This window comes from Pseudomonas sp. 34 E 7, assembly GCF_900005715.1.
Classification (GTDB): domain Bacteria; phylum Pseudomonadota; class Gammaproteobacteria; order Pseudomonadales; family Pseudomonadaceae; genus Aquipseudomonas; species Aquipseudomonas orientalis_A.
Genome location: NZ_CVTX01000107.1, coordinates 1 through 56,132 on the forward strand (window position 1 = coordinate 1; position 56,132 = coordinate 56,132).

Here is a 56,132-nt window from a genome sequence, read left to right on the forward strand (position 1 = left end):
GCCCAGCGGCAACGGCCCACTGTCCCGCCGCCCGGTGTGGCTGGCCACGCCGGCGACAGCGAGATAGTTGATGTCGTGACCGGCGCGGTCCCTGTAGGGGCCGGTCTGGCCGTAGCCGGTGATCGACACATAGATCAGCCTGGGGTTGATCGCCTTAAGGGCGGCGTACCCCAGGCCCAGACGGTCCATGACCCCGGGGCGGAACTGTTCGATGAGAATATCGGTACCCTTGACCAGCTCGAAGACGATCTGCAACGCCTCGTCCCGCTTGAGGTCCAGTGCCAGGCTGCGCTTGTTGCGATTGAGATAGGCATGGCTTGCCGACGTGCCGTGATCATGGGGCGGCCACACGCGCAACAGGTCCGGCCGCGTCGGCGATTCGATGCGCAGCACGTCGGCGCCCATGTCCGCCAGCATCAGCGAGGCGAACGGGCCGGGCAACAGGGTGGAAAAATCCAGCACTTTGAGGGACGCCAAGGGACCTGACATACAAACTCCGTTTGCGATTGGACTGGCCACAGCGTAGTCAGCCTTCGGTGCCGGCGGCAATCGTCAGAACGATCAAGCGCAGTGACCGTTTTGATCACGGCGGGCTTTTTCGTCGCGGCGGCTTTATCATTGGCCCACGTTTGTTCGCAGAGTGTTCCATGAAGTTCGCGATTGCAGTGTTTTGCGCCGCCCACGCGCCCGCCTCGCGCCGCGCCCTGTTGTTCGCCCAGGCGGCTTTGGCCGGCGGGCATGAAATTGTGCGGCTGTTTTTTTATCAGGATGGCGTGTACAGCGCCTCCAATAATATCGTCGCGCCCCAGGACGAGCAGGACATCGCGCGCCAGTGGCGCGAATTTGTCGGCACCCACCAACTCGACGGCGTCGTGTGCATCGCCGCCGCCTTGCGCCGCGGCGTGCTCAATGCCGAGGAAGCCACGCGCTATCAACGCAGCGCGGTGAACCTGGACGCGCCCTGGGCCTTGTCGGGCCTGGGGCAGTTGCATGATGCGATCCAGGACGCCGACCGCCTGATCTGTTTTGGAGGTGCGTGATGGCCCAATCATTGCTGATCATCAGCCGCCAAGCGCCATGGTCCGGCCCCAGCGCGCGCGAAGCGCTGGATATCGTGCTGGCCGGAGGCGCGTTCGATCTGCCTATCGGCCTGCTGTTTCTGGACGACGGCGTGTTCCAGCTGGCGCGGCACCAGGACGCCAGGGCCGTGCAACAAAAGGATTTGAGCGCCAACCTGCAGGCGCTGGGCCTGTTCGGCATCGATGACGTGTTCGCCTGCGGCCACAGCCTGTCCGCACGCGGGCTGCCGCCACCGGACAATGCGCAGGCCCTGGACAGCCAGGCCATTTCCAGGCTGATTGACCGTTACGATCAGGTGATTACCCTCTGATGTCGACTCTACATGTGGTGAGCCACTCCCCCTTTACCGACAGCCGTCTGGACAGTTGCCTGCGTGTGTGCGGCAACGCGGATGCCATCCTGCTGTGCGGCGACGGCGCCTACGGCCTGCACAACGCAGCGCTGCAAACCAGGGGGGTAAAAGTGTTTGTGCTGGCTGAAGACCTGCAGGCACGCAACCTGCCGCTCCCGGACTGGGCCGACAGCGTCGACTATCCGGGGTTCGTGCAGCTGTCGATCGACTATGGCAAGGTCAACAGTTGGTTATGAACACACTGACCGTCGGCACGCGCAGCCTGGCACTGGACAAGGACGGCTACCTCGTCGACCTGGATGACTGGTCCGATGAGGTGGCGCACGCCCTGGCCACCGCCGAAGCCGTGGAACTGACCCCGGACCACTGGGAAATCCTCCTGTTGCTGCGCCAGTTCTATAGCGAATTCCAGCTGTCCCCCGCCACGCGCCCGCTGATCAAGTACACCGCCTTGAAGCTCGGCCCGCAAAAGGGCAACAGCCTGCACCTCAATAAACTGTTCAACGGCACTCCCGCCAAACTCGCCGCCAAGCTGGCGGGCCTGCCCAGGCCGACGAATTGCTTATGACCGATTTTGCCCCCCTGACCCTCTCGACGCCTGAAGAACATCCGTTTGCGCCGTTCGTGCGCATCCTGGGCAAAGGCAAGCGCGGCGCACGCAACCTCACCCGTGAGGAAGCGCGGCAAGCCATGGGCATGCTGCTCGACGAAAAAGTCGAAGACACCCAGCTGGGCGCCTTCCTCATGCTGCTGCGGCACAAGGAAGAAAGCCCGGAAGAGCTCGCCGGCTTCACCGAAGCGGTACGCGAGCGGTTGAACCCGCCCGCACTGAATGTGGATATCGACTGGCCGACCTACGCCGGCAAAAAGCGCCACTTGCCCTGGTTCCTGCTGGCGGCCAAATGCCTGGCGCAACAGGGTGTGCGCATCCTCATGCACGGCGGCGGCGCGCATACGGCGGGGCGCTTGTACACCGAGCAACTGCTGGAGCGCTTGCACATACCGCTGTGCCGCAATTGGCAGCAGGTCGAGGCAGCGTATGCACACGGCAACCTGGCGTTTATCCCGCTGGGCGACTGGGCGCCCCAGTTGCAGCGCATGATCGATCTGCGCAACACCCTGGGCCTGCGCTCGCCGATCCACTCCCTGGCCCGCCTGCTCAACCCGCTGAATGCCCGTTGCGGCCTGCAAAGCATTTTCCACCCGGGTTACCAGGGCGTGCACCGCGATGCCAGTGGCCTGCTGGGCGACAACGTGATTGTGGTCAAGGGCGACGGCGGCGAGATCGAGATCAACCCCGACACCCTCAGCCACCTGTATGGCACCACCGGCGGCCAGAGCTGGGACGAAGAATGGCCCGCCCTCTCCGCCCAGCGCCACGTCAAACCGGCGACCCTGGAGCCCGAGCATCTGAACGCCCTGTGGCGTGGCGACGTCGAGGACAGCTACCCGCAACTGGCGCTGATCGCAACCATGGCCCTGGCCTTGCGCGGCCTGGGACACACCCGCGAGCAGGCGTTCGAACTGGCAAAGCAGTACTGGGACGCACGAGACAAATCGATTTAATCGATCATTCACCTCCGGTCTTTGCGCTTTTAGTTCGAACTCATCCCTTTAGACTGAGCTCCAACGCTTATTAGCCAAGGAGCCAGTCATGGGTTTGCTGATCGAAGGACACTGGAAAGACCAGTGGTACGAAAGTAGTGCAGATGGCGCTTTCCAGCGCGAACAGGCGCAACGTCGTCACTGGGTGACCGCCGACGGCCAGCCCGGCCCGAGCGGCGAAGGCGGTTTCAAGGCCGAGGCCGGACGCTATCACCTCTACGTTTCCCTGGCCTGTCCCTGGGCCCACCGCACCCTGATCCTGCGCAAGCTCAAGGGCCTGGAAAGCCTGATTGACGTCTCGGTGGTCAGTTGGCTGATGCTGGAAAACGGCTGGACCTTCGACAAGGCCCACGGCTCAAGCGGCGATGCGCTGGACGGTTTCGACTTCATGCACCAGCGCTACACCGCCGACACCGCTGACTACACCGGGCGCGTCACCGTGCCGGTGTTGTGGGACAAGAAACTCAAGCGCATCGTCAGCAACGAATCGGCGGAGATCATCCGCATGTTCAACAGCGCCTTCAATGAACTGACCGGCAATACCCTGGATTTCTACCCGCAGGCATTGCGCTCGACCATCGACACCCTGAACGAACGCATCTACCCCGCCGTGAACAACGGCGTGTACCGCGCCGGGTTCGCCACCTCGCAGCAGGCTTATGCAAGCGCGTTTGATGATGTGTTTGCCGAGCTTGATCACCTGGAACATCACTTGGACGAGCATCGCTACCTGGCCGGCGAATACCTGACCGAGGCGGATGTACGGCTGTTCACCACGCTGATTCGTTTTGATGCGGTGTATTACAGCCACTTCAAGTGCAACCTGCGGCGGATTGCCGATTATCCGAACCTGTCGAACTGGCTAAGGGAGATGTATCAGTGGCCGGGAGTGGCCGAGACGGTGGATTTCGAGCATATCAAGGGGCATTACTATGCCAGCCATCGGACCATCAATCCGACGGGGATTGTGCCGAAGGGGCCGTTGCAGCGGTTTGATGTTGGGCATGATCGGGCGCGGTTGAGTGGCAAAGGTGTGTGGAACTGATCCGGATGGTGGGCTGGAGTTGATGGCCTCATCGGGGGCAAGCCCCCTCCCACACTTGGAATGCATACCCATGTGGGAGGGGGCTTGCCCCCGATGCTTTTGAGGCTTACACCTGGGACTGAGCGCCTTCAAACCACTTGAGCTTCTCGCGCAACACCACCACCTCACCTACGATCACCAATGTCGGCGCATGCACTTCATGCTCCGCCACCATGCGCGGCAAGTCGGCGAGTGTGCCGGTGAACACGCGCTGGTTGGAGGTGGTGCCCTGCTGGATCAACGCTGCCGGCGTATCGGCAGCGCGGCCATGCAGGATCAACTGTTGGCAGATAATCGGCAAACCGATCAAGCCCATGTAGAACACCAGGGTCTGCGACGGCCCCACCAGGTCCTGCCAGGGCAAGTCCGACGTACCGTTCTTCAGGTGCCCGGTGATAAAGCGCACCGACTGCGCATAGTCACGGTGCGTCAGCGGAATCCCCGCATACGCCGCGCAACCACTGGCCGCAGTGATGCCCGGCACCACCTGGAACGGAATGCCGTGGGCCGCCAGTTCCTCGATCTCTTCGCCGCCACGCCCGAAAATGAACGGGTCGCCGCCCTTGAGACGCAGCACGCGCTTGCCTTGCTTGGCCAGGTCCACCAGTTGCTGGTTGATCTGGTCCTGGGGCACGGCATGCTCGGCGCGACGCTTGCCGACATACACGCGCTCGGCATCACGGCGGCACAGCTCCAGAATCGCCGGGGCCACCAGACGGTCATACAACACCACGTCGGCTTGCTGCATCAGGCGCAAGGCGCGGAAGGTCAGCAGGTCCGGATCGCCCGGGCCCGCGCCCACCAGGTACACCTCACCCGGTGCGTAAGGCGGTGCGCCATTGACCTTTTCGATCAGCAGGCGCTCGGCCTCAGCGCCCTGCCCGGCCAATTGGCGGTCGGCAATCGGACCCTGGAAGACTTCTTCCCAAAACGCGCGACGCTGCTGCACATCCGGGTACAAGCCTTTGACCTGGGCACGAAAACGCGCCGCCAACCCGGCCAATTGGCCATAGGTGGACGGAATCCAGGTCTCCAGCTTGGCGCGGATCAAGCGCGCCAGCACCGGCGCATCGCCGCCACTGGACACCGCAATCACCAACGGCGAACGGTCGACGATCGCCGGGAAGATCACGCTGCACAAGGCTGGCGCATCCACCACATTGACCGGTACACAGCGACGCTTGGCATCACTGGACACCTGCGCGTTCAGCGGCTCGTCGTCGGTGGCGGCGATGATCAGCACGCAACCGTCGAGGTCGGCCTCCTGATAACCGCGCAACATCAGGTCCCCGCCACTGCCCAGTACCAGTTCACGCAACTGGTCTTCGATCTGGGGAGCAACCACCCGCAGCACTGCGCCGGCGTCAGCCAGCAGGCGGGATTTGCGCAAGGCAATCTCCCCCCCACCGACGACCAGCACACGACTGCCGCGCAGGTTATGAAACAGCGGCAGAAATTCCATTTAGCCGATGACCTCGACGCCGCCCATGTACGGCTTGAGCACCTCAGGCACGCGGATCGAACCGTCGGCCTGCTGGTAGTTTTCCAACACGGCCACCAGCGTACGGCCTACGGCCAGGCCCGAACCGTTGAGGGTGTGCACCAGCTCCGGCTTGCCGGTTTCCGGATTACGGAACCGCGCCTGCATGCGCCGGGCCTGGAAATCACCGCAGTTGGAGCACGACGAAATCTCGCGGTATTTGTCCTGGCTCGGCACCCACACTTCGAGGTCGTAAGTCTTCACGGCGCTGAATCCCATGTCGCCGGTGCACAGCGCCAGTACGCGGTACGGCAGCTCCAGCAACTGCAGGACGCGCTCGGCGTTGGCAGTCAGGCCCTCCAGCGCCTCCATCGACGTCGAAGGCTCGACTACCTGGACCATCTCGACCTTGTCGAACTGGTGCTGGCGAATCATGCCGCGCGTATCGCGACCGGATGCACCGGCTTCACTGCGAAAGCACGGGCTGTGGGCCACGAACTTCAACGGCAATTGCTTGGCATCAAGGATTTCCCCGGCAACGATGTTGGTCAGCGACACTTCGGCGGTCGGGATCAGGTACAGGTCGGCTTCGCCGTCGCGGCTGATCTTGAACAGGTCTTCCTCGAATTTCGGCAACTGGCTGGTGCCCATCAGCGCCGGCGCCTGCACCAGGTAAGGCGTGTAGGCTTCTTCGTAACCGTGCTCGGCGGTGTGCAGGTTGATCATGAACTGCGCCAGGGCACGGTGCATGCGGGCGATCGGGCCGCGCAGCAAAGCAAAGCGTGCGCCGGACATTTTCGCGGCGGTCTCGAAATCCAGGCCGCCGGTCAATTCGCCGAGGGCCACGTGGTCCTTGATCTCGAAATCGAAGGCTTTCGGCGTGCCCCAGCGGCGCACTTCGACGTTGCCGTCTTCGTCCTCGCCAATCGGCACCGACTCATGGGGAATATTGGGGATGCCCAACAGGATCGAATCCAGTTCGGACTGGATTTTGTCCAGCTCGAGTTTGCCGTCGGACAGCTCGGTGCCCATGCGCTCGACGTCCGCCATCAACGGCGCGATGTCTTCGCCGCGCTGCTTGGCCTGACCGATGGATTTGGAACGCGCATTCCGCTCAGCCTGCAGTGCCTCGGTGCGGGTCTGGACGGTCTTGCGCTGTTCTTCCAGCGCTTCGATGCGCGCAACATCCAAGGCAAAGCCACGGGATGCCAGGCGGTCCGCTACGTCCTGAAGGTTGCTACGTAACAGTTTGGAATCGAGCATGTCGGTCTCTCGTTTATCAAAGTTTGGTCAGGGACAGGCCGGCCCAGGTGGCGAGCAGCCCGCCGAACACGCTGATGCCCAGGTACCCGAAGGCGACCAGGGCCTGCCCGCTTTCCAGCAGGCGCAGCGTATCCAGTGAAAAGGATGAAAAGGTCGTCAGACCGCCTACAAAGCCGACAATCAAGCCGGCGCGAATTTCAATCGGCACTTCCGGGCGCAACAGGAACCAGCCGTACAACAGCCCGATGATCAGGCAGCCCACCAGGTTGACCGCCAGGGTCGCCGCATAGAAATGCTTCGGCCAATGGGCGCTGACCCAGGTGCCGGTGGCGAAACGCAATAATGTACCAGCGATGCCGGCTGCGGACACGGCAAGAATCGTCTTGAGCACTACTTTCTCCGCTGACGGGGGCTGAGACGGTCGAGTTGGGCCAGATGGTTGAGCTTTTCGCCGATCTTCAGCTCCAGGCCACGGGGCACCGGTTGATAGAGCGCCAGCGGCTCGAGCTCATCGGGAAAGTAATCTTCGCCGGCCGCGTAGGCGTCCGGCTCGTCATGGGCATAGCGGTATTCATCGCCGTAACCCAGCTGTTTCATCAGCTTGGTCGGCGCGTTGCGCAAATGCATCGGCACTTCGAGGGAGCCATGTTCGGCCGCCGCTCGCAGCGCCGACTTGAAGCCCATGTACACCGCGTTGCTTTTCGGCGCGCAGGCCAGGTAAGTGATGGCCTGGGCCACCGCCAGTTCGCCTTCCGGGCTGCCGAGGCGTTCCTGCACGTCCCAGGCCGCCAGGCACAGGCTCAAGGCGCGCGGGTCGGCATTGCCGATGTCTTCACTGGCCATGCGCACCACGCGGCGCGCCAGGTACAACGGGTCGCAACCGCCGTCGATCATGCGCGCGAACCAGTACAGCGCGCCGTCCGGGTTGGAACCGCGTACGGATTTATGCAGCGCCGATATCTGGTCGTAGAACGCTTCACCGCCCTTATCGAAGCGCCGACGCGTGTCGCCCAGCAGGCTTTGCAGCAGGTCGACACCAATCTCGCCGCCATCTTCGGCAAGGTCCGAGGCGTTCTCCAACAGGTTGAGAAAACGCCGGCCATCGCCATCGGCGGCCGTGAGCAGGATCTTGAAGCCCTCTTCACTGACGCTCAGCTGGCGCTTGCCCAGGCCCTTGTCTTCGTTCAAGGCACGCTGCAACAACTTCTGCATCGCCGCTTCGTCCAGGCTCTTGAGCACATAGACGCGAGCCCGCGAGAGCAACGCGTTATTGAGTTCGAAAGACGGGTTTTCAGTGGTGGCGCCGATGAAGATCAACGTGCCGTCTTCGACGTACGGCAGGAATGCGTCCTGCTGCGACTTGTTGAAGCGATGCACTTCGTCGACAAACAGGATGGTGCGCTTGCCGTACTGTCCGGCCTGCTGCTTGGCGACTTCCACCGCCTGGCGGATCTCCTTGACCCCGGCCAGCACGGCGGAGACCGTTTCGAAGTGTGCATCCGAGACCTTGGCCAGCAGCCGTGCCAGGGTGGTTTTACCCACCCCCGGCGGCCCCCAGAAAATCATCGAGTGCAGCGCACCCTGCTCCAGGGCTTCACGCAAGGGCTTGCCGCGAGCGAGCAGATGTTCCTGACCGACGTACTCATCCAGGTTGGTCGAGCGCAGGCGCGCGGCCAGGGGCTGGGCAATCGGGTCACTTCGAAACAGATCCATGGGCAGCGTTTGAAACCTCTGGGGAGTTTATTCCTGGATCACGTCGGCACCCTTGGGGATGTCGAACTTGAACTTGGACGCGGGCACAGGCTGGTTGGCCTTGACCCCGGAGAACAGGATATCGGTGCGCTGGCCAACGCTGTCAACCAGGCGCATGTTGTTGATCACGCCGTTGCCGAACGACAGCGACAGGGTGTCGAACAAGGTGTCCTTGGATTTGGGCTTGAGCGTGAACTCGATGACGTTGCTGGTTTGCTTGGAGGTGATGTCGAAACTGTCGTTGATCTTCGACACGTCCCCCGACAGCAGCAGCGCCGGCGTCTGGTTCAGGCGCGGGTCGAGCTTCTTGATGGTCGCCTGTTCAAGGTCCGGGTCCCACAGCGTGACTTTCTGGCCGTCGGACACGATGGTCTGCTCGGCCTTGCCTTCGGTGTGCCAGTAGAACAGGCCGGGACGCTGCACGGCCATTTCGCCTGCGGTCTCCTGCAACTGGGTGCCACCGGCGTCCAGGGTCAGCTGGGAAAAGCGCGCGGTCAGGGTCTGGGATTTGTCCAGCAGGTTCTTCAGACTGGCCACGGAAGCCGGGTCAGCGTGGGCCGAAACAGCGGTCAGGGCCAGTGCCGGCAACAACAGCATGCGGATAATGCGCATGGGAGTCCTCATTGAATAGTCAGGGCGCGCCGCGTGCTGCCACGCGGCGCGGGATCAGTCGCGCATCTGCCCGGGGGCGATGATTTCGCGCGAGCCGTTGGTGTTCATTGCGGTGACGACGCCGGCGTGTTCCATGGCTTCGATCATGCGGGCGGCGCGGTTGTAGCCGATCTTCAGCTTGCGTTGCACGGCGGAGATCGAGGCACGGCGGCTTTCCAGCACGAACGCCACGGCTTCGTCGTAGAGCGCGTCGGTTTCGGCGTCATCGTCGCCACCCCCACTGCCGCCATCGAAGCCGCTGCCGGCCTCTTCCACGCCCGCGAGAATGTCGTCGTTGTATTCCGGAGCGCCACGCAGTTTCCAGGCTTCCACCACGCGATGCACTTCATCGTCGGAAACGAACGCCCCGTGGACACGGATCGGCAGGCTGGTGCCGGGCGGCATGTAGAGCATGTCACCGTGGCCCAGCAGTTGCTCGGCGCCGCCCTGGTCGATGATGGTCCGCGAGTCGATCTTGCTCGACACCTGGAACGCCATACGCGTAGGAATGTTGGCCTTGATCAGACCGGTGATCACATCCACCGACGGCCGCTGGGTGGCGAGGATCAGGTGGATCCCGGCCGCACGGGCCTTCTGGGCGATACGCGCGATCAGTTCTTCGACCTTCTTGCCGACGATCATCATCATGTCGGCGAATTCGTCGACCACCACCACGATGGTCGGCAGCTTGGTCAAAAGCGGCGCTTCGTCGTGAATGTTCTCGCGCTTGTAAAGCGGGTCGGTCAGCGGCGTACCGGCGTCCTGGGCTTCCTTGACCTTGGCGTTGAAGCCGGACAGGTTACGCACGCCCATCTTCGCCATCAGCTTGTAGCGACGCTCCATCTCGGCGACGCTCCAGCGCAGGGCGTTGGCGGCGTCCTTCATGTCGGTCACTACCGGGCAGAGCAGGTGCGGAATGCCTTCGTAGATCGACAACTCAAGCATTTTCGGGTCGATCATGATCAGCTTGGCGTCGTCCGGGCCCGACTTGAACAGGATCGACAGGATCATCGCGTTCACACCCACCGACTTACCGGAACCGGTGGTACCGGCCACCAGCAGGTGCGGCATTTTCGCCAGGTCGGTGATTACCGGCTTGCCGCCGATATCATGGCCGAGGGCCAGGGTGACCGGCGATTTGAAGTTGTCGTATTCCGGGGTCGACAGTACCTCGGAGAAACGCACGATCTGGCGGTCTTCGTTGGGAATCTCGATACCCACGGTGGTCTTGCCGGGAATCACTTCCACCACGCGCACGCTGGTCACGGCCAGGGAGCGCGCCAGGTCCTTGGCCAGGTTGGAAATGCGGCTGACCTTGACGCCTGCGGCCGGCTGAATCTCGTAACGGGTAATGACAGGGCCCGGGTGAATCGAGTCCACCGACACTTCGACGCCGAACTCCTTGAGCTTGATTTCCAGCAGGTGGCCGACGGCCGCCAGGGATTCGGGCGAGTAATTGAGTTGTTTCTTTTCCGCAGGGTCAAGAATCGAGATCGGCGGCAAGGTGCCTTCGACGGCGCTGTCGATGAACAGCGGCGCCTGTTTCTCTTTCTGCACGCGGTGGCTGGGCTCGGGCGCCTTGGGCGGCGCGGGTGCGATCACCGGCGGCACCTGCTTCTCGCGATCCGACATGTGCTTGCTCAGGGCCTGTTCGCGCTCGATCAGGCGCTCCTTGACCTTGGCCTGCTCGCGGCGGTCCGGCGTGCTTGGGGCCACCACTTCGTTGACGCGGGTGTCCACTTCGCGCAGTTGCGCAACCATCTGCTTGCGCTCCACACGCGCCGCCCACCAACGGTTGGCGGCGCCCTGGAACAACTCGAACAGGTCAAGGGTGATCTTGCCGGTCACGTCCATCACTTTGAACCACGACAGGTCGGTGAACACCGTGAGACCGAACAGGAACAGCGCGATGAACATCAGCGTGCTGCCCTGGATATTCAGGGTGCGCCGCGCCAGGTCACCCAGGCTTTCGCCCAGCGCCCCGCCCGCGCCCGCCGGCAGACCGGTCGGTGCATGGAAATGGATATGGGCCAGGGCCGCGCCGGACAACACCAGGAACACCAGCCCGATCAGGCGCCAGGAGAACAGCCAGCCGCTCCACTGCCAAGGCTCGTGACGCTGGCGGAAAATCTGCCAGGTCTTGATCGCCAGTAACAGCGGAAAGATGTACGCGAAATAACCGAGAATCATGAACAGGATATCGGCGCTGTAGGAACCCACCGGGCCACCGAAATTCTGCACGTCGTCGATTTTGCTGTTATGACTCCAGCCGGGATCGTCCTTGCCATAGGTAAGCAAGGCCATCATCAGGAACAGGCACAGCGCGCCGATTGCGATCAGCGCACCTTCCTTGAGTCGGTAATGCAGGTGCTGACGCCAGGCCGGCACGACTGCTGCTTTGGGTGTTGCGGCGGATTTCTTCAAAACGGGTCTTTTCCTGCGCCTTTTAGCGCGTCCATCTGTTGAATGACTGCACACGACTGCTCTATCCGAGCAGCTGAAAAATGACAAATGTTGCTGAATCTACTTTTTAACACTGCATAACCCATCGATGAAATGGCGATAACGCCATGAACGCCGCATTGTACGGGTTTGCGTGCGCGATGCCACGTACTTGCCCATCACCCGGCGGCCTGAGCCGTTCACGTGTTGCAGCCTGTTCAATTTGAGCATGCATTGTCTTTGCTGACAAAGGCTTATGCGCTGTATTTACCAATCAAGGCAAGCTTGGCAAATGGCCTGCATTGGCCAGACCCGATTACGACCGCACCTTATACGCAGAGTTGCAGAAACACCCTTACACGCTAAACCAGCTCGAGCGGCCATTTGCGCTGGCCCCGAGGCGCTGCGTCGACAATAATCAGGTCCTGGGGCAGGCGCCCGACCTGCCACTCCCCTCCCCTTCCGTAAGCCTGGATGCCATGCTGACCTGGTTACAACGCGACACCCTGACATTCCCGCCACTGGCCAAGGCCATGCGCGAACCCAATGGCCTGCTTGCCGCCGGCGGCGACCTGTCGGCCGAACGATTGATCCAGGCCTATCGCCACGGCTGCTTTCCCTGGTTCTCCGAAGGCCAGCCGATTCTCTGGTGGTCACCCGACCCACGCACGGTGATCTTCCCCGACGAGCTGCACGTCTCGCGCAGCCTAGGCAAATTATTGCGCCAACAGCGCTATAGCGTGACGTTTGATCAGGATTTCGCAGCGGTCATCCAGGCCTGCGCGGCGCCTCGTGCGTATGCAGACGGCACCTGGATCACCGAAAGCATCCAGAGCGCCTACCTGGCGCTGCATCAGCGTGGTTACGCGCACTCCGTGGAGGTCTGGGACCAGGGCGAGCTGGTCGGCGGCCTGTACGGCCTGGCGATGGGTCAATTGTTTTTTGGCGAATCCATGTTCAGCCGCGCCGACAACGCCTCGAAATTCGGCTTCGCCACGCTGACCCGGCAATTGCAGGCCTGGGGGTTTGTGCTGATTGACTGCCAGATGCCCAATGATCATCTGCACAGCCTGGGCGCACGCGGCATACCGCGCAGCGAATTCGCCGGGTATCTGCGCGATCATTTGGACCAGCCCAGCTCGGGGCCGTGGGTTTCTTAGGCGCCATCCGCGTACCTGGCTTACACTTATTTCAAAGCTTATTCCGAGGGTTGATCATGACCGAGTTGGCGCGCTTGAAGTTTTATGCCACTCAAGCCCACTCTTGCAGCTATCTGCCCGACGAGCAGGCCACCACACTGTTCCTCGATCCCAGCCAGCCGATGGACGTGCATGTGTACGCCGACCTGTCGGAGATGGGCTTTCGGCGCAGCGGCGATCACCTGTACCGACCGCATTGCCAGAACTGCAACGCCTGCGTGCCGGCGCGCATCCCGGTCGCGCAGTTTTTACCGGATCGCAACCAGAAGCGCATTCTCAAGCGCAACGCCGACCTGACGGTAAACGCGGTCAAGCCGCAGTACAGCGAAGAATATTTCGACCTCTATCAACGCTACATCGAACAACGCCATGCCGACGGCGATATGTTCCCGCCCAGCCGCGATCAATTTTCCACGTTCCTGGTGCGTGACCTGCCTTTTTCGCGCTTCTACGAATTTCGCCTCGACGGACGGTTGCTGGCCGTGGCGGTGACCGACCTGCTGCCCAACGGGCTGTCGGCGGTGTACACCTTCTATGAGCCCGCCGAAGAACGCCGCAGCCTGGGGCGCTTTGCGATTCTCTGGCAAATAGGTGAAGCGCTGCGCCTGGAACTGGAGGCGGTGTACCTCGGATACTGGATCAAAAACTGCAAAAAGATGAACTACAAGACCCAATATCGGCCCATTGAGCTACTGATTAATCAAAGATGGGTAACGCTTAACTAGAACCCCTTGGCTTGAACACCCTTTTTCGGGCACAATGCACGCCGCTTTTGCCTGGCGCAGTTGCACCGGGCCATTCACTGGATACCGAGGGCTTTACTGCATGTCGAAAGAAGACAGCTTCGAAATGGAAGGCACTGTCGTCGACACCCTGCCCAACACCATGTTTCGTGTGGAGTTGGAAAATGGGCACGTCGTAACCGCGCATATCTCCGGCAAGATGCGCAAGAACTACATTCGTATTCTTACCGGTGACAAAGTGCGCGTCGAGCTGACGCCCTATGACTTGAGCAAAGGGCGCATCACTTACCGCGCTCGCTAAGCAAGTCAATACAAAACGCCCGGTTATGCCGGGCGTTTTTGTGTGTGTGTGTTATTTACCTGACACCCAAAACCAATGTGGGAGGGGGCTTGCCCCCGATAGCGGTAGATCAGTCACTCATGTAGCGACTGAAACACTGCTATCGGGGGCAAGCCCCCTCCCACATTGGCGCCCGTAGCTATCGATCAGGCCATTTCCGCCGTGGTTTCGAAGTCGAAGGTCAGTTCGCCGTCCTTCAGATCGATATGCACCACGCCGCCATGGTCGGACAGCTCGCCGAACAGGATCTCTTCGGCCAACGGCCGCTTGATCTTGTCCTGGATCAGACGCGCCATCGGGCGTGCGCCCATTGCCGCATCGTAGCCACCTTCGGCAATCCAACTGCGCGCCGCTTCGGTGACTTCCAACTGCACGCGCTTGTCTTCCAACTGTGCCTGAAGTTCGGTGAGGAACTTGTCCACCACGCTTTTGATAACCTCATGGCTGAGGCGACCAAACTGGATAATGGTATCCAGACGGTTGCGGAACTCCGGCGTGAAGCTCTTCTTGATCACTTCCATTGCATCGGAAGAGTGATCCTGATGGCTGAAGCCGATCGAAGCCCGCGCAGCGGTTTCGGCACCGGCGTTGGTGGTCATGATCACGATCACGTTGCGGAAATCCGCCTTGCGCCCGTTGTTGTCGGTCAGGGTGCCGTGGTCCATCACCTGCAGCAGCAGGTTGAAGACTTCCGGGTGGGCCTTCTCGATTTCATCGAGCAGCAATACACAATGCGGCTGCTTGGTGATCGCTTCGGTCAGCAGACCGCCCTGGTCGAAACCGACATAGCCCGGAGGCGCACCGATCAGGCGCGACACGGTGTGACGCTCCATGTATTCGGACATGTCAAAGCGCACCAGCTCGATCCCCATGGCCTTGGCCAACTGCCGCGCCGCCTCGGTCTTACCGACGCCGGTGGGGCCTGCAAACAGGAACGAACCCACTGGTTTGTCCGGCGACTTGAGGCCCGCACGCGATAGCTTGATCGCGGTGGACAACGCGTCGATGGCCGCATCCTGGCCGAATACGGTCAGCTTGAGATCACGTTCCAGATTACGCAGCAGTTCCTTGTCGGAACTGTTGACGTGTTTAGGCGGAATCCGCGCGATCTTCGCCACGATGTCCTCGACCTGAGGCACGTCGATACGCTTTACACGCTTCTCGACCGGCTGCAGGCGCTGATAGGCACCCGCCTCGTCGATCACATCGATGGCCTTGTCCGGCATATGCCGGTCATTGATGTAGCGTGACGCCAGCTCAGCCGCCGCACGCAGGGCTTCATCGGTGTACTCGATGCCATGGTGCGCTTCGAAACGCCCCTTGAGACCGCGCAGGATACCGATGGTGTCTTCAACCGAAGGCTCGGACACATCGACTTTCTGGAAGCGCCGCGCCAGGGCACGGTCTTTCTCGAAGATGCCGCGAAACTCCTGGAACGTGGTCGAGCCGATGCAGCGGATATCACCCGACGACAGCAGCGGCTTGAGCAGGTTGGACGCATCCATCACCCCGCCCGACGCGGCACCCGCGCCAATAATGGTGTGAATCTCGTCGATGAACAGGATCGCCTGCGGGCGTTTTTTCAGTTCGCCGAGCAGCGCTTTGAAACGCTTCTCGAAATCGCCACGGTACTTGGTCCCGGCGAGCAATGCGCCCAGGTCCAGGGAGTAGACGACACTGTTGGCCAGCAGGTCCGGCACCTGATTGTCGACGATACGCTTGGCCAGGCCCTCGGCAATCGCGGTTTTACCCACGCCCGCCTCACCGACCAGCAATGGGTTGTTCTTGCGACGACGCGCGAGGATCTGCGCTACGCGCTCAACCTCCAGCTCACGCCCCACCAGCGGATCGATCCGCCCCTGGCGCGCCAGTTCATTGAGGTTGCTGGCATAGGCATCCAGCGGGTTGCTTGAAGAAGAAGACTCACCGCCCTCGTCGTCCTGCATATCCTGCTCACCCTCGGAATGATCGCCATGCCCGGGCACCTTGGAGATGCCGTGGGCGATGTAGTTGACGACATCGATACGGGCCACGCTCTGCTGCTTGAGCAGAAACACGGCCTGGCTTTCCTGCTCGCTGAAAATCGCCACCAGCACATTGGCGCCCGTGACTTCACGCTTACCGGAGCTCTGTACGTGGAAGACAGCACGCTGCAATACCCGCTGGAAGCCCAGGGTTGGCTGGGTCTCACGGTCCTCGTCATGCACGGGGATCAGTGGCGTCGTGGAGTCGATAAACTCCTGCAGGTCATGCTTGAGTTTGTCGAGGTTGGCGCCGCACGCACGTAGAACGGTGGCGGCAGCTTCGTTATCCAAAAGTGCCAGCAGCAGGTGTTCGACGGTCATGAATTCATGACGCTTCGAACGAGCCTCCTTGAAGGCAAGATTGAGGGTGACTTCGAGCTCGCGGTTTAACATAGCTTCACCTCATACCCAAGTGGTCGGCGTTAACCGTCCTTCTCGATTTCACAGAGTAGCGGATGCTGGCTTTCCCTGGCGTACTGGTTGACCTGCATGGCCTTTGTCTCGGCGATGTCGCGGGTAAACACTCCACATACTGCCCGTCCTTCTGTGTGAACGGCCAGCATTACCTTGGTCGCCAACTCGCGGTTCAGGTTAAAAAACACCTCGAGCACTTCGACCACGAAATCCATCGGTGTGTAGTCATCATTGAACAAAACCACCTTGTACATCGGCGGCGCCTGTAAAGCAGGCTTGGCCTCCTGAACAGCAATGCCTGCAGAACCGTCGTCGTCATGTTCCTGATCCGGGCGATCCTGATTGAATGTTAGTCGAATCTGGCTATTTGCATGCATGGAAAGAAAGGTTCGTCAGTGGTTCAAATACAGTGGTGGGGGCGACCTGTCAGATTTTCAACTCCAACCCTTTGGTCGCCTTGACTATCGGCAAATCGGTGTTACAACCAATAGAGCCCACAGTGGGTAAAAAAGGTCCGCGCAGTCAACCTTATTTATTCGGGTTAGGACGGATAGACGGGATGATACTCCAGTGATGGAGTCTGGTGCAGAGGGATAAGGGAATGGCTAGTGGTAAGGTCAAGTGGTTCAACAACGCCAAGGGTTATGGCTTCATTCTTGAAGATGGAAAAGATGGAGACCTTTTTGCGCATTACTCAGCGATCCAGATGGACGGCTACAAGACACTCAAAGCGGGTCAGCCTGTCTGCTTTGAGATTATTCAAGGCCCCAAGGGCCTGCATGCTGTGAATATCAGCGCGCCCGTCACCACTGAAGACGCTGCAGAAAGGGTACCTGCTCAAGAATCAGCCTGACCAGCATCGAGCAACACCTTAACAGGCAAACCGGCCATCCTGAGTCATCAGAGTGGCCAGTTGCTCTTCCCGTTTACATATGCTTGATCAACGCATCACCAAAGCCCGACGACGACACCAATGTCGCCCCCTCCATCAGCCGCTCGAAGTCATACGTCACGGTCTTGGCCGAAATAGCGCCGTTAGTGCCTTTTATAATCAGATCCGCCGCTTCGACCCAGCCCATATGTCGCAGCATCATTTCCGCCGACAGAATCAATGAGCCCGGGTTGACCTGATCCTTGCCCGCGTACTTCGGTGCCGTGCCGTGGGTGGCCTCGAACATGGCCACGGTGTCTGACAGGTTGGCGCCCGGCGCGATACCGATGCCGCCCACTTCCGCCGCGAGTGCGTCGGACAAGTAGTCGCCGTTGAGGTTGAGCGTGGCGATCACATCATATTCAGCCGGACGCAGCAGGATCTGCTGGAGCATCGCATCGGCGATCGCATCCTTGACCACTACATTCTTGCCGGTCCTTTGGTTCTTGAACTGCATCCACGGCCCGCCATCGAGCAGGGTCGCGCCGAACTCCTCGGCCGCCACTTCGTAGGCCCATTCCTTGAAGGCACCTTCGGTGAACTTCATGATGTTGCCTTTGTGCACGATGGTCAGCGAGTCGCGGTCGTTATCCACCACATATTGCAGGGCCTTGCGTGCCAGGCGCTTGGTGCCCTCTTTCGACACCGGCTTGACGCCAATCCCGCAATCCTGGTCGAAACGGATCTTGGTCACCCCCATTTCCTCCTTGAGGAACTTGATCACCTTGATCGCCTCGGGCGAACCGGCCTTCCACTCGATGCCGGCGTAAATGTCCTCGGAGTTCTCACGGAAGATGGTCATGTCCACGTCCCCGGGCTTCTTGACCGGGCTGGGCACGCCTTCAAACCAGCGCACCGGGCGCAGGCACACATACAGGTCGAGTTGCTGGCGCAAAGCCACGTTCAGCGAACGAATGCCGCCGCCGACCGGGGTGGTCAGCGGGCCCTTGATGGACACCACGTAATCCTTGACCGCGTCCAGGGTTTCCTGGGGCAGCCAGGTGTCCTGGTCGTAGACTTGAGTGGCCTTCTCGCCGGCATATACCTCCATCCACGAGATCTTGCGCTTGCCGCCGTAGGCCTTTTCAACAGCAGCGTCGACCACCTTGATCATCACCGGGCTGATGTCGACGCCGATACCGTCTCCTTCGATATACGGGATGATCGGTTGGTCAGGAACATTGAGAGAATGGTCTGCATTGACGGTGATTTTGTCGCCGACTGCCGGAACCTGAATCTTCTTGTATCCCATGCTGAACTCCATCTATGGATTGAACATCTGGCTGCGTTCGAGCCTACTCCAGATAAATGGCGACTGAAACCTCACGCCATGCTCATTTGCGTCGAAAACAGCATAACTTGTCGCCTACAAGCCTGAAAGCAAAGGGAAAACCGCCAATCTTGAGCACAACGTGCGACGTTGCCCGCACCCGGCCCGCCTGCGACCTTTAGACCAATGGACGACCCACCTTTTGTATGAAGGCTCAGCGTAAGCATAGCGACCTATGTATAATGCCGCCGCTGACCAAAGAGTCACGACGGTTGACCGCTCTAGACAGTAGCCTTCAGCCAGAAAGCAGGACTATTACAATAGTCCAAACGCTTGACGCTCGACTGATGCAACCCAACATCACCGCGAAGAACACTCGACATTTCGCTCATGGATGACTTTGAACGAACGCGCTCCACCCGGCGCATCTCGAGTTTCTGCGCACGCTTTCAGCAAAGAAGAGAGTTAATCCGAATATGCCCACCCGCTCGAAGATCATCTACACCTTCACCGACGAAGCCCCAGCCCTCGCCACCTATTCACTGCTGCCTATCGTAGAGGCCTTCACCGCTTCCGCTGATATTGCCGTGGAAACCCGCGACATTTCCCTCGCCGCGCGCATCCTCGCAAGCTTCCCCGAGCAACTGGGCGCCAAGGCCATCCCGGACCACCTCGCCGAACTGGGCGACCTGGCCGTTACGCCTGAAGCCAACATCATCAAGCTGCCTAACATCAGCGCCTCGACCCCGCAGCTGCAAGCCGCGATCAAGGAACTGCAGGCCCAGGGCTACGCCCTGCCGGACTACCCGGAAACCGTCACCACCGACGCGGAAAAAGAAACCCGTGCACGTTACGACAAGGTCAAGGGCAGCGCCGTGAACCCGGTACTGCGCGAAGGCAACTCCGACCGCCGCGCACCGCTGTCGGTCAAGAACTACGCACGCAAGCACCCGCACAAAATGGGCGCCTGGGCTGCCGACTCCAAGTCGCACATCGCCCACATGAGCAATGGCGACTTCTACGGCAGCGAAAAAGCCGTACAGATCGAAGCCGCTGACGCTGTCAAAATCGAGCTGATCGCTCAAGACGGCACCGCCACTGTCCTGAAGGAAAAGACCTCGGTACAGGCCGGCGAGATCATTGACACCGCCGTGCTGAGCAAAAAAGCCCTGCGCGCATTCATCGCCGCCGAGATCGAAGACGCCAAGAAGCAAGGCGTGCTGCTGTCGGTTCACTTGAAAGCCACCATGATGAAGGTCTCCGACCCGATCATGTTCGGCCAGATCGTCGCCGAGTTCTATAAGGACGCCCTGACCAAGCACGCCACTGTGCTTGAGCAGATCGGCTTCAACCTGAACAACGGCATCGGCGACCTGTACGCCCGTATCAAGGCGCTGCCGGCTGACCAGCAGGCGCAGATCGAAGCGGACATCCAGGCGGTCTACGCCGCTCGCCCATCGCTGGCGATGGTCAACTCCGACAAAGGCATCACCAACCTGCACGTGCCGAGCGACGTCATCGTCGACGCCTCGATGCCGGCCATGATCCGTGACTCCGGCAAAATGTGGGGCACCGACGGCCAGTTGCACGACACCAAGGCCGTGATCCCGGATCGCTGCTACGCCACCATCTACCAGGCCGTCATCGAAGACTGCAAGGCCAATGGCGCCTTCGACCCAACCACCATGGGCAGCGTGCCGAACGTTGGCCTGATGGCCAAGAAAGCCGAAGAGTACGGCTCCCACGACAAGACCTTCCAGATCAAGGCTGACGGCGTCGTCCGCGTCACCGACAGCCAGGGCAAGCTGCTGATGGAACAGTCGGTCGAAGCCGGCGACATCTTCCGCATGTGCCAGACCAAAGACGCGCCGATCCAGGACTGGGTCAAACTGGCCGTCAACCGCGCCCGCGCCAGCAACACCCCGGCCATCTTCTGGCTGGACCCACAGCGCGCGCACGATGGCGTCGTGGTCGAGAAAGTTCAGGCTTACCTGAAAGACCACAACACTGAAGGCTTGGACATCCGCATCATGTCGCCGGTCGACGCGATGAAGTTCACCCTGGAGCGCACCCGCAAGGGCCTGGACACCATCTCGGTGACCGGTAACGTACTGCGCGACTACCTGACCGACCTGTTCCCGATCATGGAACTGGGTACCAGCGCCAAGATGCTTTCGATCGTGCCGCTGATGAACGGCGGTGGCCTGTTCGAAACCGGCGCCGGCGGCTCGGCGCCGAAACACGTGCAGCAGTTGGTGGAAGAAAACTTCCTGCGCTGGGATTCCCTGGGCGAGTTCCTGGCCCTGGCCGCGTCCCTTGAGCATCTGGGCGTGACGTACAACAACCCGAAAGCCCTGGTACTGTCCAAAACCCTGGACCAGGCCACTGGCCAATTCCTCGACAACAACAAGTCGCCATCGCGCAAAGTCGGCAACATCGACAACCGCGGCAGCCACTTCTACCTGGCGCTGTACTGGGCCCAGGCCCTGGCCGCCCAGACCGAAGACACTGCCCTGCAAGCGCAGTTCGGCGAACTGGCCCAGACCCTGGCCGCGAACGAAGCAACCATCGTTGCCGAGCTCAACGCCGTACAGGGCAAGCCAGTGGACATCGGCGGCTACTACGCGCCGAACCCCGAGCTGACCAGCAAGGCCATGCGTCCAAGCAACACCCTCAATGCGGCGATTGCCAAGTTGAAGTAAGGTTGTAACGATGCAAAGAAACCCCGGCCGAGTGCCGGGGTTTCTGTTTCCACTGTTTAACTGAAGAAACCGGGTCAAATGCGGCAGTGGGCCTACCCTAATACCAGTCAGTCAGGGCTTTTTGTAGGAGCGAGCTTGCTCGCGAAAAACTCACAGGCACCGCGCTCATTCAGAAAGCACGCGTTATCGTTGACGTTTTTCGCGAGCAAGCTCGCTCCTACAGACGGCGGTGTACACTTAACAACGCAGCCGCGCCCAAACGTAACCACGATGCGAAGCGAGCCGCTCTTGATCTGGCATTTGATCTTGATCTCAGGAGCCCCGTTAAACCACGCTGGCCGAACGCAGGCGAGGTGCCGAGTGGTGGGGCAAGAGCGTTTTGCTTACTTTTGCGCTTTTCAAAAGTGAGCCGCTGTAAAAGCGGAACCATTAGCAGCCGTTACCGCAGAAACGGATATGTACCCGGTCCAATCCAACATCCCGACCAGCCCAGAGGCCGCCATCGGGGGCAAGTCGAATCGTCGCACCGCCCCTCCCACATTTGGACCGGGATCGACACAACATCCTGGTCGACCCAGAGGCCATCATCAGGAGCAAGCCCCCTCCCACATTGACTGCAATCCTGACCCAAGAACGCACCGCCCCTCCCTGAATCTAGAGGCACCCCATGACCTGGCTCCCCCACATCACCGTCGCCACCCTCGTCGAAGACAACGGCCGCTTCCTCATGGTCGAAGAACTCAAGGGCGGCCGTGCCGTACTCAATCAGCCCGCCGGGCACCTGGACCCGAACGAAACCCTGACCGAAGCCGCCGTGCGTGAAACCCTCGAAGAAACCGGCTGGGACGTCGAAGCCACCGGCATCGTCGGCATCTACCTCTACACCGCCCCGAGCAACGGCGTGACCTATCAACGGGTCTGTTTCATCGCCAAGGCGCTGAAACACCACCCGGACCATCAACTCGACGAAGGCATCCTACGCGCCCGCTGGCTGACCCGGGACGAGCTGATGGGCCTGCGCGACGACTGGCGCAGCGAGCTGATCATCCGCTGTATCGATGATTATCTGGCCGGCCAGCGTCACAGCCTGGAATTGATCCGTCCTTCTCTTTAGCCTTGCGGGCCCAGGCCTGCTAGAATCGCGTCCTTTTTCAAGACACCCGTTGAAACCCTATGCGTGATCCAGCCCCTTCTGACACACAAAAGAAGCGCGTCATCGTCGGCATGTCCGGCGGCGTGGATTCTTCCGTTTCCGCCGTTCTGCTCATGGAGCAGGGTTATGAGGTGGAAGGCCTGTTCATGAAGAACTGGGAAGAAGACGATGGAACGGAATATTGCACCGCCATGGACGACCTGGCGGACGCCCAGGCCGTGTGCGACAAGATCGGTATCAAGCTGCACACCGCCAACTTCGCCGCCGAATACTGGGACAACGTGTTCGAGCACTTCCTGGCCGAATACAAGGCCGGCCGTACGCCGAACCCGGACATCCTGTGCAACCGCGAGATCAAGTTCAAGGCGTTCCTCGACTACGCCATGATGCTGGGCGCCGACCTGATCGCCACTGGCCACTACGTACGCCGCCGCGATATCGATGGCCGTACCGAACTGCTCAAGGGCCTGGACCCGAACAAGGACCAGAGCTACTTCCTGCACGCCGTCGGCGGTGAACAGATCGCCAAGACCCTGTTCCCGGTCGGTGAGCTGGAAAAGCCCGAAGTGCGCAGGATCGCCGAGAAACACGGCCTGGCCACCGCCAAGAAGAAAGACTCTACCGGCATCTGCTTTATCGGCGAACGCCGCTTCAGTGATTTCCTCAAGCAATACCTGCCGGCACAACCGGGCGAAATCAAAACCACCGACGGCGAAGTGATCGGCCGTCACCACGGCCTGATGTACCACACCATCGGCCAGCGTCAGGGCCTGGGCATCGGCGGCTTGAAAGACGCCGGTGAAGAGCCGTGGTACGTGCTGGTCAAGGACCTGGAAAACAACGTGCTGATCGTCGGCCAGGGCAACGAACACCCGCTGCTGTTCTCAGGCGCCCTGCTTGCTTCGGACATCTATTGGGTCAACCCGATTGACCTGAGCACCCCGCGCCGGCTGACCGCCAAAGTACGCTATCGCCAGAGCGACCAGCCGTGCACCCTGGAAAAAACCGCCACGGGTTACCGCGCCACCTTCGATGACCCGCAACGCGCGGTCACTCCAGGCCAATCCGTGGTGTTCTATGACGGCGAAATCTGCCTGGGCGGCGGCGTCATCGAAGTCGCGCAAGCCTGGAGCAACCCGGCATGAGCCCGACCCAAGAGCAATTGACGGCCCTTGGCGGTGTATTTCTGGCTGCGGTACTGGTGGACAAGATCGCCAAGACCGGCCAGGTCACCGAGGCAGGCCTGACCTGCATGCTCGGCAGCCTGTTGATCCGCGACCCCAAGGACACCCTGGAAGTCTACGGCGGCGACGACCTGGCCTTGCGTGAAGGTTACCGGGCCTTGATCGGCGCCCTGGAACGCGACCCCAGCACCCTGCAGCGCGAACCCTTGCGCTACGCCCTGTCGATGCTCGGCCTCGAGCGCCAGTTGGCCAAGCGCGACGACCTGCTCGAAACCATCGGCAAACGCCTGCCGCAGATCCAATCCCAGGTTGAACATTTTGGCCCGGCCCACGAAAACGTGATCGCAGCCTGTGGCGCGCTGTATCAGGACACCTTGAGCACCTTGCGCCAGCGCATCCAGGTGCACGGCGACATGCGCAACCTGCAGCAACCAAACAACGCCTCGAAAATCCGCGCCCTGCTCCTGGCGGGGATTCGTTCGGCGCGGTTGTGGCGCCAGTTGGGCGGTCATCGTTGGCAGTTGGTGATCAGCCGACGCAAATTGCTCAAAGAGCTTTACCCGTTGATGCGCAACGAATAAGTCGCACCAGCAAACCTTTTTCACGCTGTTACGCGTAATACGCCGGTCAGTTGGCGACGGACCGGCGAATTTTTTCATGTATGATACGCGCCCCATTTCGTTGCCCGACTGTCCGAGAACACCCCATGCAGCTTTCTTCGCTCACTGCGGTTTCCCCTGTTGACGGCCGCTACGCCGGCAAAACCCAGGCCCTGCGCCCTATTTTCAGCGAATACGGTTTGATCCGTGCTCGTGTCCTGGTTGAAGTGCGCTGGCTCCAGCGCCTGGCCGCTCACCCCGCCATCAGCGAAGTGCCGGCGTTTTCCGCCGAGGCCAACGCTGCCTTGAATACCCTGGCGGAAAACTTCTCCCTGGAGCACGCCGAGCGTGTGAAAGAGATCGAGCGCACCACCAACCACGACGTCAAAGCCATCGAGTACCTGCTCAAAGAGCAAGCGGCCAAGCTGCCGGAACTGGCCCAGGTCAGCGAGTTCATCCACTTTGCCTGCACCAGCGAGGACATCAACAACCTGTCCCACGCCCTGATGCTGCGCGAAGGCCGTGATGACGTAATGCTGCCGCTGATGCGCCAGACCGCCGAAGCGATCCGCGAACTGGCGATCCGCTTCGCCGCCGTGCCGATGCTCTCGCGCACCCACGGCCAGCCGGCATCGCCGACCACCCTGGGCAAGGAACTGGCCAACGTGGTGTACCGCCTGGAGCGCCAGATCGCGCAAGTCGCCGCCGTGCCGCTGCTGGGCAAGATCAACGGCGCCGTGGGCAACTACAACGCACACCTGTCGGCCTACCCCGAGATCGACTGGGAAGCCAACGCCCGCGCCTTCATCGAAGACGAGCTGGGCCTGGGCTTCAACCCCTACACCACGCAGATCGAACCCCACGACTACATCGCCGAGCTGTTCGACGCGATCGCACGCTTCAACACTATCCTGATCGACTTCGATCGCGATATCTGGGGCTACATCTCCCTGGGCTACTTCAAGCAGCGCACCATTGCCGGTGAAATCGGTTCGTCGACCATGCCGCACAAGGTCAACCCGATCGACTTCGAAAACTCCGAAGGCAACCTCGGCATCGCCAACGCCCTGTTCCAGCACCTGGCCAGCAAGTTGCCGATCTCGCGCTGGCAGCGCGACCTGACCGACTCCACCGTACTGCGCAACCTCGGCGTGGGCTTTGCCCACAGCGTGATCGCGTATGAAGCCAGCCTCAAGGGCATCAGCAAGCTGGAGCTCAACGAGCAGAAAATCGCCGCTGACCTGGATGCCTGCTGGGAAGTCCTGGCTGAGCCGATCCAGACCGTGATGCGCCGCTACAACATCGAAAACCCTTACGAGAAGCTCAAAGAGTTGACGCGCGGCAAGGGCATCACCTCCGATGCGCTGCAAACTTTCATCGACGGCCTGGACATGCCAGCTGCCGCCAAGGCCGAGCTGAAACTGCTCACCCCGGCCAACTACATCGGTAACGCTGTAGAGCAAGCCAAGCGCATCTGATCATCGCACGACCCTTTGAGACGCCCGGCCGCGCCGGGCGTTTTTATTCCTGTCTTAAAAGTGCTTTTTTTCAATAGGTTACACATGAATCCTGATATCCCTCTTCAACTACTGGGCGGCATCACGGCACGGGAATTCCTGCGCGACTACTGGCAGAAGAAACCGCTGCTGATCCGCCAGGCCATCCCCGACTTCGAAAGCCCGATCGACGCCGACGAACTGGCCGGCCTGGCCCTGGAAGAAGAAGTCGAGTCGCGCCTGGTGATCGAACACGGCGAACGTCCGTGGGAGCTGCGTCGCGGCCCGTTCGCCGAAGACGCCTTCAGCACCCTGCCCGAGCGTGAATGGACCCTGCTGGTACAGGCGGTGGATCAGTTCGTGCCGGAAGTCGCCGAGCTGCTCGAGCACTTTCGCTTCCTGCCCAGCTGGCGCATCGATGATGTGATGATCAGCTTCGCCGCGCCGGGTGGCAGTGTCGGCCCGCACTTCGATAACTACGATGTGTTCCTGCTGCAAGCCCAGGGCAAGCGCAACTGGAAAATCGGCCAGATGTGCAATTCTGAAAGCCCACTGCTGCAGCACGCCGACCTGCGCATCCTCGCCGAATTCGAAGAAAGCGCCGAATGGGTCCTCGAACCGGGCGACATGCTCTACCTGCCGCCGCGCCTGGCGCATTTCGGCATTGCCGAAGACGACTGCATGACCTACTCGGTAGGCTTCCGTGCGCCGAGCGCCGCCGAGGTGCTGACCCACTTCACCGACTTCCTCAGCCAATACCTGACCGACGAAGAGCGCTACACCGATGCCGACGCCCAGCCGGTCAGCGACCCGCATCAGATTCAGAGCGATGCGCTGGATCGCCTCAAGAGCCTGCTGGCCGAGCACATGAGCGACGAGCGCATGCTGCTGACCTGGTTCGGCCAGTTCATGACCGAACCGCGCTACCCGGAGCTGGTGGCAGGCGAAGAGCTGGGCGAGGACGACTTCATCAGCAGCCTGCAAGACGGCGCGATCCTGGTGCGCAACCCGAGTGCGCGCCTGGCCTGGTCGGAAGTGGACGACGACGTGTTGCTGTTCGCCAGCGGCCAGAGCCGTTACCTGCCGGGCAAACTGCGCGAACTGTTGAAACTGGTGTGCTCGGCAGACGCCCTGCACAGCGAGAACCTCGGCGCCTGGCTGGCCGACGAAGACGGCCGCGACCTGCTGTGCGAACTGGTCAAGCAAGGCAGCCTGGGGTTTGCGGATGAATAGGATTCACGTAAGTGTCGCGGACTGGCGAAAGGATATCGACGAGATTCGGCGCATTCGTGAAGCGGTATTCATCGCTGAACAATCGGTTCCACCCGAGCTGGAATGGGACGCGGACGACGCTGGCGCAATGCACTTTCTGGCGTTCGAAGGTGATTTCCCGATTGGCACCGCGCGGCTGCTGCCCAGCGGCGAGATCGGCCGCGTGTCGGTACTCAAGGACTGGCGCGGGCTGAAGGTTGGCGACAAGCTGATGGAAGCGGTGATCGGCGTGGCCGAGAAGCGCGGCCAGAGCCGGCAATTCCTCAGTGCACAGGTGTATGCCGCGCCGTTCTACGAGCGGCTGGGCTTCAAGATTGTCAGTGATGAGTTTCTTGAAGTCGGGATTCCGCATGTGGATATGGTGCGCGGGGACTGATCCGGGACCGCGTCGCGGCTATCGGGGGCAAGCCCCCTCCCACACTTGAAGATGTACTCGGTCAAAATGTGGGAGGGGGCTTGCCCCCGATAGCTATTTCAGCAACACCACAAAATGCCCTGCCTTGCCAGGGCATTTTGCCGTCTACGATTCAACTTGCGACCCGACGGGCCGACAAACTGGCACTATCCAAGCCAAATGAATTGCAGAGATAACGGACATGTCCCTACGCACCCTGCTCACCGCCCTCCTCCTGGCTGCCAGCGCATCGGCCATGGCCGACACCGAAGTGGTCAACCTGAGCAACCGCACCAGCGCCGACCTGCTGCCCGTGGCGCAGAACTTTATCGGCAAGGATGGCACCGTGAGTGCCTATGGCAATCAGCTCATCGTCAACGCGGCGCCGACAAAGATCGAAGGCCTGCGCACCCTGCTCGCTCAACTCGACACCCCGGCCAAGCGCCTGCTGATCACCGTCGACACCAATGAAAACAACCAGCAGACCAGCGGCGACAGCCAGACCCGTATCATCAGCTACGGCACCACCAGCCGCGACGGCGGCATCCAGCAGGTCCAGGCCAGCGAAGGCGTGCCCGCGCTGATCCAGGTCGGCCAAAGCGTACCGCTGACCACCACCCAGCAGGACAGCTACGGTCGCCTGCAGAACCAGACCCAGTATCGCAACGTCACCCAGGGTTTCTACGTGACCGCCAGCGTCACCGGCGAGACCGTTCACCTGGCCATCAGTACCAACCGTGACCGCATGAGCCAGGAACGTCCCGATGTAGTGAACGTACAAAGTACCGACACAACTGTCAGCGGCCGCCTGGGCGAATGGATTTCCCTGGCCGGCATCAACCGTGAGACCCAGGCCGATAAATCCTCTACAACCCGCAGCTACGCTACTCAGGGCCGCGATGACCTGACGGTGCGGGTCAAGGTCGACACGCTGAACTGAAGCACCAAAAACTGACTGGCGAGTCGTATTAGACTAAATATGTAGTGCCATAAAAAAAGCACTACAAAACATTTGACGACCCCAAAAAGGCTGTGCATGATGGCCTCGCTCCCGCTAATCAAGGGCCCTGGGAAGGGCCTTCGAACCCTACAAGACGCGACGACGAGGTTTAACTACATGGCACTGACACGCGAACAGCAAATTGCAGCCCTTGAAAAAGACTGGGCTGAAAACCCACGCTGGAAAGGCGTGACCCGCGCTTATTCCGCTGCTGACGTCGTCCGCCTGCGTGGCTCGGTCCAACCTGAGCACACCTTTGCAAAACTCGGCGCCGAGAAGCTGTGGAACCTGGTCACCCAGGGTGCCAAGCCGTCCTTCCGTCCCGACAAAGATTTCGTCAACTGCATGGGCGCCCTTACTGGCGGCCAGGCAGTGCAGCAGGTAAAAGCCGGTATCCAGGCGATCTACCTGTCCGGCTGGCAAGTGGCCGCGGACAACAACTCCGCTGAATCCATGTACCCCGACCAATCGCTGTACCCGGTGGACTCCGTGCCGACCGTGGTCAAGCGCATCAACAACTCGTTCCGTCGTGCCGACCAGATCCAGTGGAAAGCCGGTAAAGGTCCGGGCGATGAAGGCTACATCGACTACTTCGCGCCTATCGTGGCCGACGCCGAAGCCGGTTTCGGCGGCGTACTCAACGCCTACGAGCTGATGAAGAGCATGATCGAGGCGGGCGCCGCCGGCGTGCACTTCGAAGACCAGTTGGCCTCGGTGAAAAAATGCGGCCACATGGGCGGCAAAGTGCTGGTTCCGACCCAGGAAGCCGTACAGAAATTGACCGCCGCCCGTTTGGCCGCTGACGTTGCCGGTACGCCAACCATCATCCTGGCGCGCACCGATGCCAACGCCGCTGACCTGCTGACTTCGGACTGCGACCCGTACGACCAGCCATTCGTCACCGGCGAACGCACCCAGGAAGGTTTCTATAAAGTGCGCGCCGGTCTCGACCAGGCAATCGCCCGTGGCCTGGCCTACGCGCCGTACGCCGACCTGATCTGGTGCGAAACCGCCAAGCCGGACCTGGACGAAGCGCGTCGCTTCGCCGAAGCGATCAAGAAGGAATACCCGGACCAACTGCTGTCCTACAACTGCTCGCCTTCCTTCAACTGGAAGAAGAACCTGGACGACGCGACCATCGCCAAGTTCCAGCGTGAACTGTCCGCCATGGGCTACAAGCACCAGTTCATCACCCTGGCCGGCATTCACAACATGTGGCACAGCATGTTCAACCTGGCGCACGACTACGCCCGCAACGACATGACCGCCTACGTGAAACTGCAGGAGCAGGAATTCGCTGACGCCGCCAAAGGCTACACCTTCGTGGCGCACCAACAGGAAGTGGGTACCGGCTACTTCGACGACATGACCACCGTGATCCAGGGCGGCACCTCGTCCGTGACCGCGCTGACCGGTTCGACCGAGGAAGAGCAGTTCCACTGAGTGACTGAGTACACGGCCACTGCGGCCCCAGGGAAGACCTAACCGCAGTGCCGCACAGCCATCACGCCCCGACTGGTTCGGGGCGTTTTTTTGCGCGTAAAAAATGCCGCTGGAACAACGCAGATCAAAATGTGGGAGGGGGCTTGCCCCCGATAGCGGTGGGCCAGCAACCGATGTGCTGACTGACACCCGGCAATCGGGGGCAAGCCCCCTCCCACAAGGGATTTTGCAAAAAACATTGATCCAGAGCGGTGTCCGCCCGGATCAAATCAGTTAAAAGATGCGCACCCATAACTAAGCGACACTCAACCAAGTAACGGCAACTTACCCCGCTACACGAGAAACATTCGCTTAAACCCCACGCAAACAATATTCATTATCATTTGGAATGAGAAAACTTCGTTACCACTTAAACAAAACACATTTGATAAAAAGCCCGCTAATGCCCGCCCTGCAAGGGCTACAGCCCTATAAAGGTGCACTATGTGCTTATTCCGCCGAATAATTTCGCCACAGGAATTTTACTTGCCCGGTGTTTAGCCATAAAATCACCGCGATTGATTGCAGTGCGACATATCGTCACTGCATCGTGACTTTTTCGAGCTCAGAGACCTTTGCTCTCTGTTAAGGATTTCCAGCATGACCGACGCGACAGGACTCATGGCCCACAACTGGGGCTTTGCCATTTTCCTCCTCGGTGTTGTGGGGCTTTGCGCCTTCATGCTCGGCGTCTCCAGCCTCCTCGGGTCAAAAGCCTGGGGTCGCAGCAAAAACGAACCGTTCGAGTCCGGCATGCTACCTACAGGTGGCGCCCGCTTGCGGCTCTCAGCCAAATTCTATCTGGTCGCGATGCTCTTCGTGATCTTCGATATCGAAGCCCTCTTTCTCTTTGCCTGGTCTGTGTCCGTCCGCGAAAGCGGCTGGACCGGATTCGTCGAAGCTCTCGTTTTCATAGCAATTCTGTTGGCAGGTCTTGTCTACCTGTTCCGAGTGGGCGCCCTTGACTGGGCTCCGGAAGCTCGTCGCAAGCGGCAAGCGAAGCTGAAACAATGAGGCTTTGGCGATGCAATACAATCTCACCAGGATCGACCCGGATGCTCCTAACGAGCAGTACCCCATCGGCGAACGGGAAACCGTTTCCGACCCGTTAGAAGACCAAGTCCACAAAAACATCTACATGGGCAAGCTGGAAGACGTGCTGAGTGGCGCGGTCAACTGGGGGCGTAAGAACTCCCTGTGGCCGTACAACTTCGGCCTTTCGTGCTGCTACGTGGAAATGACCACCGCCTTCACGGCGCCCCACGACATCGCGCGCTTTGGCGCCGAGGTTATCCGGGCATCGCCGCGCCAGGCGGATTTCATGGTTATCGCCGGTACCTGCTTTATCAAGATGGCGCCGATCATCCAGCGTCTCTATGAGCAAATGCTCGAACCGAAATGGGTGATCTCCATGGGTTCGTGCGCCAACTCCGGTGGCATGTACGACATCTACTCCGTCGTTCAAGGGGTGGACAAGTTCCTGCCCGTGGACGTCTACGTGCCTGGCTGCCCGCCCCGTCCCGAAGCATTCCTGCAAGGCTTGATGCTGTTGCAGGAATCGATTGGCAAGGAGCGTCGCCCGCTGTCCTGGGTCGTCGGCGATCAAGGCGTGTACCGCGCCGAGATGCCGTCCCAAAAGGAACAGCGCCGCGAACAGCGAATCGCAGTCACCAACCTGCGCAGCCCCGACGAAGTCTGATCCAGCCCGCTTCTTTTTATAGAACGAAAACCTGGCTTCATTCTTTACGTTGACCGAAAGCGATAAAAAACCATGACTACAGGCAGTGCTCTGTATATCCCGCCTTACAAGGCAGACGACCAGGATGTGGTTGTCGAACTCAATAACCGTTTTGGCCCTAACGCCTTCACCGCCCAGGCCACACGCACCGGTATGCCGGTGCTGTGGGTGGCGCGTGCCAGGCTCGTCGAAGTCCTGAGCTTCCTGCGCAACCTGCCCAAGCCGTACGTCATGCTCTATGACCTGCATGGCGTGGACGAGCGTCTGCGCACCAAGCGCCAGGGCTTGCCGAGCGGCGCCGATTTCACCGTGTTCTACCACTTGATGTCGCTGGAACGTAACAGTGACGTGATGATCAAGGTCGCGCTGAGCGAGAGCGACCTGAGCGTCCCGACCGTGACCGGTATCTGGCCGAACGCCAGCTGGTACGAGCGTGAAGTGTGGGACATGTTCGGTATCGATTTCCCGGGCCACCCGCACCTGACGCGCATCATGATGCCGCCGACCTGGGAAGGTCACCCGCTGCGCAAGGACTACCCTGCCCGCGCCACCGAATTCGACCCGTTCAGCCTGACCCTCGCCAAGCAGCAGCTTGAAGAAGAGGCCGCGCGCTTCCGTCCGGAAGACTGGGGCATGAAGCGTTCCGGCACCAACGAGGACTACATGTTCCTCAACCTGGGCCCGAACCACCCTTCGGCCCACGGTGCCTTCCGGATCATCCTGCAACTGGATGGCGAGGAAATCGTCGACTGCGTCCCGGACATCGGCTACCACCACCGTGGCGCCGAGAAGATGGCCGAGCGACAGTCCTGGCACAGCTTCATCCCCTACACCGACCGTATCGACTACCTCGGCGGCGTGATGAACAACCTGCCGTACGTGCTCTCGGTCGAGAAGCTGGCCGGTATCAAAGTGCCGGACCGCGTCGACACCATCCGCATCATGATGGCCGAGTTCTTCCGCATCACCAGCCACCTGCTGTTCCTGGGTACCTACATCCAGGACGTCGGCGCCATGACCCCGGTGTTCTTTACCTTCACCGACCGCCAGCGCGCCTACAAGGTCATCGAAGCCGTCACCGGTTTCCGCCTGCACCCGGCCTGGTACCGCATCGGCGGTGTGGCCCACGACCTGCCGAACGGCTGGGAGCGCCTGGTCAAGGAATTCATCGACTGGATGCCCAAGCGTCTGGACGAGTACCAGAAGGCCGCCCTGGATAACAGCATCCTCAAGGGCCGTACCATCGGCGTCGCGCAATACAACACCAAAGAGGCCCTGGAATGGGGCGTCACCGGTGCCGGCCTGCGTTCCACCGGTTGCGACTTCGACCTGCGCAAGGCGCGCCCGTACTCCGGCTACCAGAACTTCGAGTTCGAAGTGCCGCTGGCGGCCAATGGCGATGCCTACGACCGTTGCATCGTGCGCGTCGAAGAAATGCGCCAGAGCCTGAAGATCATCGAGCAATGCATGCGCAACATGCCGGCAGGCCCGTACAAGGCGGATCACCCGCTGACCACGCCGCCGCCCAAAGAGCGCACGCTGCAGCACATCGAAACCCTGATCACGCACTTCCTGCAAGTCTCGTGGGGCCCGGTGATGCCGGCCAACGAGTCCTTCCAGATGATTGAAGCGACCAAGGGCATCAACAGTTATTACCTGACGAGCGATGGCGGCACCATGAGCTACCGCACCCGGATTCGTACCCCAAGCTTCCCGCACTTGCAGCAGATCCCTTCGGTGATCAAAGGCGAGATGGTCGCGGACTTGATTGCGTACCTGGGTAGTATCGATTTCGTTATGGCCGACGTGGACCGCTAAGCATGAACAGCACGCTTATCCAGACAGACCGTTTCACCCTGAGTGAAACCGAGCGCTCGGCCATCGAGCACGAGCTGCATCACTACGAAGACCCGCGCGCGGCGTCGATCGAAGCCTTGAAGATCGTCCAGAAGGAACGTGGCTGGGTGCCGGACGGCGCACTCTACGCCATCGGCGAGATCCTCGGCATTCCCGCCAGCGACGTTGAAGGCGTGGCCACGTTCTACAGCCAGATCTTCCGCCAGCCGGTGGGCCGCCACATCATTCGCGTGTGCGACAGCATGGTTTGCTACATCGGTGGCCACGAGTCCGTGGTCAGCGAGATCCAGGCCAAACTGGGCATCGGCCTCGGCCAGACCACCGCCGACGGCCGCTTCACGCTGCTGCCGGTGTGCTGCCTGGGCAACTGCGACAAGGCGCCGGCGTTGATGATCGACGACGACACATTCGGTGACGTACAGCCTGCTGGCGTGACCCAATTGCTCGAGGGCTACCCATGACCCTGACTTCCTTCGGCCCGGCCAACCTGATCAAGCGTTCGGCCGAGACCCACCCGCTGACCTGGCGCCTGCGTGATGACGGTGAGCCGGTATGGCTTGACGAATACCAGGCCAAGAACGGCTACGCCGCCGCGCGCAAGGCCTTCGCCGACATGGCCCAGGACGATATCGTCCAGACAGTGAAAGACGCCGGCCTTAAAGGCCGCGGCGGTGCAGGCTTCCCCACGGGTGTTAAGTGGGGCCTGATGCCCAAGGACGAATCCATCAACATCCGCTACCTGTTGTGCAACGCGGATGAAATGGAGCCCAACACCTGGAAAGACCGCATGCTGATGGAGCAACTGCCCCATCTGCTGATCGAAGGCATGCTGATCAGCGCCCGCGCGCTGAAAACCTATCGGGGTTATATCTTCCTGCGCGGCGAGTACACCACCGCCGCCAAGCACCTCAACCGTGCCGTGGCCGAAGCCAAGGCGGCGGGCCTGCTGGGCAAGAACATCCTGGGCTCGGGTTTCGACTTTGAGCTGTTCGTGCACACCGGCGCCGGGCGTTATATCTGCGGTGAAGAAACCGCACTGATCAACTCCCTCGAAGGCCGCCGCGCCAACCCGCGTTCCAAGCCGCCCTTCCCTGCCGCCGTGGGCGTGTGGGGCAAGCCGACCTGCGTGAACAACGTCGAGACCCTGTGCAACGTGCCGGCGATCATCGCCGACGGCGTGGACTGGTACAAATCGTTGGCCCGTGAAGGCAGTGAAGACATGGGCACCAAGCTCATGGGCTTCTCCGGCAAGGTCAAGAACCCGGGCCTGTGGGAACTGCCATTCGGCGTGACCGCGCGCGAGCTGTTCGAGGACTACGCCGGCGGCATGCGCGACGGCTACACCTTGAAAGCCTGGCAGCCAGGCGGCGCCGGCACCGGTTTCCTGCTGCCCGAGCACCTCGACGCACAGATGTATGCCGGCGGCATCGGCAAGGTGGGCACCCGGATGGGCACCGGCCTGGCGATGGCGGTGGACAACACGGTGAACATGGTCTCGCTGCTGCGCAACATGGAGCAGTTCTTTGCCCGTGAATCCTGCGGCTTCTGCACCCCTTGCCGCGACGGTCTGCCGTGGAGCGTCAAGCTGCTGATGGCCCTGGAAAACGGCGAAGGCCGCGAGGGTGATATCGAAACCCTGCTCGGGCTGGTCGGTTTCCTCGGCCCAGGCAAGACCTTCTGTGCTCACGCACCGGGCGCAGTGGAGCCATTGGGCAGCGCAATCAAATACTTCCGCCCTGAATTCGAGGCCGGCATCGCGCCAACCCGCGCGGGTGAACTCACTCAGGTGGTATCACCGACCATGGTCGGTGCGTAGAGCTTAAAGAAGCGAAGGGTCCGTGCCCTTCGCTTTTCTCATGTGCGGACGCCTTGATGGCTGTGTTGATGCACATGAATAACAAGATTCCATTAGCCACGCCCGCTGACAACGGGCCAACGAAGAACTTTGAACCATGGCCACTATCCACGTAGACGGCAAAGCGCTCGAAGTCGATGGGGCGGACAACCTGTTACAGGCATGTCTGTCACTCGGCCTCGACATCCCGTATTTCTGCTGGCACCCCGCGCTTGGTAGCGTCGGTGCCTGTCGCCAGTGTGCGGTCAAGCAATACACCGACGAGAACGACACCCGTGGTCGTATCGTCATGTCCTGCATGACCCCAGCCACCGACAACACCTGGATCTCCATCGACGATGAAGAATCCAAGGCGTTCCGCGCCAGCGTGGTCGAATGGCTGATGACCAACCACCCCCACGACTGCCCGGTCTGTGAGGAAGGCGGTCATTGCCACCTGCAAGACATGACGGTGATGACCGGCCACAACGAGCGCCGTTATCGCTTCACCAAGCGCACCCACCAGAACCAGGACCTCGGCCCGTTCATTTCCCACGAAATGAACCGCTGCATCGCCTGCTATCGCTGCGTGCGCTTCTATAAAGACTACGCCGGCGGCACTGACCTCGGCGTATTCGGCGCCCACGACAACGTGTACTTCGGTCGCGTTGAAGACGGCGTGCTTGAAAGCGAGTTCTCCGGCAACCTCACCGAGGTCTGCCCGACCGGTGTGTTCACCGACAAGACTCACTCCGAGCGCTACAACCGCAAGTGGGACATGCAGTTCGCCCCGAGCATCTGCCATGGCTGCTCCAGCGGTTGCAACATCTCCCCGGGCGAGCGCTACGGCGAACTGCGTCGTATCGAAAACCGCTTCAACGGTTCGGTCAACCAGTACTTTTTGTGCGACCGTGGCCGTTTCGGCTATGGCTACGTCAACCGCGAAGACCGCCCACGCCAGCCGCTGCTGGCCGATGGCGCCAAGCTGAGCCTGGACGCGGCGCTGGATAAAGCCGCCGACCTGTTGCGCGGGCGTAATATCGTCGGTATCGGTTCACCCCGCGCCAGCCTCGAAAGCAACTTCGCGTTGCGCGAGCTGGTCGGTGCCGAGCACTTCTACAGCGGTATCGAAGCCGGTGAACTGGAGCGCATCCGCCTGGTCCTGCAAGTGCTGAACGACAGCCCGCTCCCCGTTCCGAACATGCGCGACATCGAAGACCACGACGCCATTTTCGTGCTCGGTGAAGACCTGACCCAGACCGCTGCGCGTATCGCGTTGTCGCTGCGCCAGTCGGTCAAAGGCAAGGCCGAGGAAATGGCCGACGCCATGCGCGTACAGCCGTGGCTTGACGCGGCGGTGAAAAACATCGGCCAGCACGCACTCAATCCTCTGTTTATCGCATCCCTGGCTGAAACCAAGCTCGACGATATCGCCGAAGAATGCGTCCACGCAGCACCGGACGACCTGGCCCGCCTCGGTTTCGCCGTGGCCCATGCCCTCGACGCCAGCGCGCCGGCCGTTGAAGGCCTGGACGCTGAAGCTGTCGAGTTGGCTCAGCGTATTGCCGACGCCCTGCTGGCAGCCAAGCGCCCCTTGATCATTGCCGGTACCTCGTTGGGTTCCAAGGCGCTGATCGAAGCCGCCGCCAACATCGCCAAGGCCCTGAAACTGCGCGACAAGAACGGCTCCATAAGTTTGGTCGTGCCGGAAGCCAACAGCCTCGGCCTGGCCATGCTCGGCGGCGAGTCCGTGGATGCCGCGCTGCAAGCGGTGATCGACGGCAATGCCGACGCCATCGTCGTGCTGGAAAACGACCTGTACACCCGCACCGCTGCGGCCAAGGTTGACGCTGCGCTCAACGCCGCCCAGGTGCTGATCGTCGCCGACCACCAGAAGACCGCCACCAGCGAGCGTGCCCACCTGGTATTGCCGGCGGCGACCTTCGCCGAAGGCGACGGCACCCTGGTCAGCCAGGAAGGCCGCGCCCAGCGTTTCTTCCAGGTGTTCGATCCGAAGTACATGGACGCCAGCATCCTGGTCCATGAAGGCTGGCGCTGGCTGCATGCCCTGCGCGCGACCCTGCTGAACCAGCCGATCGACTGGACCCAGCTCGACCACGTCACCGCCGCGACCGCTGCAAGCACACCGCAACTTGCGCGGATTGTCGATGCCGCACCGTCCGCTTCGTTCCGCATCAAGGGCCTGAAACTGGCGCGTGAACCGCTGCGCTACTCCGGGCGCACCGCCATGCGCGCCGACATCAGCGTGCATGAGCCGCGTACACCGCAAGACATCGACACCGCGTTCGCCTTCTCCATGGAAGGTTACTCGGGTTCGGCCGAACCGCGTCAGCAGGTGCCGTTTGCCTGGTCGCCGGGCTGGAACTCGCCGCAGGCCTGGAACAAGTTCCAGGACGAAGTCGGTGGTCACATCCGCGCGGGCGACCCGGGCACCCGCCTGATCGAAAGCAGCGGCGATGCGCTGAACTGGTTCGCGGCGGTACCGCGTCCGTTCAACCCGGCGCCGGGCACCTGGCAGGTCGTGCCGTTCTTCCACCTGTTCGGCAGCGAAGAGACCTCTTCCAAGGCCGCGCCGGTTCAAGAACGTATCCCCGCAGCCTACGTGTCGCTGGCCAAGTCCGAAGCCGACCGCCTGGGCGTCAACGACGGTGCCCTGCTCAGCCTGAGCGTGGCCGGCCAGACCCTGCGTCTGCCGCTGCGCATCAACGACGAGCTGGGCGCCGGCCTGGTTGCACTGCCAAAAGGCCTCGCCGGGATTCCTCCAGCGATCTTTGGCCACACCGTTGACGGTCTGCAGGAGGCAGCGCAATGACTTGGTTCACTCCTGAAGTGATCGACGTGATCATCTCGGTGGTCAAGGCCATCGTGATCCTGTTGGCCGTGGTCGTCGCGGGCGCCCTGCTCAGCTTCGTCGAACGTCGCCTGCTGGGCTGGTGGCAGGACCGTTACGGTCCGAACCGCGTCGGCCCGTTCGGCATGTTCCAGATCGCCGCCGACATGCTGAAAATGTTCTTCAAGGAAGACTGGACCCCGCCGTTCGCCGACAAGGTGATCTTCACCCTGGCGCCGGTCGTGGCCATGAGCGCCTTGCTGATCGCTTTCGCGATCATCCCGATCACCCCGACCTGGGGCGTGGCGGACCTGAACATTGGCCTGCTGTTCTTCTTCGCCATGGCCGGTTTGTCGGTGTATGCGGTGCTGTTCGCCGGCTGGGCAAGTAACAACAAGTTCGCCCTGCTCGGCAGCCTGCGTGCCTCGGCGCAAACCGTCTCCTATGAAGTGTTCATGGGGTTGGCACTGATGGGCATCGTGGTGCAGGTTGGCTCGTTCAACATGCGCGACATCGTCGAGTACCAGGCGCAGAACCTGTGGTTCATCATTCCGCAGTTCTTTGGCTTCTGTACCTTCTTCATCGCGGGCGTGGCCGTGACTCACCGTCACCCCTTCGACCAGCCGGAAGCGGAACAGGAACTGGCCGACGGTTACCACATTGAATATGCCGGCATGAAGTGGGGCATGTTCTTCGTCGGTGAGTACATCGGCATCATCTTGATCTCGGCCCTGCTGGTCACGCTGTTCTTCGGCGGCTGGCACGGCCCGTTCGGCATCCTGCCGCAGTTGGCCTTCTTCTGGTTCTTCCTGAAGACCGCGTTCTTCATCATGCTGTTCATCCTGCTGCGCGCCTCGATTCCGCGCCCGCGCTATGACCAGGTGATGGATTTCAGCTGGAGATTCTGCCTGCCGCTGACCCTGATCAATTTGCTGGTGACGGCTGCCGTCGTGTTGTTGAACACGCCGGCTGCCGCGGTTCAGTGAGGATTTGACCCATGTTCAAATATATTGGCGACATCGTTAAGGGTACCGGTACCCAGTTGCGAAGCCTGGTGATGGTGTTCGGTCACGGCTTTCGCAAACGCGACACCCTGCAATACCCGGAAGAGGCGGTGTACCTGCCGCCGCGCTATCGCGGCCGCATCGTTCTGACCCGCGACCCCGATGGCGAAGAGCGTTGCGTAGCCTGCAACCTGTGCGCCGTGGCGTGCCCGGTAGGTTGCATCTCCCTGCAGAAAGCTGAAACCGAAGACGGTCGCTGGTACCCGGACTTCTTCCGCATCAACTTCTCGCGCTGCATTTTCTGCGGCCTGTGCGAGGAAGCTTGCCCGACCACCGCGATCCAGCTCACACCGGATTTCGAGATGGCCGAGTTCAAACGTCAGGACCTGGTGTACGAGAAAGAAGATCTGCTGATCTCTGGTCCCGGTAAAAACCCTGATTACAACTTCTATCGTGTTGCAGGTATGGCCGTTGCCGGTAAGCCAAAAGGCGCCGCACAAAACGAAGCCGAGCCGATCAACGTGAAGAGCTTGCTGCCTTAAGGAAGAAAGATGGAATTCGCTTTCTATTTCGCATCGGGTATTGCAGTGGTGTCCACGCTTCGCGTGATCACCAACACCAACCCCGTGCACGCCCTGCTCTACCTGATCATTTCGCTGATCGCCGTGGCCATGACCTTCTTTGCCCTCGGCGCACCGTTCGCCGGTGTACTGGAAGTGATCGCCTATGCCGGCGCCATCATGGTGCTGTTCGTGTTTGTGGTGATGATGCTCAACCTGGGGCCGGCTTCGGTCGCCCAGGAACGCGTCTGGCTCAAGCCCGGCATCTGGCTCGGCCCGGTGATCCTGGCAGCCCTGCTGCTGGGTGAACTGCTGTATGTGCTGTTCGCTCACCAGAGCGGCCAGGCCATTGGCCACACCACCGTGGACGCGAAAGCCGTGGGCGTCAGCCTGTTCGGCCCGTACCTGCTGGTGGTCGAACTGGCTTCGATGCTGCTGCTTGCCGCAGCCATCACGGCCTTCCACTTGGGCCGCAACGAAGCCAAGGAGCAATGACGATGCCTGCTATCCCTTTGGAGCATGGTCTGGCGGTCGCCGGCATCCTGTTCTGCCTTGGCCTGGTCGGCCTGATGGTTCGCCGTAACATTCTGTTCGTGTTGATGAGCCTGGAAATCATGATGAACGCTGCGGCACTGGCGTTCATCGTGGCAGGCGCACGTTGGGGCCAGCCGGATGGGCAAGTCATGTTCATCCTGGTGATCAGCCTGGCAGCCGCCGAGGCCAGCATTGGCCTGGCGATCCTGCTGCAACTGTATCGTCGCTTCCACACGCTTGATATCGACGCTGCCAGTGAGATGCGCGGATGAACATGATCTTTCTGACTTTCGTATTTCCCCTGATCGGTTTCCTGCTGCTGTCGTTCTCTCGCGGACGCTGGTCGGAGAACCTCTCGGCCCTGATCGGCGTAGGCTCGATTGGCTTGTCGGCCATCGTTGCCGCCTACGTCATCTGGCAATTCAACGTAGCGCCGCCGGAAGGCGGTCACTACACCCTGGTGCTGTGGCAGTGGATGTCGGTGGAGGGCTTCAAGCCCAACTTCGCGCTCTATGTCGACGGCCTGTCGATCACCATGCTCGGCGTGGTGGTGGGCGTGGGTTTCCTGATCCACCTGTTCGCGTCCTGGTACATGCGCGGTGAAGCGGGCTACTCGCGCTTCTTCTCGTACACCAACCTGTTTATCGCCAGCATGCTGTTCCTCGTGCTGGGCGATAACCTGTTGTTCCTGTACTTCGGCTGGGAAGGCGTGGGCCTGTGCTCGTACCTGTTGATCGGTTTCTACTACAGCAACCGCAACAACGGTAACGCCGCACTCAAGGCGTTTATCGTCACGCGGATCGGCGACGTGTTCATGGCCATCGGCCTGTTCATCCTGTTCCAACAGGTGGGCACGCTGAACATCCAGGAACTGCTGGTGCTGGCACCGCAGAAATTCCAGGTCGGCGATTTCTGGATCACCCTGGCGACCCTGATGCTGCTGGGCGGTGCCGTGGGTAAATCCGCGCAACTGCCACTGCAGACCTGGCTGGCGGATGCGATGGCCGGTCCTACCCCGGTGTCGGCACTGATCCACGCCGCGACCATGGTCACCGCCGGTGTCTACCTGATTGCCCGTACCCATGGCCTGTTCACCCTGGCGCCGGACATCCTGCACCTGGTCGGCATCGTCGGCGGCGTGACCCTGGTACTGGCCGGCTTCGCCGCACTGGTCCAAACCGACATCAAGCGTATCCTCGCCTACTCGACCATGAGCCAGATCGGCTATATGTTCCTGGCCCTGGGCGTCGGCGCCTGGGACGCGGCGATCTTCCACCTGATGACCCACGCCTTCTTCAAGGCCCTGCTGTTCCTTGCTTCCGGTGCGGTGATCGTTGCCTGCCACCACGAGCAGAACATCTTCAAGATGGGTGGCCTGTGGAAGAAACTGCCACTGGCCTACGCCAGCTTCATCGTCGGTGGTGCCGCCCTGGCCGCCCTGCCGCTGGTGACCGCAGGCTTCTACTCCAAGGACGAAATCCTCTGGGAAGCGTTTGCCAGCGGTAACCATAACCTGCTGTACGCAGGCCTGGTGGGCGCGTTCATGACCTCGCTGTACACCTTCCGCCTGATCTTCATCACCTTCCACGGTGAAGCCAAGACCGAAGCCCACGCAGGCCACGGCATCTCGCACTGGTTGCCGTTGTCGGTGCTGATCATCCTGTCGACGTTCATCGGCGCGCTGATCACCCCGCCATTGGCCGGTGTACTGCCGCAAAGCGTCGGCCATGCCGGCGGCGCCGACAAGCACAGCCTGGAAATCGCCTCGGGCGCCATCGCCATCGCCGGTATCCTGCTGGCGGCCCTGCTGTTCCTCGGCAAGCGTCGCCTGGTAACCGCCGTGGCCAACAGTGGCATTGGCCGTTTCCTCTCGGCCTGGTGGTTCGCCGCCTGGGGCTTCGACTGGATCTACGACAAACTGTTCGTCAAACCTTACCTTGCGATCAGCCACGTGCTGCGCAAAGACCCGCTCGACCAGACCATCGGTCTGATCCCGCGCGCCGCCAAGGCCGGTCACACCGCCCTGAGCCGCAGCGAGACCGGCCAATTGCGTTGGTACGCAGCGTCCATGGCGGCCGGTGCCGTGCTGGTGATCGGCGCCATCGTGGTGGTGGCGGTATGACTATGAACTTTGCGAACTTTGCAAACTTGCGAAAGGAAACGAGCCTGTCATGATTCTGCCCTGGCTAATCCTGATCCCCTTTATCGGCGGCCTGCTCTGCTGGATGGGTGAACGCTTCGGCGCCACCCTCCCCCGCTGGATTGCGTTGCTGACCATGTCCCTGGAACTCGCGCTCGGCCTCTGGCTGTGGGCACACGGCGACTATTCATTCGCTCCGGCACCGGGCGTCGATCCCACCTTCGCGCTTGAATTCAAGCACGTGTGGATCCAGCGCTTCGGCATCAACGTGCACCTGGCGCTGGACGGCCTGTCGCTGTTGATGATCCTGCTGACCGGCCTGCTGGGTATCCTCTCGGTACTCTGCTCGTGGAAAGAGATTCAGCGTCACGTGGGCTTCTTCCACCTGAACCTGATGTGGATCCTGGGCGGCGTTGTCGGCGTGTTCCTGGCGCTGGACCTGTTCATGTTCTTCTTCTTCTGGGAAATGATGCTGGTGCCGATGTACTTCCTCATCGCGCTCTGGGGTCACAGTTCTTCGGACGGCAAGAAAACCCGGATCTACGCGGCGACCAAGTTCTTCATCTTCACCCAGGCCTCCGGCCTGATCATGTTGGTGGCGATCCTGGGCCTGGTCCTGGTCAACTTCAACAGCACCGGCGTGATCACGTTCAACTACGCCGACCTGTTGAAGACCAAGATGTCGCTGACCACCGAGTACGTGCTGATGCTGGGCTTCTTCATCGCGTTCGCGGTGAAGCTGCCGGTGGTGCCGTTCCACTCCTGGTTGCCTGACGCCCACGCCCAGGCGCCGACCGCCGGTTCCGTCGACCTCGCCGGTATCCTGTTGAAGACCGCCGCCTACGGCCTGCTGCGCTTCGCCCTGCCGCTGTTCCCGAATGCCTCGGCCGAATTTGCGCCGATTGCCATGACCCTGGGTCTGATCGGGATCTTCTACGGCGCGTTCCTGGCCTTCGCGCAAACCGACATCAAGCGTCTGATCGCGTTCTCGTCCGTTTCCCACATGGGTTTCGTACTGATCGGCATCTACTCCGGTAGCCAGCTGGCGTTGCAAGGCGCGGTAATCCAGATGTTGGCCCACGGTGTGTCGGCCGCTGCACTCTTTATCCTGAGTGGTCAGCTGTACGAGCGTCTGCACACCCGTGACATGCGTGAGATGGGTGGCGTGTGGTCGCGCATCGCTTACCTGCCGGCCATCAGCCTGTTCTTCGCCGCTGCGTCCCTGGGCCTGCCGGGTACCGGTAACTTCATCGGCGAGTTCCTGATCCTGATGGGGGCCTTCGTGCAGACGCCGTGGATCAGTGCCATTGCCACCTCCGGCCTGGTGTTCGGTTCGGTCTACTCGCTGATCATGATCCACCGCGCCTACTTCGGCCCGGCCAAGTCCGACACCGTCCTGCAAGGAATGGATGCGCGCGAACTGATCATGGTGCTCGGCCTTGCGGTGCTGCTGATCTACATCGGCGTATACCCGCAGCCGTTCCTGGACACGTCCGCCGCCACGATGCATGGCGTGCAGCAGTGGTTCGGCACCGCCTTCTCTCAACTCGCTTCGGCCCGGTAAGAGCGCTATGGAATTCACGATCCAACACTTTATCGCGCTTGCGCCGCTGCTGATCACCAGCCTCACCATTGTGGTGGTGATGCTGGCGATCGCCTGGCGCCGCAATCATTCGCAAACGTTCCTGCTGTCCTGTGCCGGTTTGAACCTGGCCCTGCTGTCGATCATCCCGGCCCTCAAGGTCGCGCCACTGGCGGTCACGCCATTGATGATGGTCGATGACTTCGCCCTGCTGTACATCGCCCTGATCCTGGTGGCGACCCTGGCCTGTGTCACGCTCGCCCATGCCTACCTCGGCGAAGGCGCCGCCGGCTACCCGGGCAACAAGGAAGAGCTGTACCTGCTGATCCTGCTGGCCGCGGCCGGTGGCATCGTGCTGGTCAGCGCACAGCACCTGGCCGGCCTGTTCATCGGCCTGGAACTGCTGTCGATCCCGACCTACGGCCTGGTGGCGTATGCCTTCTTCAGCAAGCGCTCCCTGGAAGCCGGCATTAAATACATGGTGCTGTCGGCCGCCGGTTCCGCGTTCCTGTTGTTCGGCATGGCCCTGCTCTACGCCGAAGCCGGCAGCCTGAGCTTCACCGGTATCGGCCACGCCCTGGCCGCCACCAACAGCCCGGCGCCGATTGCCCAACTGGGCCTGGCGATGATGCTGATCGGCCTGGCGTTCAAGCTATCGCTGGTGCCCTTCCACCTATGGACCCCGGACGTGTACGAAGGCGCCCCGGCGCCGGTGGCCGCGTTCCTGGCCACGGCGTCCAAGGTTGCCGTGTTTGCAGTGATGGTGCGTCTGTTCCAGATCTCGCCTGCGGCCAACACTGGCGTGCTGAGCAACGTGCTGACCGTGATCGCCATTGCGTCGATCCTGTTCGGCAACCTGCTGGCGCTGACCCAGAACAACCTCAAGCGTCTGCTGGGTTATTCGTCCATCGCCCACTTCGGCTACCTGCTGATCGCCCTGGTGGCGAGCAAAGGCCTGGCCGTGGAAGCCATCGGCGTGTATCTGGTCACCTACGTGATCACCAGCCTCGGCGCATTCGGTGTAATCACGCTGATGTCCTCGCCGTACAAAGGCCGTGACGCCGACGCCCTGTACGAATACCGCGGCCTGTTCTGGCGCCGTCCGTACCTGACCGCCGTGCTGACCGTGATGATGCTGTCGCTGGCGGGTATCCCGCTGACGGCCGGCTTTATCGGCAAGTTCTACATCGTGGCGACCGGTGTTCAAGCGCATGAATGGTGGCTGGTTGCGTCCTTGGTGCTGGGCTCCGCCATCGGCGTGTTCTATTACCTGCGCGTGATGGTCACCCTGTACCTGATCGAGCCGAACCTGCGCCGTGTGGACGCCGAGCTGCATTGGGAACAGAAGGCAGGTGGCGTGATGCTGCTGGCCATCGCCCTGCTCGCGTTCTTCCTGGGCGTGTACCCGCAACCGTTGCTCACCTTGGTGCAGCATGCGGTGCTGGGGGTTTGATTGCTTAGGTTGATGCAGTAAAAAGAACGGCGCCTTTAGGCGCCGTTTTGCATTTCCAAGGCGTGTTTTTCCTCCTTCCCTGCTCGCTGACTTTTCCTTCTTGCTATACCTCTTCCTCTGGCATCTCCCCTGCTGGAAAGGGTTCTATGGTGTTTGCGTTTTAAGAAAGTTCCCACAGCAAGGGCACTTGACCCAAGGCGAGTGGGCCACCAAACTATACGCAGGCTACGTACAGAACATGGATGCTCTATTTATCGAACTGCCGGCCTTCGAGCGGCATCGCAAGGACTATCTGAGTGACGAGCTTTTCCACGGTTTTCAACAGGAGTTGATGAAAAACCCGGAAGCAGGAGATGTGATCGAGGGAACGGGAGGGTTACGCAAGGTTCGCTTCGTCGATGAGCGACGAAACAAAGGTAAACGCGGTGGCCTGCGGGTCATTTACTACTGGTGGTCAGGCGGCACGCAATTCTGGTTATTCACCTTGTACGGCAAGCACGAACAGAGCGACCTGACACCACAACACAAGAAAGCCCTTAAATACATGCTGGACAGGGAAATCAAAGCGAGAACACACAATGAAACGTGAAATTTTTTCCGAACTGGTCGAAGGCTTCGATGCGCTGGCCGAAGAACGCCAGGGCAAGATCACCCTGCGTACTCATAAGGCGCAGCTCAACAAGCTCGACCCCCTCACCGCCGAAGAAGTGGTTGCAGTGCGCCAGCAACTCAACCTCTCGCGGTCGGTATTCGCCATGTACCTGCGTACCAACACCCGCACCCTGGAGAACTGGGAACAAGGCCGGGCCAAGCCCAATGCACAGGCTGTCACGTTGATACGACTGGTGGCGCGTTTTCCCGAAACCGTGGCGCAACTGGCGGCACTGGGCTGACCTGCAAACAGGCTCACATGATCGTTCCCACGCTCTGCGTGGGAATGCCACCCGGGACGCTCCGCGTCCTGCTTTAAGCGCAAGATCCGGCACTTGCGCAATGGGGACGCGGAGCGTCACGGGATGCTTTCCCACGCGGAGCGGGGGAACGATCAACTGGGCTGACCTGAAACAGCTGCAAAAAAAACGCCCCGAATGTTCGGGGCGTTTTTTACAGTGCAACAGCGTCAGAACGCGATACCGACCTTCAAACCATACTCATCACGCTTGAGCTTGGTATTGTCGGCTACATAGGAATCATCATCGAGCTTGTATTCGGTGCGGGTGTAGTAAAGGCCCGCCATCACCGGCAGGTTACCCTTCTGGTTCATCAGCAGGCTGACTTCGGCGTAAGGGTTGGTGCGGTCCTTGAGGTCCACGCTGTCGCTGCCGACGCCGTCCACCTTGAGTTTGGCGCGGCCATCAATGGTATGACGGGCGCCGGCTTCAACGCGCAGGGTCATGTCATCGAACTGGTGGTTGTAACCCAGGGCAGCCTTGGCGAACGGCGACTTGTTGGTGAGCTTCAGGTCGTAGCCATTGGTGTCCGGCTCGTAACGCGTCCAGGTGTAGCCACCGCCGACGATCACGTCGACGAAATTGCGCGCATCCAGCGCGGCGCGCCAGCCGAGGTCGAGGTCGGCCTGGCCTTCCTTGAGTTTGTTGTCGCTCTTTTCGCCGTACTTGGCTTCGATACCGGCCTGGTAGATGAAGCCGGATTCGGCAGTGAGCTTATTGCCGAAGTTGTAGAACAGGCCCGCCTCGGGCATGTGGTCCTTGTCGCTTTCGCTACCGCCTTCGAGCTTGAAGTCGTTATAGCTGCCGAGGATCCCGAAGGTGGAAATCGGGTCGGTCGACGGTGCCGCGAACACCACGCCTGGTGCCGCCACCAGGGCCAGCCACGAGGTGTTCTTGAGGAAGTTTCCGAATAGTTTGGACATCGTTTACATCTCCATTTTTTGAGTGGGCAAAGTATTCAGGAATCAGTTCGAACCTTCGCATTTGCAAAAAGTTCGAACGAATGTGCACCAACATGGAGAAAAAACGGTTCAGCGAAGGCTCTAGCTCAAGACTCTTGGCCATTGATGCGGACTGGATGCGTCACTACGCCGCGCGCCCGTGCGAATTGTCATTTTGAATGAACCTTTACGCGCGGCGGCCTATCCATCTATAACAAGACAGGGAGGCAACATGAGTACCGCAAAAATCTACACCATCAACTACCAGCTGCACGGTAAACCCAAGTCTTTTGTAGTGCGCGCCGAGGTGATGAACAGCACCGAAGCCTGGCACTGGGCGGCCGTCGACGCCGACATTGCGCACGTCAGCCGCATCGGCCGCGTGGGGCATGAGCAGGTAAAAAAAACCACTCGGCCCTGGGCGGAAAAATACGGCATCACCGATGTGAGCTGGAACCCTCCAAAATAAACAAAGCCCCGCACATTGCGGGGCCTGGTTTACTTCTTCAAGTCGCCCAACGGATCGTAGGGCGGCTTTTTTTCCGCTTGTTTTGGCTGATCCAGCGGCGCGATGGCCGGGCCAATGGGATCGACCTGCGGGTCAGCCACATCCGGCGAGTCGGGATCGAATCCCAGCTCATCCTTGCCGGTGGCGTGTTCGTCAGAGCGCGGGCCGTTCGGGGGATTGCTCATACAGACCTCCTTGCTTACAGCGGGCGGGCTTTGTCGTGGAGGTTTTCCAGGTCGTGCTCGACCTGCTCCACGTCTTCGTTGTCCTGGCGCTCGGCCGGGTCGTTGGGGCGCACCGCATCGTTATCGCGCTCCTCTTCACCGGGGGTGCGCTCAGGATTGGGCGTGCCAGGCGGCGGTTGCTTGTATTCGGACATGATGGCTTACCTCATGGTGACTTCAGGATTTAGAGGAAACACCGATGGCCATCGTTCAACTTGATTGCGTCAAGCATGAGAAGATGCCCTCCCGTGCTGGAGACCTGACCCGAATGTTCGAACTCAAACCCTGTGACCCTGCCCTCTATCGACAACAAACCCGCCGCAGCACGCTGATCGTCGCCGTGGTATTCCTGGCCGTGGCCATGTTGTTGTCGAGCCTGGCGGTGATGCTGTTCGGTGAACCGGGGGGTGATAACGTGCGCTTCAACGTCGGTGGAGTGTTTGCCGGGGTGTTGATCACCGTCGCTCTGGTGCGCGGCCCCTTCTGGCGCCAGGCCTGGCTGGCACCGGCGGTATACGGCTGGCAGCTCAAGCGCAGCCTGATGAGCGTGACCAATGTGATGCACAAGGTCAGCGAACGGGTGCAGGCCGATGACCCGGACGCTATCAACGTGTTGCGTTTCTACCACTTGGCGCTGACACAGATGCATGCCCTGGATGCCAACTCCAGCGCCCAGGCGCAACTGGTGGATGAGGTCCAGGCGCACAAGGCCAGGATGCAGGCGCTGGGGATCGATACCGAACAAACCCGCCTCGATCCGGCTTGGCTGGAGAGCCTTAAAAACCGCTGAGCACTGCGTGTGTGCCAGCCACAAGCGCTAAGCCGTTCGTTTATAGGGCAATAAACGTAGGCCACTGGCCACAGCACCGATCAGCGCAAACCCGCAACCCAGCCACAGTGCGGAGGCTGGGCCACTGTCCACGAACAGATGAAAACACAGGGCGACCAACGAGGCGCCCAATGTCTGGCCCAGCAACCGCGAGATCGCCACAATGCCACTCGCTCCGCCGCTGCGGGCCAGGGGTGCACTGGTCATCAGCGCCTTGAGATTGGGCGACTGGAAAAAGCCGAAGCCGGCGCCACACAAGGCCATGCGCCAGCCGATATCGAAGGCCGAGGCATCATTGCTCAAGGTTGCCAGCGCGGCCATGCCGACACTGAGCATCAACAAGCCAATACCGCACAGCAAACCCAGTGACACGCGGTCAGCCAGGCGTCCCGCGACCAGGGCCATGACCGCCACCACGGCCGGCCACGGCGTCATCAGAAAGCCGGTCTGCACCTGGCTGTGGCCCAGCGCCGACTGCAACAGGAACGGCAAGGCGACAAACGCCAGGCCCTGGGCACTGAAGGCACAGATCGCGGTCAGCGATGACAACGCAAACAGCGGGCGCTTGAACAGGTCGATTGCCAGCATCGGCGCCGGATGCCCGGTCTCGCGGCGCAGCAGTAAAGCGCCGAACACCAGCGCCAGCGCGATCAGGCCCAGGGTCAGCGCGCCCTGTGCGCCATGCACGGCGGCGCCCAGACCCAGGACCAGCAAGGCGAACAAGCCGGCACATAACAGCGCCGCCAACCGATCAAACGCGTGCCCGGTGATCGGCAGCGTCGGTAACGAGCGCAGGCCCAGGCCGAGGGCCAGCAGCCCGAGTGGCACATTTATCAGGTACAGCCAATGCCAACTGGCCACTGAGAGAATCGCCGACGCGGCGGTGGGCCCGAGAGTGAACGCCAGCCCCACCACCAGCGAGTTATAGCCCAGGCCACGCCCGAGCATTTTCGCGGGGTAGATATGCCTGAGCAACGCGGTGTTGACGCTCATCAGCGCGGCCGCCCCCAGGCCCTGAGCCACCCGCGCGGCGGTGAGGGTCAGCAGCGAATCGGCAAGCCCGCACAATAACGACGAGACAATGAACAGCAGCAACCCGCCGAGGTATACGCGGCGATGCCCCAGCACATCGCTCAGCGAAGCAAACGGCAGCACGGTTGCGATAATCGCCAACTGATAGGCGTTGACCACCCAGATCACCGAGGCCGAGTCAGTACCGATGCCCTGGGCCAGTGTCGGCAAGGCGGTATTGACGATGGCAGTGTCCAGCGTCGCCATGCCGATGCCCAGGGAAAGGGCAATCACGGCCGGCAAGCGTTTATCGAGGGGCAGCCCATCGGCAACAGGAGACATGAACAATCCGCACAGGTGGCAAGGGCGCCTAGATTACGGGCAGTGCGGATTTTTTTCAGCGTTCATTGGCTTGCCTGTCAATCTTTTCATGTTGCCAAGGGCTGGCCAGGCCCGGCTCAATAAGTGATTTGCAGCGTGGTAATGGGCGGGTTCGGGCGGCAATGACAGGCTAACTGATCAGCCGCCATCTTCGGATTCCAGGGACCGATCACGCCGTCGCGCTTGCCGTTGTCATCCACCGAATCCAGCGCCTTCATGACGTTGTCACGCTTGAGCAGCTCGCGGGCCAGTTGGGTTTCATTATCTTTCTGCGCGTCGCCGGTCAGCGAACGTCCCGCCACTTCACGGATTTTATCCGTGGTTGCGTTCGGGGTCGTCGGGTGCTTGAACGCCTGGAAGTTATCGCCAAATGCCTTGGCCAGGTCCGAGTCCGACATCGATGAGTAATCCTTCGGATTCGGACGCGCCGGTGAAACGTTCACGGAAATGCGTGAGACCATCATGATTGAGTGCTCCTGGAAGTGTGCCGAGGTCGCTGTTAAGTGGCCAGTGTCCTCAGGTCAGTTCCAGGGTGCGCACACCTTCAGAACGGCGTTGCCGGTGTGATCGCACTGAGGTCCAGACACCCTTCCTGCAAGGGCGGGCACCAATAGTAGCCACCGGTCAAGGGTGTGCTGATGCGATACAAACCATCGACAATCCCGTCTTCCAGCCCACTCATGCGGCGCAGTTGCGCTTCGAATGCGTCGAAGGAATGCCCGAACGCGAGAAACATCAGCCCTGCCTGGCCGTTCTCGGCCCATGGCATCGAACGACGCACCACGAACGCCTGCGGGGTGAAGCTTTCCTGGGCGGTGCGCTTGGTGTGAGCGGAATCGGGGGCGTCGTCGAGTTCTTCATTGTCGCCATGGCGACGGCCGATGATGTGGTCGCGCTCCTGGGCCGGTAGCGCGGCGAAACCGTCGAGGTCGTGCTGCCACTGCTGGAGGGCGGCGAAGCTGGCGCCGCTGTGGGTGAAGGCCGCTTCGACGGCCGCGTCATCGTGAGGGTTCTCGGTGCCGTCTTCGTAGTCGGTCAAGTCGAAACCGGTCTTGTAGCGAAAGCCTTCGGTCATCTGTACCAGACGCAACGCCGGCGCCAGGGCTTTTTCGAACGCGCGGCTGCGCAACAGCAATTCCCCCCGGTCCTCGCCATGCAACCATACCCACAGAGCCTGTTGGGTGGACGGGTTGTGCGCGCCCGGGCCGCTGATGGCCGGGAAGCTGCGCAACCCTTCGATGCCTGCGCCCAGCGCGTCTACCAGGGGTTTACCGAAACCGACCACCGCCGCTGAATCCGTCAACTGCACCAGCGCGTCCAGCGCAGCCGGCAAGGCATCCCGGGACTCGAGGGCAAAAAACAGATGGCGTGCCTGCAACGGCACCGGTGTGGCAAGAATGCCCGGCTGGTAGTGACTCATGTGAACTCCTTCAAGAAAGCCGCGCAGTTTATCCCGAAGCACCCGCCATGCGCAGGGGAAAGCGCGCAAGCCTTGCCACAGAGCCCTCGTATGGGTGACTCTCTAGTCAAGATTTGCAACTATTCCAGGGGTAGCGACATGACCACCAGCAACCTGCTCACGCAGCTGTTTCCTGCCTCCACCGCAGAGATTCCCGAACAATTTCGCCTGGCGGCGCCGATTGAACAACGTGATTACCTGGTCGATGGCCAGTTGCGGGTGTGGAACGGCCCGCTGGCCCGCGTGCAAAGCCCTGTGCAACTGGGTGACGAACGCGTGCACATCGGCAGCACGCCGCTGCTGGACGCCGAGACCGCCCTCACCGCCCTCGACGCCGCCGTGCGCGCCTATGACCGGGGCCAGGGTGAGTGGCCGACCCTGCGCGTGGCCGACCGCATCCGGCATGTGGAGGCCTTCTTGCGGCGCATGCGCGAACAGCGCGACGCGGTGGTCAAGCTGCTGATGTGGGAGATCGGCAAGAACCTCAAGGACTCACAGAAAGAGTTCGACCGCACCTGCGACTACATCACCGACACCATCAACGCCCTCAAGGAACTCGACCGTCGCAGCAGCCGCTTTGAGCTGGAGCAGGACACCCTCGGGCAAATCCGCCGCGTGCCCCTGGGCGTGGCGCTGTGCATGGGGCCTTACAACTACCCGCTGAACGAGACGTTCACCACGCTGATCCCGGCGCTGATCATGGGCAACACCGTGGTGTTCAAGCCGGCCAAGCTCGGCGTGCTGTTGATCCGCCCGTTGCTGGAGGCGTTCCGCGACAGCTTCCCGGCCGGGGTGATCAACGTGATCTATGGCAGCGGCCGCGAAACCGTGAGCGCGCTGATGGCCAGCGGCAAGATCGACATCTTTGCGTTCATCGGCACCAACAAGGCCGCCAGCGCCCTGAAAAAATTGCACCCGAAACCCCACCGGCTGCGCGCCGCATTGGGCCTGGATGCGAAAAACCCGGGCATCGTGCTGCCCGAGGTCGATCTCGACAATGCGGTCAGCGAAGCGCTCACCGGCTCGCTGTCGTTCAACGGCCAGCGTTGCACGGCCTTGAAGATCCTGTTTGTGCATGAGGATGTGGTCGACCGTTTTATCGAAAAATTCAACGCCAGGCTGGCGACGCTCAAACCCGGCATGCCCTGGGATGACGGCGTGGCGCTGACCCCGCTGCCGGAAGTGGGCAAGGTGGATTACCTCAACGATCTGGTGGCCGATGCCGCGCAGCACGGCGCCCGGGTGGTGAACGCCGACGGCGGTGCGAGCCGTGGGTCATTCTTCTACCCGGCCGTGCTGTACCCGGTGAACCCGCAGATGCGCGTGTACCACGAAGAACAATTCGGCCCCGTGGTGCCGATCGTGCCCTACCGTGATCTGGAGACGGTGATCGACTACGTACTGGACTCGGACTTCGGCCAGCAATTGAGCCTGTTCGGCACCAACGCCGTGGAGATCGGACGGCTGGTGGATACCTTCGCCAACCAGGTTGGCCGGATCAATATCAACGCCCAGTGCCAGCGCGGGCCGGACACCTTCCCCTTCAACGGGCGCAAGAACTCGGCCGAGGGTACGTTGTCGGTACATGACGCGCTGCGCGTGTTCTCGATCCGTACCCTGGTGGCGACCAAGTTCCAGGAGAGCAACAAGGCGCTGCTCGGCGATATCCTGCGCAACCGTGACTCGAGCTTCATCAGCACCGACTACATCTTCTAAGATCACCTCGGTCAAATAGGTGGGAGGGGGCTTGCCCTGATGCCAGTCAGTTAGGACTTTTGTAGGAGCGAGCTTGCTCGCGAAAAACGTCAACGATAACGCGTGCTTTCTGAATGAACGCGGTGCCTGTGAGTTTTTCGCGAGCAAGCTCGCTCCTACAGACGGCTGTGTACGCTTCACTGACATTAGGGCAATCCCCTCTCACATTCGATCGGTTTGCCCTGACTAATGAGGCCCCCTTAATACCGATGAACCTGCCCATTTTTGCCCGGCGCCTGCTGCGCCCCCTGCTCGACCCTTACCGGCGCTATCGCCACGCCAAGCTGATCCACGCCGTGCGCGTGTCCATTGGCTTACTGGCGACGATCCTGCTGACCACCGGCCTCAACCTGCCCCATGGCGAATGGGCGTCGGTGACCATGCTGATCGTGATCGGCGGTTTGCAGCACCATGGCAATATCGGCAAGAAAGCCGTGGAGCGTGCGTACGGTACGCTGATCGGCGCCAGCGTCGGGTTGCTGCTGGTGGTGCAGAAAGCCTACTTCGGTCAGCCCTTCCTGACGTACCTGCTGATGTCGGCGGTGTGTGGGTTCTTTTCCTACCATGCCATCGGCAAGGGCGGCTATATCGCGCTGCTGTCGGCGATCACGGTGTTTATCGTGGCCGGGCACGGCGACAATCCGATTTCGGATGGCCTGTGGCGCACGGTCGACATCCTGATCGGCATCGCACTGGCCCTGGCGTTTTCCTTCGCCCTGCCGCTGTACGCGGTGTACTCGTGGCGCTACAACCTGGCCAGCGCCCTGCGCGATTGTGCGGCGATCTACAGCCGCATCATCAATGGCCAATCCGTCACCGACGATGAGCACCTCAAGCTGCTCAACCGCTTGAACGCGGCGATGCTGCAACTGCGCTCGCTGATGCCGTCGGTGTCCAAGGAAGTGCGGATCTCAATGACCGAGCTGGACAAACTCCAGCGGCACCTGCGCATGTGCATCAGCACCCTGGAAATTCTTGGCAATACCCGACCGGACCCACGCGATGAACACGCCAGCGCACGCATGCGCATGACGCTCAAGGCCGAGCACCGGCAGATCCGCGTTCAGTTGGTAGGCATGGCACGGGCGTTGAAATCAGGCGTCACGGAGCGTCTGGACCGCCCTCAACACACCAATGTTGTCCAGACACCATTGGATGCTCCCGTGTACAGTGCGCTTGACGGTTATCGATTGTTGACCGTGCAACTGGCGGCCAATGTGGATCAGATGCGGCAGCGACTGGCGAAAAGTGCCCCTCGCTGGAAAATTTAGCGTTCGTTATGGGCGTCAGTTTGTCTGCGTTAACGTATTCATACTTTCTCTTACATATTTTTCACGTTTTATTCACAAGCCAGGACGTAGTGTGAAGCCTCATCCGTTACAAACGTTGCATATCAAGCCCGCCGCCCCAGCGGGCTTTTTTTTGCCCTGGATTTGGCTTAGCGCGCAACCTTGGCGGCGGGTGCATTCGCCTGCTCACGAATCGCCCGCTGGGTCTCCAGCACTTTGGCCAACGCTATCTCGGCCTCGGCGCTTTGCTGCGGCACCCGAATCGCCGCCGACACCAGGGTAATCAGCTTGGCCATCACCTCGGCGTCCGTGGCCGGGCGGCCCAGGCTCATGGAGTTCATCAGCAGGCGCAATTCGGTGCCGGCCATCACCCCGGAAATCGCCTTGAGGGCAAATTGCAGGCGCACACCCAATTCGTTGCGCGGCAGGTCCGGCAGCGCCAGGGCAAACGCTTCGAAGAAACGCTGGAACACCGGCTGGTAATGGACCTTGAGGTATTCCTGGATAAAGGGCGAGGTGTCGCTATAGACCCGGCCCAGGAAGCGAATGAATGAACGCCCTTCCCCGCTGGCGGGATCGCTGCGCTCCATCCCCATGGCGGGGGCGAACAGCACACCGAGCAGCGTGTCGCAGTCGAGCGGGCCGTCAGCTTGGGCTTCACAACGCGCCAGCAACTCCAGGCGCTGCTCATTGAGCGGCTCGAGGCGCTGCATCAGCAGGGTTTTCATCAGGGAATCCTTGTCCCCGAAGTGGTAATTCACCGCAGCCAGGTTGACTTGGGCACGCTCGGTAATCTGCCGTAATAAAACGGCGTCATATCCGTACTTAATAAAGAGCGCCTCTGTCGCATCCAGCAGTCGAGTCTTGGTAATGTTTGGAGCGCTGAGTTTCTTCGCAGCCATAAGGGTTCCACGGGGGGGAAATATTGTTTTAAAAAATATTTTGATTTTTTATACCGGGGCCTTCGTTCGAAAGCAAGTAATGACACGGTGCCATATGCTCGAAAGCCTCCGCATCCGGCAATGTCGAGAGTTTCCTGCAGCTTTTTGCACACCGCGCAAAGGGTTTAAAGCGCTTGTTTCAACGCAGCAAACCGCTCTAAATCCACCGCTGGCGAAGCGCAATGAACGCGGTTACTATTCAAACAATCTTTTAAAAACAAGAAAATAATCAGTTCCCGACGGGCACTGGCAGCTTCCCAGGTTGTTACAAAGATTTACGGGAAAGCACCGCACCGTTGAGACGGCAGGCGTAGTCATGATCACAGAGCCCTCCGCGCACCCCCACCTGATTTCCCTGCAGGGCATCGGCAAAAGCTAT

At 60.9% G+C, this 56,132-nt stretch carries 56 protein-coding genes (1 of these 56 running past the window's edge); 39 read left to right on the forward strand and 17 right to left on the reverse strand.

From position 1 onward, the window contains the following. Window positions 1-489 (reverse strand): CaiB/BaiF CoA transferase family protein (locus BFP96_RS08810; protein ID WP_139113372.1); only part of this gene is annotated, 489 nt, incomplete at its 3' end. Window positions 490-647: 158 nt separating this feature from the next. Between BFP96_RS08810 and tusD the strand changes: the two genes are divergently transcribed. The 6 genes from tusD (at window position 648) to BFP96_RS08840 (ending at window position 4,082) form a co-directional block, all read left to right on the forward strand. Continuing rightward, window positions 648-1,040, forward strand: a complete 393-nt coding sequence (gene tusD, locus BFP96_RS08815) for a sulfurtransferase complex subunit TusD (protein ID WP_065884976.1) — start codon at window positions 648-650, stop codon at window positions 1,038-1,040. Beyond that, the gene (gene tusC / locus BFP96_RS08820) at window positions 1,040-1,390 is read left to right on the forward strand and encodes a sulfurtransferase complex subunit TusC (RefSeq protein ID WP_065894952.1); all 351 of its coding nucleotides are present in this window, start codon (window positions 1,040-1,042) and stop codon (window positions 1,388-1,390) included. Before tusD ends, tusC begins: the two co-directional genes overlap by 1 nt. After that, window positions 1,390-1,668 carry a sulfurtransferase complex subunit TusB gene (gene tusB, locus BFP96_RS08825; protein ID WP_065894951.1) on the forward strand — a complete coding sequence of 93 codons (279 nt, stop codon included), beginning with the start codon at window positions 1,390-1,392 and terminating at the stop codon, window positions 1,666-1,668. Before tusC ends, tusB begins: the two co-directional genes overlap by 1 nt. Further along, entirely contained in the window at window positions 1,665-2,000 is a 336-nt protein-coding gene (locus tag BFP96_RS08830; RefSeq protein WP_065894950.1) for a TusE/DsrC/DsvC family sulfur relay protein, read from the forward strand. Before tusB ends, BFP96_RS08830 begins: the two co-directional genes overlap by 4 nt. After that, complete coding sequence (locus BFP96_RS08835; RefSeq protein ID WP_065936041.1) at window positions 1,997-2,998, forward strand: glycosyl transferase family protein; 1,002 nt, start codon at window positions 1,997-1,999, stop codon at window positions 2,996-2,998. The genes BFP96_RS08830 and BFP96_RS08835 overlap by 4 nt, the downstream gene beginning before the upstream one ends. An 88-nt stretch (window positions 2,999-3,086) precedes the next feature. Beyond that, complete coding sequence (locus BFP96_RS08840; RefSeq protein ID WP_065936042.1) at window positions 3,087-4,082, forward strand: glutathione S-transferase family protein; 996 nt, start codon at window positions 3,087-3,089, stop codon at window positions 4,080-4,082. A 106-nt stretch (window positions 4,083-4,188) separates the two neighbouring features. Here BFP96_RS08840 and cysG read toward each other — a convergent pair whose 3' ends face one another. The 6 genes from cysG to BFP96_RS08870 are packed head-to-tail and all read right to left on the reverse strand — an operon-like array spanning window position 4,189 to window position 11,691. Continuing rightward, complete coding sequence (gene cysG / locus BFP96_RS08845) at window positions 4,189-5,583, reverse strand: siroheme synthase CysG (protein WP_065894947.1); 1,395 nt, start codon at window positions 5,581-5,583, stop codon at window positions 4,189-4,191. Further along, window positions 5,584-6,864 carry a serine--tRNA ligase gene (gene serS, locus BFP96_RS08850; RefSeq protein ID WP_065936043.1) on the reverse strand — a complete coding sequence of 427 codons (1,281 nt, stop codon included), beginning with the start codon at window positions 6,862-6,864 and terminating at the stop codon, window positions 5,584-5,586. A gap of 16 nt (window positions 6,865-6,880) precedes the next feature. Further along, a complete protein-coding gene (gene crcB, locus BFP96_RS08855) occupies window positions 6,881-7,255 on the reverse strand; it encodes a fluoride efflux transporter CrcB (protein WP_057721801.1) in 375 nt (124 codons plus the stop codon). Then, entirely contained in the window at window positions 7,255-8,577 is a 1,323-nt protein-coding gene (locus tag BFP96_RS08860) for a replication-associated recombination protein A (protein WP_065894945.1), read from the reverse strand. Before BFP96_RS08860 ends, crcB begins: the two co-directional genes overlap by 1 nt. 27 nt (window positions 8,578-8,604) lie before the next feature. Continuing rightward, window positions 8,605-9,228, reverse strand: coding sequence for an outer membrane lipoprotein chaperone LolA (lolA, locus tag BFP96_RS08865; protein WP_065894944.1), 624 nt, complete (start codon window positions 9,226-9,228; stop codon window positions 8,605-8,607). Window positions 9,229-9,282: 54 nt separating this feature from the next. Continuing rightward, window positions 9,283-11,691, reverse strand: a complete 2,409-nt coding sequence (locus BFP96_RS08870; protein ID WP_065884967.1) for a DNA translocase FtsK — start codon at window positions 11,689-11,691, stop codon at window positions 9,283-9,285. A 497-nt stretch (window positions 11,692-12,188) separates the two neighbouring features. On the opposite strand from BFP96_RS08870, the gene aat reads away from it, so the two are divergent. From aat to infA, 3 genes are all read left to right on the forward strand, one after another. Further along, window positions 12,189-12,869 carry a leucyl/phenylalanyl-tRNA--protein transferase gene (gene aat, locus BFP96_RS08875; RefSeq protein ID WP_065936044.1) on the forward strand — a complete coding sequence of 227 codons (681 nt, stop codon included), beginning with the start codon at window positions 12,189-12,191 and terminating at the stop codon, window positions 12,867-12,869. A gap of 56 nt (window positions 12,870-12,925) precedes the next feature. Continuing rightward, window positions 12,926-13,633, forward strand: coding sequence for an arginyltransferase (locus BFP96_RS08880; RefSeq protein WP_065884965.1), 708 nt, complete (start codon window positions 12,926-12,928; stop codon window positions 13,631-13,633). A gap of 100 nt (window positions 13,634-13,733) precedes the next feature. Then, the gene (gene infA / locus BFP96_RS08885; RefSeq protein ID WP_002553999.1) at window positions 13,734-13,952 is read left to right on the forward strand and encodes a translation initiation factor IF-1; all 219 of its coding nucleotides are present in this window, start codon (window positions 13,734-13,736) and stop codon (window positions 13,950-13,952) included. 185 nt (window positions 13,953-14,137) lie between these two features. Here the strand turns inward: infA and clpA are convergent, their stop codons facing one another. Both clpA and clpS read right to left on the reverse strand, forming a co-directional pair. Then, on the reverse strand, window positions 14,138-16,408 hold the full coding sequence (gene clpA / locus BFP96_RS08890) for an ATP-dependent Clp protease ATP-binding subunit ClpA (protein ID WP_065884964.1): 2,271 nt from the start codon (window positions 16,406-16,408) through the stop codon (window positions 14,138-14,140). Window positions 16,409-16,437: 29 nt separating this feature from the next. Continuing rightward, on the reverse strand, window positions 16,438-16,806 hold the full coding sequence (gene clpS, locus BFP96_RS08895) for an ATP-dependent Clp protease adapter ClpS (RefSeq protein WP_005789091.1): 369 nt from the start codon (window positions 16,804-16,806) through the stop codon (window positions 16,438-16,440). A gap of 224 nt (window positions 16,807-17,030) precedes the next feature. On the opposite strand from clpS, the gene cspD reads away from it, so the two are divergent. Further along, entirely contained in the window at window positions 17,031-17,282 is a 252-nt protein-coding gene (cspD, locus tag BFP96_RS08900; protein ID WP_065894989.1) for a cold shock domain-containing protein CspD, read from the forward strand. A gap of 73 nt (window positions 17,283-17,355) precedes the next feature. Here cspD and icd read toward each other — a convergent pair whose 3' ends face one another. Beyond that, a complete protein-coding gene (gene icd, locus BFP96_RS08905) occupies window positions 17,356-18,612 on the reverse strand; it encodes an NADP-dependent isocitrate dehydrogenase (protein ID WP_065894988.1) in 1,257 nt (418 codons plus the stop codon). A gap of 494 nt (window positions 18,613-19,106) precedes the next feature. On the opposite strand from icd, the gene BFP96_RS08910 reads away from it, so the two are divergent. From BFP96_RS08910 to BFP96_RS09025, 24 genes are all read left to right on the forward strand, one after another. Further along, window positions 19,107-21,332: an NADP-dependent isocitrate dehydrogenase gene (locus tag BFP96_RS08910; RefSeq protein WP_065936045.1), complete on the forward strand. Its 2,226-nt coding sequence runs from the start codon at window positions 19,107-19,109 to the stop codon at window positions 21,330-21,332. Between the two features lie 667 nt (window positions 21,333-21,999). After that, window positions 22,000-22,446: an NUDIX hydrolase gene (locus tag BFP96_RS08915; RefSeq protein WP_065936046.1), complete on the forward strand. Its 447-nt coding sequence runs from the start codon at window positions 22,000-22,002 to the stop codon at window positions 22,444-22,446. Between the two features lie 59 nt (window positions 22,447-22,505). Beyond that, window positions 22,506-23,630, forward strand: a complete 1,125-nt coding sequence (mnmA, locus tag BFP96_RS08920) for a tRNA 2-thiouridine(34) synthase MnmA (RefSeq protein WP_065936047.1) — start codon at window positions 22,506-22,508, stop codon at window positions 23,628-23,630. After that, window positions 23,627-24,250: a high frequency lysogenization protein HflD gene (hflD, locus tag BFP96_RS08925; protein WP_017137510.1), complete on the forward strand. Its 624-nt coding sequence runs from the start codon at window positions 23,627-23,629 to the stop codon at window positions 24,248-24,250. The genes mnmA and hflD overlap by 4 nt, the downstream gene beginning before the upstream one ends. A gap of 125 nt (window positions 24,251-24,375) precedes the next feature. Beyond that, window positions 24,376-25,746 (forward strand): adenylosuccinate lyase, encoded by a 1,371-nt coding sequence (gene purB / locus BFP96_RS08930; RefSeq protein WP_065894939.1) that lies wholly within the window; start codon window positions 24,376-24,378, stop codon window positions 25,744-25,746. Between the two features lie 84 nt (window positions 25,747-25,830). Then, complete coding sequence (locus BFP96_RS08935) at window positions 25,831-26,997, forward strand: ribosomal protein uL16 3-hydroxylase (RefSeq protein ID WP_065884956.1); 1,167 nt, start codon at window positions 25,831-25,833, stop codon at window positions 26,995-26,997. Further along, window positions 26,990-27,412, forward strand: a complete 423-nt coding sequence (locus BFP96_RS08940; RefSeq protein ID WP_065884955.1) for a GNAT family N-acetyltransferase — start codon at window positions 26,990-26,992, stop codon at window positions 27,410-27,412. Before BFP96_RS08935 ends, BFP96_RS08940 begins: the two co-directional genes overlap by 8 nt. A 220-nt stretch (window positions 27,413-27,632) precedes the next feature. Continuing rightward, window positions 27,633-28,370: a secretin N-terminal domain-containing protein gene (locus BFP96_RS08945; RefSeq protein ID WP_065936048.1), complete on the forward strand. Its 738-nt coding sequence runs from the start codon at window positions 27,633-27,635 to the stop codon at window positions 28,368-28,370. Window positions 28,371-28,547: 177 nt separating this feature from the next. Further along, window positions 28,548-29,873 (forward strand): isocitrate lyase, encoded by a 1,326-nt coding sequence (gene aceA, locus BFP96_RS08950; protein ID WP_025858968.1) that lies wholly within the window; start codon window positions 28,548-28,550, stop codon window positions 29,871-29,873. Between the two features lie 639 nt (window positions 29,874-30,512). Next, window positions 30,513-30,926: an NADH-quinone oxidoreductase subunit A gene (locus tag BFP96_RS08955; RefSeq protein WP_003192109.1), complete on the forward strand. Its 414-nt coding sequence runs from the start codon at window positions 30,513-30,515 to the stop codon at window positions 30,924-30,926. Between the two features lie 10 nt (window positions 30,927-30,936). Then, window positions 30,937-31,611, forward strand: coding sequence for a NuoB/complex I 20 kDa subunit family protein (locus tag BFP96_RS08960; RefSeq protein WP_003174719.1), 675 nt, complete (start codon window positions 30,937-30,939; stop codon window positions 31,609-31,611). 72 nt (window positions 31,612-31,683) lie between these two features. Beyond that, entirely contained in the window at window positions 31,684-33,468 is a 1,785-nt protein-coding gene (nuoC, locus tag BFP96_RS08965) for an NADH-quinone oxidoreductase subunit C/D (protein WP_065936049.1), read from the forward strand. A 2-nt stretch (window positions 33,469-33,470) separates the two neighbouring features. Next, window positions 33,471-33,968, forward strand: a complete 498-nt coding sequence (gene nuoE, locus BFP96_RS08970) for an NADH-quinone oxidoreductase subunit NuoE (RefSeq protein WP_003232080.1) — start codon at window positions 33,471-33,473, stop codon at window positions 33,966-33,968. Beyond that, window positions 33,965-35,323, forward strand: coding sequence for an NADH-quinone oxidoreductase subunit NuoF (gene nuoF, locus BFP96_RS08975; RefSeq protein WP_057024316.1), 1,359 nt, complete (start codon window positions 33,965-33,967; stop codon window positions 35,321-35,323). The genes nuoE and nuoF overlap by 4 nt, the downstream gene beginning before the upstream one ends. A 136-nt stretch (window positions 35,324-35,459) precedes the next feature. Further along, window positions 35,460-38,174, forward strand: a complete 2,715-nt coding sequence (gene nuoG, locus BFP96_RS08980; RefSeq protein ID WP_065894937.1) for an NADH-quinone oxidoreductase subunit NuoG — start codon at window positions 35,460-35,462, stop codon at window positions 38,172-38,174. After that, window positions 38,171-39,178 (forward strand): NADH-quinone oxidoreductase subunit NuoH, encoded by a 1,008-nt coding sequence (gene nuoH / locus BFP96_RS08985; RefSeq protein ID WP_003192116.1) that lies wholly within the window; start codon window positions 38,171-38,173, stop codon window positions 39,176-39,178. Before nuoG ends, nuoH begins: the two co-directional genes overlap by 4 nt. Window positions 39,179-39,189: 11 nt before the next feature. Next, window positions 39,190-39,738 carry an NADH-quinone oxidoreductase subunit NuoI gene (gene nuoI / locus BFP96_RS08990; RefSeq protein ID WP_003174725.1) on the forward strand — a complete coding sequence of 183 codons (549 nt, stop codon included), beginning with the start codon at window positions 39,190-39,192 and terminating at the stop codon, window positions 39,736-39,738. 9 nt (window positions 39,739-39,747) lie between these two features. Then, window positions 39,748-40,251: an NADH-quinone oxidoreductase subunit J gene (gene nuoJ, locus BFP96_RS08995; RefSeq protein WP_065894936.1), complete on the forward strand. Its 504-nt coding sequence runs from the start codon at window positions 39,748-39,750 to the stop codon at window positions 40,249-40,251. Window positions 40,252-40,253: 2 nt separating this feature from the next. Further along, a complete protein-coding gene (gene nuoK / locus BFP96_RS09000; protein WP_003174727.1) occupies window positions 40,254-40,562 on the forward strand; it encodes an NADH-quinone oxidoreductase subunit NuoK in 309 nt (102 codons plus the stop codon). Continuing rightward, window positions 40,559-42,412, forward strand: coding sequence for an NADH-quinone oxidoreductase subunit L (nuoL, locus tag BFP96_RS09005; RefSeq protein WP_065894935.1), 1,854 nt, complete (start codon window positions 40,559-40,561; stop codon window positions 42,410-42,412). The genes nuoK and nuoL overlap by 4 nt, the downstream gene beginning before the upstream one ends. A 49-nt stretch (window positions 42,413-42,461) precedes the next feature. Beyond that, on the forward strand, window positions 42,462-43,994 hold the full coding sequence (gene nuoM / locus BFP96_RS09010; protein WP_065884948.1) for an NADH-quinone oxidoreductase subunit M: 1,533 nt from the start codon (window positions 42,462-42,464) through the stop codon (window positions 43,992-43,994). 7 nt (window positions 43,995-44,001) lie between these two features. Further along, window positions 44,002-45,465, forward strand: a complete 1,464-nt coding sequence (gene nuoN / locus BFP96_RS09015) for an NADH-quinone oxidoreductase subunit NuoN (RefSeq protein ID WP_065936050.1) — start codon at window positions 44,002-44,004, stop codon at window positions 45,463-45,465. 238 nt (window positions 45,466-45,703) lie between these two features. Next, entirely contained in the window at window positions 45,704-46,054 is a 351-nt protein-coding gene (locus tag BFP96_RS09020; RefSeq protein WP_065894987.1) for a toxin, read from the forward strand. Next, window positions 46,044-46,358, forward strand: a complete 315-nt coding sequence (locus BFP96_RS09025; RefSeq protein ID WP_065884946.1) for a helix-turn-helix domain-containing protein — start codon at window positions 46,044-46,046, stop codon at window positions 46,356-46,358. Before BFP96_RS09020 ends, BFP96_RS09025 begins: the two co-directional genes overlap by 11 nt. A 227-nt stretch (window positions 46,359-46,585) precedes the next feature. Here the strand turns inward: BFP96_RS09025 and BFP96_RS09030 are convergent, their stop codons facing one another. Continuing rightward, window positions 46,586-47,338, reverse strand: coding sequence for an outer membrane beta-barrel protein (locus tag BFP96_RS09030; RefSeq protein WP_065894933.1), 753 nt, complete (start codon window positions 47,336-47,338; stop codon window positions 46,586-46,588). Between the two features lie 250 nt (window positions 47,339-47,588). Between BFP96_RS09030 and BFP96_RS09035 the strand changes: the two genes are divergently transcribed. Beyond that, window positions 47,589-47,825, forward strand: coding sequence for a DUF6555 family protein (locus BFP96_RS09035; protein ID WP_065884944.1), 237 nt, complete (start codon window positions 47,589-47,591; stop codon window positions 47,823-47,825). A gap of 29 nt (window positions 47,826-47,854) precedes the next feature. Here BFP96_RS09035 and BFP96_RS09040 read toward each other — a convergent pair whose 3' ends face one another. Next, the gene (locus BFP96_RS09040; RefSeq protein ID WP_065894932.1) at window positions 47,855-48,049 is read right to left on the reverse strand and encodes a DUF6021 family protein; all 195 of its coding nucleotides are present in this window, start codon (window positions 48,047-48,049) and stop codon (window positions 47,855-47,857) included. A gap of 14 nt (window positions 48,050-48,063) precedes the next feature. Continuing rightward, window positions 48,064-48,243 carry a hypothetical protein gene (locus tag BFP96_RS09045; RefSeq protein WP_065936051.1) on the reverse strand — a complete coding sequence of 60 codons (180 nt, stop codon included), beginning with the start codon at window positions 48,241-48,243 and terminating at the stop codon, window positions 48,064-48,066. Between the two features lie 113 nt (window positions 48,244-48,356). Here BFP96_RS09045 and BFP96_RS09050 point away from each other — a divergent pair, with 113 nt between their 5' ends. After that, a complete protein-coding gene (locus tag BFP96_RS09050; RefSeq protein ID WP_065936052.1) occupies window positions 48,357-48,878 on the forward strand; it encodes a DUF3087 family protein in 522 nt (173 codons plus the stop codon). A 27-nt stretch (window positions 48,879-48,905) separates the two neighbouring features. Here BFP96_RS09050 and BFP96_RS09055 read toward each other — a convergent pair whose 3' ends face one another. The 3 genes from BFP96_RS09055 to BFP96_RS09065 form a co-directional block, all read right to left on the reverse strand. Continuing rightward, on the reverse strand, window positions 48,906-50,270 hold the full coding sequence (locus tag BFP96_RS09055; protein ID WP_065936053.1) for an MFS transporter: 1,365 nt from the start codon (window positions 50,268-50,270) through the stop codon (window positions 48,906-48,908). 116 nt (window positions 50,271-50,386) lie between these two features. Further along, window positions 50,387-50,773, reverse strand: a complete 387-nt coding sequence (locus tag BFP96_RS09060) for a hypothetical protein (RefSeq protein WP_128876389.1) — start codon at window positions 50,771-50,773, stop codon at window positions 50,387-50,389. A gap of 80 nt (window positions 50,774-50,853) precedes the next feature. Beyond that, the gene (locus BFP96_RS09065) at window positions 50,854-51,729 is read right to left on the reverse strand and encodes a Dyp-type peroxidase (RefSeq protein ID WP_065894927.1); all 876 of its coding nucleotides are present in this window, start codon (window positions 51,727-51,729) and stop codon (window positions 50,854-50,856) included. A 138-nt stretch (window positions 51,730-51,867) separates the two neighbouring features. Here BFP96_RS09065 and BFP96_RS09070 point away from each other — a divergent pair, with 138 nt between their 5' ends. Together BFP96_RS09070 and BFP96_RS09075 are read left to right on the forward strand one after the other, a co-directional pair. Further along, complete coding sequence (locus BFP96_RS09070) at window positions 51,868-53,484, forward strand: NADP-dependent glyceraldehyde-3-phosphate dehydrogenase (RefSeq protein WP_065894926.1); 1,617 nt, start codon at window positions 51,868-51,870, stop codon at window positions 53,482-53,484. Window positions 53,485-53,732: 248 nt separating this feature from the next. Beyond that, entirely contained in the window at window positions 53,733-54,794 is a 1,062-nt protein-coding gene (locus BFP96_RS09075; RefSeq protein ID WP_065894925.1) for an FUSC family protein, read from the forward strand. Window positions 54,795-54,961: 167 nt separating this feature from the next. Here BFP96_RS09075 and BFP96_RS09080 read toward each other — a convergent pair whose 3' ends face one another. Continuing rightward, entirely contained in the window at window positions 54,962-55,714 is a 753-nt protein-coding gene (locus BFP96_RS09080; RefSeq protein WP_065894924.1) for a TetR/AcrR family transcriptional regulator, read from the reverse strand. A gap of 355 nt (window positions 55,715-56,069) precedes the next feature. Here BFP96_RS09080 and BFP96_RS09085 point away from each other — a divergent pair, with 355 nt between their 5' ends. Beyond that, window positions 56,070-56,132, forward strand: partial view of an ABC transporter ATP-binding protein gene (locus tag BFP96_RS09085; protein WP_065884933.1) — the beginning only. The gene runs 645 nt beyond the window's last position; 63 of the gene's 708 nt are visible here — the first part of the coding sequence; the start codon lies at window positions 56,070-56,072; its stop codon lies off the right edge, out of view.

What these genes read in the sequence shown, in the direction of transcription:
- nuoM (WP_065884948.1), top strand. Translation starts at nt 42,462, where the DNA reads ATGATTCTGCCCTGGCTAATCCTGATCCCCTTTATCGGCGGCCTGCTC.
- tusD (WP_065884976.1), top strand. Translation starts at nt 648, where the DNA reads ATGAAGTTCGCGATTGCAGTGTTTTGCGCCGCCCACGCGCCCGCCTCG.
- nuoN (WP_065936050.1), top strand. Translation starts at nt 44,002, where the DNA reads ATGGAATTCACGATCCAACACTTTATCGCGCTTGCGCCGCTGCTGATC.
- BFP96_RS08910 (WP_065936045.1), top strand. Translation starts at nt 19,107, where the DNA reads ATGCCCACCCGCTCGAAGATCATCTACACCTTCACCGACGAAGCCCCA.
- BFP96_RS08835 (WP_065936041.1), top strand. Translation starts at nt 1,997, where the DNA reads ATGACCGATTTTGCCCCCCTGACCCTCTCGACGCCTGAAGAACATCCG.
- BFP96_RS08945 (WP_065936048.1), top strand. Translation starts at nt 27,633, where the DNA reads ATGTCCCTACGCACCCTGCTCACCGCCCTCCTCCTGGCTGCCAGCGCA.
- nuoI (WP_003174725.1), top strand. Translation starts at nt 39,190, where the DNA reads ATGTTCAAATATATTGGCGACATCGTTAAGGGTACCGGTACCCAGTTG.
- BFP96_RS08935 (WP_065884956.1), top strand. Translation starts at nt 25,831, where the DNA reads ATGAATCCTGATATCCCTCTTCAACTACTGGGCGGCATCACGGCACGG.
- BFP96_RS08830 (WP_065894950.1), top strand. Translation starts at nt 1,665, where the DNA reads ATGAACACACTGACCGTCGGCACGCGCAGCCTGGCACTGGACAAGGAC.
- BFP96_RS09080 (WP_065894924.1), bottom strand. Translation starts at nt 55,714, where the DNA reads ATGGCTGCGAAGAAACTCAGCGCTCCAAACATTACCAAGACTCGACTG.
- tusB (WP_065894951.1), top strand. Translation starts at nt 1,390, where the DNA reads ATGTCGACTCTACATGTGGTGAGCCACTCCCCCTTTACCGACAGCCGT.
- lolA (WP_065894944.1), bottom strand. Translation starts at nt 9,228, where the DNA reads ATGCGCATTATCCGCATGCTGTTGTTGCCGGCACTGGCCCTGACCGCT.
- aat (WP_065936044.1), top strand. Translation starts at nt 12,189, where the DNA reads ATGCTGACCTGGTTACAACGCGACACCCTGACATTCCCGCCACTGGCC.
- nuoE (WP_003232080.1), top strand. Translation starts at nt 33,471, where the DNA reads ATGAACAGCACGCTTATCCAGACAGACCGTTTCACCCTGAGTGAAACC.
- BFP96_RS08955 (WP_003192109.1), top strand. Translation starts at nt 30,513, where the DNA reads ATGACCGACGCGACAGGACTCATGGCCCACAACTGGGGCTTTGCCATT.
- BFP96_RS09060 (WP_128876389.1), bottom strand. Translation starts at nt 50,773, where the DNA reads ATGATGGTCTCACGCATTTCCGTGAACGTTTCACCGGCGCGTCCGAAT.
- BFP96_RS09035 (WP_065884944.1), top strand. Translation starts at nt 47,589, where the DNA reads ATGAGTACCGCAAAAATCTACACCATCAACTACCAGCTGCACGGTAAA.
- icd (WP_065894988.1), bottom strand. Translation starts at nt 18,612, where the DNA reads ATGGGATACAAGAAGATTCAGGTTCCGGCAGTCGGCGACAAAATCACC.
- BFP96_RS08860 (WP_065894945.1), bottom strand. Translation starts at nt 8,577, where the DNA reads ATGGATCTGTTTCGAAGTGACCCGATTGCCCAGCCCCTGGCCGCGCGC.
- BFP96_RS08840 (WP_065936042.1), top strand. Translation starts at nt 3,087, where the DNA reads ATGGGTTTGCTGATCGAAGGACACTGGAAAGACCAGTGGTACGAAAGT.
- infA (WP_002553999.1), top strand. Translation starts at nt 13,734, where the DNA reads ATGTCGAAAGAAGACAGCTTCGAAATGGAAGGCACTGTCGTCGACACC.
- clpS (WP_005789091.1), bottom strand. Translation starts at nt 16,806, where the DNA reads ATGCATGCAAATAGCCAGATTCGACTAACATTCAATCAGGATCGCCCG.
- BFP96_RS09070 (WP_065894926.1), top strand. Translation starts at nt 51,868, where the DNA reads ATGACCACCAGCAACCTGCTCACGCAGCTGTTTCCTGCCTCCACCGCA.
- clpA (WP_065884964.1), bottom strand. Translation starts at nt 16,408, where the DNA reads ATGTTAAACCGCGAGCTCGAAGTCACCCTCAATCTTGCCTTCAAGGAG.
- BFP96_RS09030 (WP_065894933.1), bottom strand. Translation starts at nt 47,338, where the DNA reads ATGTCCAAACTATTCGGAAACTTCCTCAAGAACACCTCGTGGCTGGCC.
- BFP96_RS08940 (WP_065884955.1), top strand. Translation starts at nt 26,990, where the DNA reads ATGAATAGGATTCACGTAAGTGTCGCGGACTGGCGAAAGGATATCGAC.
- nuoJ (WP_065894936.1), top strand. Translation starts at nt 39,748, where the DNA reads ATGGAATTCGCTTTCTATTTCGCATCGGGTATTGCAGTGGTGTCCACG.
- nuoL (WP_065894935.1), top strand. Translation starts at nt 40,559, where the DNA reads ATGAACATGATCTTTCTGACTTTCGTATTTCCCCTGATCGGTTTCCTG.
- BFP96_RS09075 (WP_065894925.1), top strand. Translation starts at nt 53,733, where the DNA reads ATGAACCTGCCCATTTTTGCCCGGCGCCTGCTGCGCCCCCTGCTCGAC.
- nuoG (WP_065894937.1), top strand. Translation starts at nt 35,460, where the DNA reads ATGGCCACTATCCACGTAGACGGCAAAGCGCTCGAAGTCGATGGGGCG.
- BFP96_RS08915 (WP_065936046.1), top strand. Translation starts at nt 22,000, where the DNA reads ATGACCTGGCTCCCCCACATCACCGTCGCCACCCTCGTCGAAGACAAC.
- serS (WP_065936043.1), bottom strand. Translation starts at nt 6,864, where the DNA reads ATGCTCGATTCCAAACTGTTACGTAGCAACCTTCAGGACGTAGCGGAC.
- nuoC (WP_065936049.1), top strand. Translation starts at nt 31,684, where the DNA reads ATGACTACAGGCAGTGCTCTGTATATCCCGCCTTACAAGGCAGACGAC.
- mnmA (WP_065936047.1), top strand. Translation starts at nt 22,506, where the DNA reads ATGCGTGATCCAGCCCCTTCTGACACACAAAAGAAGCGCGTCATCGTC.
- BFP96_RS08880 (WP_065884965.1), top strand. Translation starts at nt 12,926, where the DNA reads ATGACCGAGTTGGCGCGCTTGAAGTTTTATGCCACTCAAGCCCACTCT.
- BFP96_RS09050 (WP_065936052.1), top strand. Translation starts at nt 48,357, where the DNA reads ATGTTCGAACTCAAACCCTGTGACCCTGCCCTCTATCGACAACAAACC.
- BFP96_RS09020 (WP_065894987.1), top strand. Translation starts at nt 45,704, where the DNA reads ATGGATGCTCTATTTATCGAACTGCCGGCCTTCGAGCGGCATCGCAAG.
- nuoK (WP_003174727.1), top strand. Translation starts at nt 40,254, where the DNA reads ATGCCTGCTATCCCTTTGGAGCATGGTCTGGCGGTCGCCGGCATCCTG.
- cysG (WP_065894947.1), bottom strand. Translation starts at nt 5,583, where the DNA reads ATGGAATTTCTGCCGCTGTTTCATAACCTGCGCGGCAGTCGTGTGCTG.
- nuoF (WP_057024316.1), top strand. Translation starts at nt 33,965, where the DNA reads ATGACCCTGACTTCCTTCGGCCCGGCCAACCTGATCAAGCGTTCGGCC.
- BFP96_RS09025 (WP_065884946.1), top strand. Translation starts at nt 46,044, where the DNA reads ATGAAACGTGAAATTTTTTCCGAACTGGTCGAAGGCTTCGATGCGCTG.
- nuoH (WP_003192116.1), top strand. Translation starts at nt 38,171, where the DNA reads ATGACTTGGTTCACTCCTGAAGTGATCGACGTGATCATCTCGGTGGTC.
- tusC (WP_065894952.1), top strand. Translation starts at nt 1,040, where the DNA reads ATGGCCCAATCATTGCTGATCATCAGCCGCCAAGCGCCATGGTCCGGC.
- BFP96_RS09040 (WP_065894932.1), bottom strand. Translation starts at nt 48,049, where the DNA reads ATGAGCAATCCCCCGAACGGCCCGCGCTCTGACGAACACGCCACCGGC.
- BFP96_RS09045 (WP_065936051.1), bottom strand. Translation starts at nt 48,243, where the DNA reads ATGTCCGAATACAAGCAACCGCCGCCTGGCACGCCCAATCCTGAGCGC.
- cspD (WP_065894989.1), top strand. Translation starts at nt 17,031, where the DNA reads ATGGCTAGTGGTAAGGTCAAGTGGTTCAACAACGCCAAGGGTTATGGC.
- BFP96_RS09055 (WP_065936053.1), bottom strand. Translation starts at nt 50,270, where the DNA reads ATGTCTCCTGTTGCCGATGGGCTGCCCCTCGATAAACGCTTGCCGGCC.
- hflD (WP_017137510.1), top strand. Translation starts at nt 23,627, where the DNA reads ATGAGCCCGACCCAAGAGCAATTGACGGCCCTTGGCGGTGTATTTCTG.
- BFP96_RS08960 (WP_003174719.1), top strand. Translation starts at nt 30,937, where the DNA reads ATGCAATACAATCTCACCAGGATCGACCCGGATGCTCCTAACGAGCAG.
- BFP96_RS09065 (WP_065894927.1), bottom strand. Translation starts at nt 51,729, where the DNA reads ATGAGTCACTACCAGCCGGGCATTCTTGCCACACCGGTGCCGTTGCAG.
- purB (WP_065894939.1), top strand. Translation starts at nt 24,376, where the DNA reads ATGCAGCTTTCTTCGCTCACTGCGGTTTCCCCTGTTGACGGCCGCTAC.
- aceA (WP_025858968.1), top strand. Translation starts at nt 28,548, where the DNA reads ATGGCACTGACACGCGAACAGCAAATTGCAGCCCTTGAAAAAGACTGG.